Annotated in this window: 44 protein-coding genes and 5 tRNA genes (1 of these 49 only partly in view); 25 read left to right on the top strand and 24 right to left on the bottom strand. The window is 55.2% G+C overall.

What is annotated here, in order from left to right; genetic code table 11:
* The 3 genes from M8006_RS07270 to M8006_RS07280 all read left to right on the top strand — a co-directional run.
* A protein-coding gene (locus tag M8006_RS07270; RefSeq protein ID WP_250080793.1) for a sodium-dependent transporter crosses the window boundary here: on the top strand, window positions 1-899 show its 3' portion. It extends 574 nt beyond the left edge of the window; 899 of the gene's 1,473 nt are visible here — the last part of the coding sequence; the start codon falls outside the window, past its left edge; the stop codon is at window positions 897-899.
* A 258-nt stretch (window positions 900-1,157) separates the two neighbouring features.
* Window positions 1,158-2,120 (top strand): alpha/beta fold hydrolase, encoded by a 963-nt coding sequence (locus tag M8006_RS07275; protein ID WP_250080794.1) that lies wholly within the window; start codon window positions 1,158-1,160, stop codon window positions 2,118-2,120.
* Complete coding sequence (locus M8006_RS07280; protein ID WP_250080795.1) at window positions 2,113-3,174, top strand: patatin-like phospholipase family protein; 1,062 nt, start codon at window positions 2,113-2,115, stop codon at window positions 3,172-3,174. The genes M8006_RS07275 and M8006_RS07280 overlap by 8 nt, the downstream gene beginning before the upstream one ends.
* Here the strand turns inward: M8006_RS07280 and M8006_RS07285 are convergent.
* Window positions 3,097-3,666 carry a Smr/MutS family protein gene (locus tag M8006_RS07285; RefSeq protein ID WP_250080796.1) on the bottom strand — a complete coding sequence of 190 codons (570 nt, stop codon included), beginning with the start codon at window positions 3,664-3,666 and terminating at the stop codon, window positions 3,097-3,099. The two genes, M8006_RS07280 and M8006_RS07285, sit on opposite strands and share 78 nt — an antisense overlap.
* A gap of 160 nt (window positions 3,667-3,826) precedes the next feature.
* On the opposite strand from M8006_RS07285, the gene prmB reads away from it, so the two are divergent.
* The 5 genes from prmB (at window position 3,827) to phaC (ending at window position 9,203) form a co-directional block, all read left to right on the top strand.
* Window positions 3,827-4,801 (top strand): 50S ribosomal protein L3 N(5)-glutamine methyltransferase, encoded by a 975-nt coding sequence (prmB, locus tag M8006_RS07290; protein ID WP_250080797.1) that lies wholly within the window; start codon window positions 3,827-3,829, stop codon window positions 4,799-4,801.
* Window positions 4,802-4,814: 13 nt separating this feature from the next.
* A complete protein-coding gene (gene aroC / locus M8006_RS07295) occupies window positions 4,815-5,906 on the top strand; it encodes a chorismate synthase (RefSeq protein WP_250080798.1) in 1,092 nt (363 codons plus the stop codon).
* Window positions 5,907-6,053: 147 nt separating this feature from the next.
* Window positions 6,054-6,539 (top strand): hypothetical protein, encoded by a 486-nt coding sequence (locus tag M8006_RS18360; RefSeq protein WP_430886811.1) that lies wholly within the window; start codon window positions 6,054-6,056, stop codon window positions 6,537-6,539.
* A 213-nt stretch (window positions 6,540-6,752) separates the two neighbouring features.
* Window positions 6,753-7,178, top strand: coding sequence for a phasin family protein (locus tag M8006_RS07305; RefSeq protein ID WP_250080799.1), 426 nt, complete (start codon window positions 6,753-6,755; stop codon window positions 7,176-7,178).
* 141 nt (window positions 7,179-7,319) lie between these two features.
* Window positions 7,320-9,203: a class I poly(R)-hydroxyalkanoic acid synthase gene (gene phaC, locus M8006_RS07310; RefSeq protein WP_250080800.1), complete on the top strand. Its 1,884-nt coding sequence runs from the start codon at window positions 7,320-7,322 to the stop codon at window positions 9,201-9,203.
* 104 nt (window positions 9,204-9,307) lie between these two features.
* Here the strand turns inward: phaC and lnt are convergent, their stop codons facing one another.
* The 5 genes from lnt to miaB all read right to left on the bottom strand — a co-directional run bounded on the left by lnt (window position 9,308) and on the right by miaB (window position 14,738).
* Window positions 9,308-10,780: an apolipoprotein N-acyltransferase gene (lnt, locus tag M8006_RS07315; RefSeq protein WP_250080801.1), complete on the bottom strand. Its 1,473-nt coding sequence runs from the start codon at window positions 10,778-10,780 to the stop codon at window positions 9,308-9,310.
* Between the two features lie 44 nt (window positions 10,781-10,824).
* Window positions 10,825-11,700, bottom strand: a complete 876-nt coding sequence (locus M8006_RS07320; RefSeq protein ID WP_250080802.1) for a CorC family transporter — start codon at window positions 11,698-11,700, stop codon at window positions 10,825-10,827.
* 69 nt (window positions 11,701-11,769) lie between these two features.
* Window positions 11,770-12,264, bottom strand: a complete 495-nt coding sequence (gene ybeY, locus M8006_RS07325) for an rRNA maturation RNase YbeY (protein WP_250080803.1) — start codon at window positions 12,262-12,264, stop codon at window positions 11,770-11,772.
* Entirely contained in the window at window positions 12,261-13,325 is a 1,065-nt protein-coding gene (locus M8006_RS07330) for a PhoH family protein (RefSeq protein ID WP_250080804.1), read from the bottom strand. The genes ybeY and M8006_RS07330 overlap by 4 nt, the downstream gene beginning before the upstream one ends.
* Window positions 13,326-13,394: 69 nt before the next feature.
* Complete coding sequence (gene miaB / locus M8006_RS07335) at window positions 13,395-14,738, bottom strand: tRNA (N6-isopentenyl adenosine(37)-C2)-methylthiotransferase MiaB (protein ID WP_250080805.1); 1,344 nt, start codon at window positions 14,736-14,738, stop codon at window positions 13,395-13,397.
* Window positions 14,739-14,932: 194 nt separating this feature from the next.
* Here miaB and M8006_RS07340 point away from each other — a divergent pair.
* The 4 genes from M8006_RS07340 (at window position 14,933) to M8006_RS07355 (ending at window position 15,737) form a co-directional block, all read left to right on the top strand.
* Window positions 14,933-15,008, top strand: a tRNA-Asn gene (locus tag M8006_RS07340).
* A 34-nt stretch (window positions 15,009-15,042) separates the two neighbouring features.
* Window positions 15,043-15,118: transfer RNA gene (locus M8006_RS07345), tRNA-Asn, on the top strand.
* Window positions 15,119-15,192: 74 nt separating this feature from the next.
* A tRNA-Asn gene (locus tag M8006_RS07350) sits at window positions 15,193-15,268 on the top strand.
* Window positions 15,269-15,374: 106 nt separating this feature from the next.
* Window positions 15,375-15,737: a metalloregulator ArsR/SmtB family transcription factor gene (locus M8006_RS07355; protein WP_250080806.1), complete on the top strand. Its 363-nt coding sequence runs from the start codon at window positions 15,375-15,377 to the stop codon at window positions 15,735-15,737.
* Between the two features lie 66 nt (window positions 15,738-15,803).
* On the opposite strand, the gene M8006_RS07360 is transcribed toward M8006_RS07355, so the two are convergent.
* Window positions 15,804-17,873 (bottom strand): carboxy terminal-processing peptidase, encoded by a 2,070-nt coding sequence (locus M8006_RS07360; RefSeq protein WP_250080807.1) that lies wholly within the window; start codon window positions 17,871-17,873, stop codon window positions 15,804-15,806.
* A 246-nt stretch (window positions 17,874-18,119) separates the two neighbouring features.
* On the opposite strand from M8006_RS07360, the gene M8006_RS07365 reads away from it, so the two are divergent.
* The gene (locus M8006_RS07365) at window positions 18,120-19,427 is read left to right on the top strand and encodes a M18 family aminopeptidase (RefSeq protein ID WP_250080808.1); all 1,308 of its coding nucleotides are present in this window, start codon (window positions 18,120-18,122) and stop codon (window positions 19,425-19,427) included.
* Window positions 19,428-19,483: 56 nt separating this feature from the next.
* On the opposite strand, the gene M8006_RS07370 is transcribed toward M8006_RS07365, so the two are convergent.
* From M8006_RS07370 to M8006_RS07415, 10 genes are all read right to left on the bottom strand, one after another.
* Window positions 19,484-19,560: transfer RNA gene (locus tag M8006_RS07370), tRNA-Met, on the bottom strand.
* Window positions 19,561-19,631: 71 nt separating this feature from the next.
* On the bottom strand, window positions 19,632-21,062 hold the full coding sequence (gene mltF / locus M8006_RS07375) for a membrane-bound lytic murein transglycosylase MltF (protein ID WP_250080809.1): 1,431 nt from the start codon (window positions 21,060-21,062) through the stop codon (window positions 19,632-19,634).
* A 106-nt stretch (window positions 21,063-21,168) separates the two neighbouring features.
* Window positions 21,169-22,260, bottom strand: a complete 1,092-nt coding sequence (ychF, locus tag M8006_RS07380) for a redox-regulated ATPase YchF (protein ID WP_250080810.1) — start codon at window positions 22,258-22,260, stop codon at window positions 21,169-21,171.
* 136 nt (window positions 22,261-22,396) lie between these two features.
* Complete coding sequence (gene pth, locus M8006_RS07385; protein WP_250080811.1) at window positions 22,397-22,978, bottom strand: aminoacyl-tRNA hydrolase; 582 nt, start codon at window positions 22,976-22,978, stop codon at window positions 22,397-22,399.
* 107 nt (window positions 22,979-23,085) lie between these two features.
* Window positions 23,086-23,736: a 50S ribosomal protein L25/general stress protein Ctc gene (locus tag M8006_RS07390; RefSeq protein WP_250080812.1), complete on the bottom strand. Its 651-nt coding sequence runs from the start codon at window positions 23,734-23,736 to the stop codon at window positions 23,086-23,088.
* A gap of 96 nt (window positions 23,737-23,832) precedes the next feature.
* Complete coding sequence (locus M8006_RS07395) at window positions 23,833-24,774, bottom strand: ribose-phosphate diphosphokinase (protein ID WP_179930342.1); 942 nt, start codon at window positions 24,772-24,774, stop codon at window positions 23,833-23,835.
* Window positions 24,775-24,832: 58 nt separating this feature from the next.
* Window positions 24,833-24,907 (bottom strand) — tRNA-Gln (locus tag M8006_RS07400).
* A gap of 32 nt (window positions 24,908-24,939) precedes the next feature.
* Window positions 24,940-25,791, bottom strand: a complete 852-nt coding sequence (ispE, locus tag M8006_RS07405; protein ID WP_250080813.1) for a 4-(cytidine 5'-diphospho)-2-C-methyl-D-erythritol kinase — start codon at window positions 25,789-25,791, stop codon at window positions 24,940-24,942.
* A 10-nt stretch (window positions 25,792-25,801) separates the two neighbouring features.
* Window positions 25,802-26,455, bottom strand: a complete 654-nt coding sequence (gene lolB / locus M8006_RS07410; protein ID WP_250080814.1) for a lipoprotein insertase outer membrane protein LolB — start codon at window positions 26,453-26,455, stop codon at window positions 25,802-25,804.
* 64 nt (window positions 26,456-26,519) lie between these two features.
* Window positions 26,520-28,301, bottom strand: a complete 1,782-nt coding sequence (locus tag M8006_RS07415; protein ID WP_250080815.1) for a tetratricopeptide repeat protein — start codon at window positions 28,299-28,301, stop codon at window positions 26,520-26,522.
* A 170-nt stretch (window positions 28,302-28,471) separates the two neighbouring features.
* Between M8006_RS07415 and hemA the strand changes: the two genes are divergently transcribed.
* From hemA to M8006_RS07440, 5 genes are read left to right on the top strand one after another with little or no spacing between them, the layout of a single operon-like run.
* Complete coding sequence (hemA, locus tag M8006_RS07420; RefSeq protein ID WP_250080816.1) at window positions 28,472-29,785, top strand: glutamyl-tRNA reductase; 1,314 nt, start codon at window positions 28,472-28,474, stop codon at window positions 29,783-29,785.
* Window positions 29,782-30,873 carry a peptide chain release factor 1 gene (prfA, locus tag M8006_RS07425; protein ID WP_250080817.1) on the top strand — a complete coding sequence of 364 codons (1,092 nt, stop codon included), beginning with the start codon at window positions 29,782-29,784 and terminating at the stop codon, window positions 30,871-30,873. The genes hemA and prfA overlap by 4 nt, the downstream gene beginning before the upstream one ends.
* On the top strand, window positions 30,870-31,727 hold the full coding sequence (prmC, locus tag M8006_RS07430; RefSeq protein WP_250080818.1) for a peptide chain release factor N(5)-glutamine methyltransferase: 858 nt from the start codon (window positions 30,870-30,872) through the stop codon (window positions 31,725-31,727). Before prfA ends, prmC begins: the two co-directional genes overlap by 4 nt.
* A gap of 20 nt (window positions 31,728-31,747) precedes the next feature.
* Window positions 31,748-32,251: an Lrp/AsnC ligand binding domain-containing protein gene (locus tag M8006_RS07435; protein ID WP_250080819.1), complete on the top strand. Its 504-nt coding sequence runs from the start codon at window positions 31,748-31,750 to the stop codon at window positions 32,249-32,251.
* Between the two features lie 13 nt (window positions 32,252-32,264).
* Complete coding sequence (locus M8006_RS07440) at window positions 32,265-33,014, top strand: HesA/MoeB/ThiF family protein (RefSeq protein ID WP_250080820.1); 750 nt, start codon at window positions 32,265-32,267, stop codon at window positions 33,012-33,014.
* Window position 33,015: 1 nt separating this feature from the next.
* On the opposite strand, the gene M8006_RS07445 is transcribed toward M8006_RS07440, so the two are convergent.
* Complete coding sequence (locus M8006_RS07445; protein ID WP_250080821.1) at window positions 33,016-33,630, bottom strand: bactofilin family protein; 615 nt, start codon at window positions 33,628-33,630, stop codon at window positions 33,016-33,018.
* A 209-nt stretch (window positions 33,631-33,839) separates the two neighbouring features.
* Here M8006_RS07445 and M8006_RS07450 point away from each other — a divergent pair, with 209 nt between their 5' ends.
* Window positions 33,840-34,382: a bactofilin family protein gene (locus M8006_RS07450; RefSeq protein WP_250080822.1), complete on the top strand. Its 543-nt coding sequence runs from the start codon at window positions 33,840-33,842 to the stop codon at window positions 34,380-34,382.
* An 87-nt stretch (window positions 34,383-34,469) separates the two neighbouring features.
* Here M8006_RS07450 and ahpF read toward each other — a convergent pair whose 3' ends face one another.
* Both ahpF and ahpC read right to left on the bottom strand, forming a co-directional pair.
* Window positions 34,470-36,026: an alkyl hydroperoxide reductase subunit F gene (gene ahpF, locus M8006_RS07455; protein WP_250080823.1), complete on the bottom strand. Its 1,557-nt coding sequence runs from the start codon at window positions 36,024-36,026 to the stop codon at window positions 34,470-34,472.
* 157 nt (window positions 36,027-36,183) lie between these two features.
* Window positions 36,184-36,747 carry an alkyl hydroperoxide reductase subunit C gene (gene ahpC / locus M8006_RS07460; RefSeq protein ID WP_250080824.1) on the bottom strand — a complete coding sequence of 188 codons (564 nt, stop codon included), beginning with the start codon at window positions 36,745-36,747 and terminating at the stop codon, window positions 36,184-36,186.
* Between the two features lie 283 nt (window positions 36,748-37,030).
* On the opposite strand from ahpC, the gene M8006_RS07465 reads away from it, so the two are divergent.
* The 6 genes from M8006_RS07465 to M8006_RS07490 all read left to right on the top strand — a co-directional run bounded on the left by M8006_RS07465 (window position 37,031) and on the right by M8006_RS07490 (window position 43,056).
* Entirely contained in the window at window positions 37,031-38,134 is a 1,104-nt protein-coding gene (locus M8006_RS07465) for a polyamine ABC transporter substrate-binding protein (protein ID WP_250080825.1), read from the top strand.
* Window positions 38,135-38,226: 92 nt separating this feature from the next.
* Entirely contained in the window at window positions 38,227-39,411 is a 1,185-nt protein-coding gene (gene potA, locus M8006_RS07470) for a polyamine ABC transporter ATP-binding protein (RefSeq protein ID WP_250080826.1), read from the top strand.
* 18 nt (window positions 39,412-39,429) lie between these two features.
* The gene (locus M8006_RS07475) at window positions 39,430-40,338 is read left to right on the top strand and encodes an ABC transporter permease subunit (RefSeq protein ID WP_250080827.1); all 909 of its coding nucleotides are present in this window, start codon (window positions 39,430-39,432) and stop codon (window positions 40,336-40,338) included.
* Entirely contained in the window at window positions 40,335-41,216 is an 882-nt protein-coding gene (locus M8006_RS07480) for an ABC transporter permease subunit (protein WP_250080828.1), read from the top strand. The genes M8006_RS07475 and M8006_RS07480 overlap by 4 nt, the downstream gene beginning before the upstream one ends.
* A gap of 51 nt (window positions 41,217-41,267) precedes the next feature.
* On the top strand, window positions 41,268-41,693 hold the full coding sequence (locus M8006_RS07485; protein ID WP_250080829.1) for a DUF3617 domain-containing protein: 426 nt from the start codon (window positions 41,268-41,270) through the stop codon (window positions 41,691-41,693).
* A 178-nt stretch (window positions 41,694-41,871) separates the two neighbouring features.
* A complete protein-coding gene (locus M8006_RS07490) occupies window positions 41,872-43,056 on the top strand; it encodes a BaiN/RdsA family NAD(P)/FAD-dependent oxidoreductase (protein ID WP_250080830.1) in 1,185 nt (394 codons plus the stop codon).
* On the opposite strand, the gene M8006_RS07495 is transcribed toward M8006_RS07490, so the two are convergent.
* The 4 genes from M8006_RS07495 to M8006_RS07510 form a co-directional block, all read right to left on the bottom strand.
* Complete coding sequence (locus tag M8006_RS07495) at window positions 43,053-43,358, bottom strand: YqjK family protein (RefSeq protein ID WP_250080831.1); 306 nt, start codon at window positions 43,356-43,358, stop codon at window positions 43,053-43,055. The two genes, M8006_RS07490 and M8006_RS07495, sit on opposite strands and share 4 nt — an antisense overlap.
* Entirely contained in the window at window positions 43,333-43,737 is a 405-nt protein-coding gene (locus tag M8006_RS07500) for a phage holin family protein (protein WP_250080832.1), read from the bottom strand. The genes M8006_RS07495 and M8006_RS07500 overlap by 26 nt, the downstream gene beginning before the upstream one ends.
* Window positions 43,737-44,069 (bottom strand): ElaB/YgaM/YqjD family protein, encoded by a 333-nt coding sequence (locus M8006_RS07505; RefSeq protein ID WP_250080833.1) that lies wholly within the window; start codon window positions 44,067-44,069, stop codon window positions 43,737-43,739. The genes M8006_RS07500 and M8006_RS07505 overlap by 1 nt, the downstream gene beginning before the upstream one ends.
* Before the next feature lie 84 nt (window positions 44,070-44,153).
* On the bottom strand, window positions 44,154-45,215 hold the full coding sequence (locus M8006_RS07510; protein WP_250080834.1) for a phospholipase A: 1,062 nt from the start codon (window positions 45,213-45,215) through the stop codon (window positions 44,154-44,156).
* Window positions 45,216-45,482: the final 267 nt, after the last annotated feature.

Consider the following 45,482-nt stretch of genomic DNA (forward strand, 5'->3'; position numbering starts at 1 on the left):
TGCTGATCGTTTACGGTATGTTTTCTGGTGGCTTTGGTGAAGCGGTGACGTTTCTTTTTTCCTTTAACGCCGGGAGTCTTTCAAGCGAGGGGATGCTGGCCGCATTGGGGCATGCGTTTTTTACTTTGTCGCTGGCGTCTGGGGCCATTCTGACGTACGGCAGCTACCTACCCAAAAACGCCTCGATTGCCCGAACCACATTGGGGGTGGCGGCGGCTGATACCGTGGTCGCGCTGATGGCAGGATTGGCGATCTTTCCGGTCATCTTTGCTAACGGGATGAACCCGGGCCAAGGGCCGGGGTTGATCTTTATGAGCCTGCCGCTGGCATTTGACGCCATGCCGTTTGGCACGCTGTTTGGCATTCTCTTTTTTGCCATGCTTTCCATGGCGGCGCTGACCTCGTCGATCTCAATGGTTGAAGCAACGGTTTCCTGGCTGTGCGATAATAAAGGGCTTTCCCGTCGGGCGGCCGCCTGGGGCACCGGTATCGTGCTGTGGCTGGTTAGCACCTTGGCTATGCTGTCATTCAACTTGGGGGCCGAGTGGATGCTGGCGGGAAAAAACGTGTTCGACTGGCTTGATTATCTTACTGCGCGCTGGATGATGCCGCTGGGCGGGTTGGGCACGGTGGTGCTGGCCGGTTTTGTGCTCAAATCTGACGCCTTTCGTGAGGAACTGGGGCTGTCACCGCTACTTTACACGCTGTGGCTGACCATGGTGCGTTATGTAACCCCGCTGGGCATACTGGTGGTTTTTACCGATGCCCTGGGGATTTATTCGGTCACCTTTGCGGCACATTGGCCGTGGCTGCTGGCGATTCTGGTGGTGATGGTCGCCGTGGGTGAGGGGCTGAGCCCGCGCTTGCGCCAAGCACTTACTACCCCTGCCCGGCCATAACACGCTTAAGGCATCATTTCTGTGCTTTTATGGATCATATAGATTACGCCAGTCTCGCTAGCGGGCAAGCCACATGCCTACCGCTACAGCGCTTAATACGGTGATAAAAAAGATCCAGTTACGGGTGCGGGTATCGCGGTGGGGTTTCATGCAGACCTCTTGTAATCTAAAGGGGAATAGGCGCCAGTATCGCTAACGATATGACGGATGAAGCGTTGTGATGGTAGCGACTTACGCTTAACGGGTGAAGGAATTGAGATGACAACAGCGTCAAAAACACCAAAAGCAGACACGATGCCGCCCGCCGAGCCGTTAACGTTGGCTAACGGACGCTTGGCCGCGTTGAGCTGGGGTCGGCGCGATGCGCCCACGTGGCTTGCGCTGCACGGTTGGTTGGATAACGCCGCGAGCTTTTCCCGGCTGGCACCGTATTTAGTAAAGGCGCTGGATATTCGCATTGTGGCAATCGATTTTCGTGGCCACGGTGAGTCGTTAGGCGAGGGAGCGATTCAACACGATTATGCCCTTTGGGACTACTGTCACGATGTGCTCGATGCCATGGAGGAATTGGCGTTGTCGGAAGTCACATTGCTGGCGCACTCCATGGGCGCCGCCGTCAGCTGCTTGCTCGCTGCCTCCGTGCCCGAACGCGTCACACAGCTTTTGCTTATCGATGGTCTGGGGGCGATCACCACACCGCCAGAAGAGACAGCCGCGCAGCTGCGCAAGGGGCTGATTGCCCACCGGCGCCCGCGCTCAAGCCCGCCGCGCTATGTGAATATCGACAGCGCCGTGGCCGCGCGTGTAGCCGGGGGCGTCACGCCGATTGACGCGGAGTCGGCAAAGCCATTGGTGGCGCGCAACAGCCGTTTTGATGACGACGGCCATGTGTTACTGCGCACCGATGGCCGTCTGCTCAAACCATCACTGGTGCGTTTTACCCCGGCGCAGGTGCTGTCACTGCTGGGTGATATTCGCTGCCCGGTGCTGTTGATCGAAGGCGAAGGCGGCATTCTAGGCGAGCGCGCGTGGGCCAAAAAAGCCCGCCAGGCAGTGCCAGCGCTCACTCGGCAGGTATTGGCCGGTGGCCATCATTTGCATCTGGAACCGGCTGCGGTGGCGTCCGTCGCGCATACGATTATTCAGCACACGGACACTCAGCATTCGGACACTCAACAAACAGTGGCACGCCAAGACAATCAGGAGGCAACGCATGGATGAACTGACTCAATCAGTGCCAGCACATTCGGGCAATAAAGTCGCCTTGGTGCTGGGCAGCGGTGGCGCGCGGGGGTACGCCCATATCGGGGTGATCGACGCGTTAGAAGCCCGCGGATTTGAGATTATCTCGGTTTCCGGCTGCTCAATGGGCGCTGTGGTCGGAGGCGTTTATGCGGCGGGAAAGCTGCCTGAATACCGCGATTGGGTGAGCAAGCTCGATTATCTTGATGTGGTCAAACTGGTGGATGTGACCTGGAGCCCGATGGGCGCCATGCGCGCCAACAAGGTGATGGAGAAGCTCGAAAGCCTGGTCGGTGATATGCAGATCGAAGACCTGTCGATTCCGGTGACCACCGTGGCGACTGATTTGGTGCGTCAGCGTGAGGTGTGGTTCCAAAAGGGCTCATTGTTGCGTGCGATTCGCGCGTCTATCGCCGTGCCGGGTGTGATCACCCCGGTACACGCGGGCGATCAAGTGTTGGTCGACGGTGGTCTGCTGAATCCATTGCCGATTTTGCCTGCGGTGGCGGCTCACGAGGCGGATTGGGTCGTGGCGGTCAACGTGACTGCGCACAGCCCGCAGCCGGTGTCGCTGGAGGACATGCTGCCGCCAGCAGAAAACGCAGATAGCCGCCGCGATAGCAAACGTGATGACGAAGAACGCATCGGCGGATGGTTTGACGACGTACGAAACGCCACCCGCCGGTTATGGGAAGGGGTGGGTAACTTGGCAGGCGAAAAGGCCAGCAACGAAAGCGTCGAGGAACTCGGTAAGCGCGAATGGAGCAAGCTGGACATGGTGCTGGAGTCGTTCGATATTACCCAGGCAGCGCTGGCGAAATATAAGATTGCCGGCTACCCGCCGGATGTGCTGATCGAAGTGCCTAAAACCGTGTGTAGTGCTTACGAATTCCACCGCGCCAACGAACTGATTCGCTTAGGGCGCCACTTAACCGATAAGGCGTTGGATGCATCGCTACCGCCCGCTCTTGCGCAGCAGAACATAGACCGCGCCCGTGCCGCCGTCGATCTCGATAGCGGAGCAAAACGCTAGCACGCCGGGCCATTCGCGAAGCCACGCGTTGGTGTGGCTTTTTAGCACCGGGTAGTCTGCCGTGGTGCCCCATGCCTTGCCGTGGACGATCAGCACGCAGCGCATGTGCTGAGTGGCCGCGTCGCGCAAAAAGCTTTCTAGTTGGGCGCGGGCCTCTTCCAAGGTATAGCCGTGAAGGTCCAGCCCCGCCTGCCAAGCGGTGTGGCCGCGCTTGAGTTGGCTGAGCGTGCGCCATGGCAGATCAGGCACGGAAAATTCCAAATACTCCGACGGACGCACTGCTTCAACACGTCCATCAGACGTGCGCCCGGTGGTTTGTAGGCGTTGGCTTTCAACGGCGGCTTGACGGCGCACTGCCTGGTTGGCGGTATTGCGCTTGGGTTTGCCCGGATCAGCCCGGTTTCTGTCGATACGGCGCACGCCTGCCGCTTCCAATGCTTGGCGAAAGGCGCTGATATCGTCATCGTTGGGCGGATGGGGACGGCGTGTCATGGCAAACTCGAATGGGAAGGCGGGAAACGTTAGTGGAATGATCACAAAAGCGCACAGTATAGCGGCCTTAGCGCCGCTGTGAACCGGCCAATGTGAAAGGTACAATCCTTTTTATACCGTATCGACGGATTTAATGACCGCCTGCTAACTAGGAGCCACTGTGGCCACCACGCTTTCTTCTCAGTCTCAAGCCGCTTCACCCGCGGTGTCAACGCTTACGCTAAGCGATACGGACGTTACACAAGAACTTTACACCCTGCGCGACTATCTGCGCTGGGTCGCTAGCGAGTTTCATCTTGCGGGGCTGCATTATGGTCATGGTACCACCTCGGCGTGGGATGAAGCCGTGGCGCTTTGCTTGGGCGCGCTGCATCTGCCGTGGGATATTGATCCGGCGGTATTGGAGGCGCGCCTTTTGCTCATGGAGCGCGCCCGTATCGTGGCGCTTGCCCGTGCGCGCATCGAGACTCGCCGCCCGCTGCCATACCTGCTGGGCGAGGCTTTTTTTGCGGGGTTCCCGTTTAACGTCGATGAGCGGGTATTAATTCCGCGCTCGCCGATTGCGGAACTTATTGAAGATGGCTTTGCGGCGTGGTTTCCAGAGGAGCCGCCCCAACGGGTGCTGGATCTTTGCACTGGCTCGGGCTGTATTGGTATTGCCACCGCGCTTTATCTCCCCACCAGCGAGGTCATCTTGGCCGATATTAGCCAGGAGGCACTTTTCGTAGCAAAAGAGAACATTACCCGTCATGACGTGGGCGAGCGCGTGCGTGCGGTTGAATCCGATGTGTTTGGTGGTATAGCGGGGCACCGCTTTGACCTGATCGTTTCCAACCCGCCGTATGTGGATGCCCGTGATGTCGCCACCATGCCGGCGGAGTTTCGTCATGAGCCTACGTTGGCGCTCGGGGCGGGCAGCGATGGCCTGGACATCGTGCGGCGAATCCTGCGTGAGGCGCGCGGATATTTAACCGATGACGGCTGGCTGGTGGTGGAAGTAGGAAACTCAGATAGCCACGTTGAGGCGGCTTTCCCTGAGGTGCCTTTTATTTGGCTAGAATTCGAGCGTGGTGGCCAGGGTGTGTTTGCCCTTTCCGCCGCTGAACTCGACGCCCATGCGGCGTCTTTTGCGTGAGGAAATAACGCCCATGTCTGGCAATACGTTTGGCAAGCTATTTACCGTTACGACTTTTGGCGAGAGCCACGGCGCTGCTTTGGGTGCCATTGTTGATGGTTGCCCGCCGGGGCTGCCTCTCTCAGAGGAAAACCTTCAGCGCGACCTGGACCGCCGCCGCCCTGGTAGCTCACGCCATACCACGCAGCGCCAAGAGCCCGACCAAGTGCGCATACTTTCTGGCGTGTTTGAAGGCAAAACCACCGGGTGCTCAATCGGCCTTTTGATCGAGAACACCGATCAGCGCTCCAAAGATTACTCCAAAATCAAAGACCAGTTTCGCCCGGCGCATGCGGATTACACTTACCATCACAAATACGGTCATCGCGACTACCGTGGTGGCGGGCGCTCCAGCGCCCGGGAAACCGCCATGCGCGTCGCGGCGGGGGCCATCGCCAAGCAGTTTCTCGCGGCTCAAGGCGTGGTGATCCGCGGCTATATGAGCCAGCTAGGGCCGATCAAGATCGACTTCAAAACCTGGGAGTCCGTTGATCAGAACGCGTTTTTTAGCCCTGACCCGGATAAAGTGCCCGAGCTTGAGGCCTACATGGATCAGCTGCGCCGTGATCAAGACTCCGTGGGGGCGGAGATTACCGTGGTAGCGGAAGGCGTGCCCGTCGGGCTTGGGGAGCCGGTGTTTGACCGTTTGGACGCAGAGCTCGCTCATGGCTTAATGAGCATTAATGCCGTCAAAGGCATTGAGATCGGTGCCGGGTTTGCCAGCGTAGCCCAACGCGGTAGCGAACACCGCGATGAAATGTCGCCAGACGGTTTTCTCTCCAACCACGCGGGTGGCGTACTTGGCGGTATCTCCAGTGGGCAGCCGATTACTGCCCGCTTAGCGCTCAAGCCGACTTCGAGCATCACGACGCCGGGACGTTCCATTGATGTTTATGGCGAGCCGATTGAGATCGTAACCAAAGGGCGTCACGACCCTTGTGTGGGCATTCGCGCCACCCCCATTGCTGAGGCGATGATGGCGATCACCTTGGTAGATCACTGGTTGCGTCATCGTGGCCAAAATGCGGATGTTAGCGTTACCACCCCGCGGCTGGGTCAGTGCTGAAAGTCAATACTAAAAATAGTATTTAAAAAAACGCGGGAGATAATGCTAAAAAGAGCACTGACGAGTGTCCGCGAAAAGGCGTTAGCCGTTCACGGTGAAAGGGTGAAATGACTGCTACACTCAAGGTAGCGCGATGAGGAGAGAGCCATGAAAATAAACGTAGAATTTGACCTTACGCCAGATGAGTTTCGCCGCGCGCTGGGCTTACCGGATATTGAGGCGTTTCAACAAAACCTTTTGAATAACATTCAACGACAGATGGAGTCAGGGGTCGATGGCTATGATCCGATGAGTCTAATGAAGCCGTATTTGCAGCAGCCAATGATGCAGCAGGGGCTCTCACAAGGGTTAGCTAACTTTGGCACTTACCAGCAAATGATGATGGATATGCTAAAGCAAGCGGGTAATGCCAGTTATTCAACCGGAAGCTCGGAAGAGGGTTCGGAAGAGAGTCATGGCAGCACCTCATCGCAAGCGAAGCGCGATGCGACGTCGGAGAGCTCGGGTCAAGAAACATCCAGTAGCAGCGCCAGCAAAAACAGTTCCAGCAACAGTGATAGCAATGCTAGCAGCAGCGGTAGAAAATCGACGGCAGCATCCGCCCGCTCCCGTACCAAACGCGAGAACAGCTAGTAAACCACCCGTACTGGCAGTTGCAAAGGCGCAGTTGTAAAGGTGGAGTTGCAAAGACATAGGGGGTTGACTATTCTTTTTGCACTGCAGCAAAACTGACAGCACGCAACATACTAAGCACGCAACATACTAAGCACGCAACATACTAAGCACGCAACATACTAAGCACGTAACAATGTAAGCATGTCACGACTCAACCAAGGAGTAGATACCATGCAAGATAAAATGATGGACGCTTTCAACACGCAGACACGCCAACTTTTTGAGCCGATGCGCAAAGTCAATTCGCTGATGCTCAACAACATGGAAAAAATGACCCAGTACCAGCTGGAAGCCATGAAGCGCTACAGCCATATGGGGACTGAGCGCATGCGTAGTGCGAGCGAGATTGAGGATGCGGAAAGCTTGCAAGAATTCGGTGCCAAGCAAGCCGAAATGCTCAACGAGCTTTCGCAGCAAATGCAGGAAGATGCTCGTGCCATGAGCGAGATGAGCGTTGAGTTTAAGACAGAAATGGAAAAGCTGTTCAGCGAAGCCGGTAAGCAGATGAGCGAGCAGGCAAGCGCTGCGGCAAAAGCCGACCCAACGGCGAAGGCATCAAGCCAGTCATCGCGTAGCTCTAATAGCACCAAAAGCTAAGCAGTAGATAAGTGCGGCGCCTCAAGAGCGCCGCACTTTTGTTTCATCATTACGTGAACGTTGTGGGCTTGTTATCAAGCTTAGCCCGAAGCGTGAGGCGCTAAGTGCGCTTGCGCGGGTATGTATTAAGGGAGAGTAAGTATGCAATCAGGGTGGGAAATGCCATCTCAGGTAGATACGAATGCCTGGAACGCTCAGCTGAAAGAGATCGGTGAGCAGTACCAAGCCTTGATGCAGGATCTGCTCGCACGCCTAGCGCCAAGCGAAGCAGCAGACTCCGTTTACAGCGATATGCGCGAAAGTTTCGAAGCCGGGGCCAAGGCACTGGCGGAAAACCCTACGCTGCTGTGGCAGACCCAAGCGCGCTTAGTGCAAGACCAATGGCTGTTATGGCAGCAAGGTGTGCGCTCCATGGCGGGAGAAGACGTCGAACCGTTGATCCAGCCTGCAAAAGGGGATCGTCGCTTTAAAGACGAAGCTTGGACGCAAGAGCCTTACTATCTCGCCATCATGCAGCAATACCTGCTGTTCTCTCAGCTGGTGGAAGAGTTGATCGAGAGCCTTGACGGCTTGGATGAAACTCGCAAGCATCATTTGCAGTTTTATGCACGTCAAATGGTTAACGCCATGGCGCCGACTAACTTTGTGGCCACTAATCCGGAAGTGATGCGCTGCACACTGGAAACACGCGGTCAAAATCTCGTCGATGGGCTGACCCGTTTGCGTGAAGACCTGGAAAACTCGGCAGAAGGCATTAACGTACGTATGACAGATCGCGGCGCTTTTGGCGTGGGCGACAACATTGCCGTTACGCCGGGTGCGGTGGTGTACGAAAACGAACTGATTCAGCTAATCCAGTACACGCCGACGACGGAGAAAACGTTCAAAACACCTCTTCTGGTCGTCCCTCCCTGGATCAACAAGTATTACATTCTGGACCTGCGCCAGGATAACTCGCTTATGAAATGGTTGGTGGATCAAGGCCATACCGTGTTTTTGATCTCCTGGCGCAACCCTGGGCCTGCACAACGCGATCTCACCTGGGCGGACTACGTGCAAATGGGGCCAATCAGTGCGATTGAGGCCATTGAGCAAGCGTGTGGTGAAAAATCCGTCAACCTGATGAGTTACTGCATCGGGGGGACACTGACCGCATCGGTGATGGCGTATCTCACTAGCACACGACGCGGTCGCAAGGTAAAGTCTGTGACCTATATGGCCACGCTGCAGGACTTCCGCGACCCTGGAGATGTCGGGGTGTTCCTCAATGAGCAGGTTGTGCAAGGTATTGAGCGCACAATAGAAAACAAAGGCTATTTAGATGGCCGCTCCATGGCGTATACCTTTAATTTGTTGAAAGAAAATGATTTGTTTTGGTCGTTCTACATCGGCAACTATTTGAAAGGCGAAATGCCGCCAGCGTTTGATCTGCTGTATTGGAATACCGATGGTACCAACCTACCGGCAGGGACGCATGCGTGGTATTTGCGCCACATGTACTTAGAAAACCGTTTGGTCGAGCCAAATGGTATTGAACTGGATGGCGTAAAGATTGATCTACGCAAGGTATCGACACCAAGCTACTTCATCTCTACGAAAGAAGATCATATTGCCAAGTGGAACAGTACCTACTACGGCGCACTGCTACCCAAAGGGCCGGTAACTTTTGTGCTCGGCGGCTCGGGCCATATTGCGGGGATCGTGAATCCGCCGCATAAGAACAAGTATGGCTACTGGACCAACAGCGAGCTTCCGGACACGCACGACGCGTGGTTTGAAGGGGCTACCTTTAATGAGGGCTCTTGGTGGCCGCATTGGCAGGCGTGGATGACCGAAAACGGCTATGCCGATAACGACAAAATGGTACCGGTGCGCCAGCCAGGCGAAGGCGAACTCTCTATTATCGAGCCCGCGCCGGGTCGCTATGTGCGCCAGACCATTCCTGAGGTGTTAGGCGAGGCAGCGGCAGATGCAATGAAAAGTGCCGCAGCGGCCAACAGCAGTCATCCAAAAACACAAGCGTGAAGTTTTTGACGACAGGGGTAGCCTTGTTAACACTTAGACAGCAGAAGGGCGCCTTTAATGGCGCCCTTCTGCTGTCTGACCCGAGGCGGGATGTGTAGAGAGCCCTATGCAGGGTTGCGTACGCGCAAACCTGGTAGGACTAAGAGCACGGCAAGAAGCCACGTAGGCCAGCTCCCCATGCGGGTAAACGGCGTAAAGCCCTGCATGGCATACACGTCACCGGTAAGGGTGGCGGCTTCAAACTGCGGCGCGCGCGCCACGATGCGGCCTTGCGCGTCGATGATGGCAGTAATTCCATTGCTAGTGGCGCGGGCTACATAGCGGCCGTTTTCTAACGCGCGCAGCCGGGCCATTTGCAGGTGCTGATGCGGGCCGATAGAAGCGCCAAACCACGTATCGTTGGAGACCGTCATCAGCACGTTACTCTCGCGAGCGCGTTTGGCCACTAATTGTGGGTAGATGATTTCATAACAAATAGCATTGCCCAGCGTAACGCCAGCTGCCTGAATAGGCGCTTGGCCACTCTCGCCGGGTGTAAAGGTCGACATGGGAAGGTCGAAAAAATTAATCGCCCCGCGCAGTACGCTTTCAAGCGGTAAGTACTCACCGAAAGGGACAAGATGCTCTTTGTGGTAGCTTCCTTCGACGTTACCCACGCCAATCACACTATTGAAAAAGCGCCCGCTTTCATCGCGTTGAACAATGCCGGTGAGCAGTGCGGTGTCCGTCGCAAGGTTTGCTTGGACACGCTCTAGCACCGGCCGCGCTTGTGTCTCGACCATGGGGAGCGCCGTTTCCGGCCACAGAATCAGGTCGATGTCGTCATCGAGCGCGCGGGTCAGCTCCATATAGGTGTTAGCCGCCTTGCGCTGCCCTTCGGGTGTCCACTTGATAAGCTGGGGGAGGTTGCCCTGTAAAAGTGCCACGCGAGTGGGGGTATCGCTGGGTGTTGTCCACTGCGTTGGCAAGACGAAGGGCGTCACCCAGATAGCGGCAAGAGGGGCTAGTGTCCAGATGCGGCGGCTAAAGAGTAGCTCCGCGCCAAGCGCGCCGCTAAAGGCGACAAAGAGCGAGAGCAGATAAACGCCGCCAATCGGCGCCCAGGGAGCGAGCGGTGAGTCGACATGGCTTGATCCGAGCAGCAACCAAGGGAAGCCGGTAAAGAGGTAGGTGCGCAACACTTCGCCTAGCACCCAAGCCCCGGCAAACGTTAATAGCGCAAAGCGGGGGGTGGTAAAGCGCCGGTAGAGCCAAAAAGTGCCAGCAAAAAAGAGGGCGAGGATAACCACGAACAGCACGGTTAAAAACGTCGCCAGTGGAACGCTGGTGTAGCCGTAGTCGTGAATCGATACGTATACCCACGAAGTGCCGCTGGCGAAAAGCCCGACCCCGTAACACCATCCTTTAAACGCGGCTTGCGCGGGCGTTAACACATGAACACCGAGGTACATCAGGCCCGCTGCCACAGGGCCAAGCCACCAGAGTTCAAAAGGCGAGGCGGTTAGTGTGGTGAAGCCACCGGCCACAAGGGCGATAATAAACTGTGCGCCAAGCGCGAAAGAGAGTCCCGTCTTCATCAGCGGATATCCTATCGAAGTGATGAGCCGTCTGGCCGGTGGCGTTAGTCGTCGGTCTCTACGTCGCTACCGTCGTAGTAGACTTCTAGCAGACGAATGCGGCGATTGTCGGCATTCATCACGCTAAAGTGCCAGCCGCCCAGCGATGTTTCTTCACCGCGGCGGGGAAGGTGGCCAAACTGCTGCATCACCAAGCCGCCCAGTGTATCGAACTCGTCATCGGAAAAGTGAGTGCCAAAGCGCTCGTTGAAGTCTTCGATAGGCGTAAGGGCGCGCACCGCGTAGCGGTCATCGTCCAAGGCGCGAATATCGTCTTCTTCATCGGTGTCGTGTTCGTCTTCGATATCGCCGACGATTTGCTCAAGGATGTCTTCAATGGTGATGATGCCAGCGGTACCGCCGTATTCGTCAACGACAACCGCCATGTGGTTATGGGTGTCGCGAAACTCTTTGAGTAGGCTGTTTAAGCGCTTGGATTCGGGGATGAACATCGCGGGTCGCAGAATGTCGTCCAATTTGAAGGCATCGCGCTGAGCTTGGGTTTGCGATAAAAGCGGCAGTAAATCTTTAACCAGCAAAATCCCCTTCACCTCATCAAGGTTCTCGCCAATCACCGGGTAGCGCGAGTGCCCGGTTTCTTGGATGAGCGGTAGGTAATCGTCGCTAGATTGATCAAGGGGAATGGCGGCGACTTGAGAGCGCGGGATAAGGATTTCTCGCACCTGCTGATCGCTGATTTGTAGCGCCCCTTCAATGATCATCATGGCATCTTGGTCCAGCTTCAAGCGCCCGGCGGTGTGGCGCAAAAATGCCATTAACTCATTGCGGGAGCTAGGCTCATCGCTGTCGCCAGAGAGGGCGCCTAAGAGTTTTTCGATCCAGGTTTTTTGATGGGGCGTACTCGATCGGTCTTCGCTCATGCGGTTGATCTTCTCTTATTTGCGGACACTTGTTTGCGGACATTAGCCATTGGATGACGAAGGCAACGCTTAAGATGCTCGGTATGGGTCGGGAATACCAAGATCGGCTAGGATCTGGCATTCCAGCTGCTCCATGACCTCGGCCTCGTTGTCTTCTATATGATCGTAGCCTAACAAATGCAAGGTGCCATGAATCACCATGTGGGCATAATGCTGTGCGAGCGGCTTGTGTTGTTGTTGGGCTTCTTGATCGACGATCGCGTGGCAGATCACGAGATCCCCTAGTAACGGAATCGGCACCTCGGGCGGTGCCTCAAAGGGAAACGATAGCACATTGGTCGGCGTGTCTTTATCGCGATAATCACGATTAAGTGCTTGGCTTTCGGATACGTCCACCAGTCGAACCGTGACTTCATGGCGCGTTTCCGCTGGGTGGTGTGCCAATACACGGCCAACCCAGTCGGCGAGCTCGGCTTCGCTGGGCAGGGCGTTGGCGTCGACGGCGACCTGGCGGTCGACTATCGCGGGGTCTCGATTTGCCTGATGCGCCGTTGGCGTACTCACCGGGTATTATCCTCGCGTGCTTGTAAGCGGGCTTCGCGCTCCTGCTGGCGCTTTTCACGTTGTTCGCGTTCTTCGGCTTCTTGCTGCGACTCAAAAGCGTCGTAGGCTTCAATAATACGCTGCACCAGCGGATGACGGACCACGTCTTTGGCGGCGAAGTGTGTCACGCCAATGCCGGGCGTTCCCTTGAGTACCTCTAGCACTTGAATCAGCCCTGAGCGTTGCCCGCGTGGCAGATCGACTTGAGTCACGTCACCGGTGATAACGGCGGTAGAGCCAAAGCCGATACGGGTGAGGAACATTTTCATTTGCTCGGGCGTGGTGTTTTGGCTCTCATCCAAAATGATGTAGGCGTTATTGAGCGTCCGGCCACGCATGTACGCCAGCGGTGCGATTTCGATTACCTGGCGCTCAATCAACTTAGCGACTTGCTCAAAACCGATCATCTCGTAGAGAGCGTCATACAGCGGGCGCAGGTAAGGATCAATCTTCTGGGCCAAATCGCCGGGCAGAAAGCCCAATTTTTCACCCGCTTCTACCGCTGGGCGAACCAGCAGAATACGGCGAACTTCTTGTTGGTTGAGCGCCTCGACAGCGGCGGCAACAGCAAGATAGGTTTTGCCGGTGCCCGCCGGGCCGATACCAAAGTTGATATCGTGTTCGCGGATGCTGTTGACATAACGCTGTTGGTTCAAGCCGCGAGGCTTAATCATGGTCCGCGGGGTGCGCATGACGACATCGCCGTCTTCGCTGTCGTCTTCATCGTCGAGTGCTTCAAGTCCCGATTCCTGAAGGAACAGGTGCACAGTATCAGGCTCAAGCTCACTTGCTGAGGTTTCACGGTAGAGGTGTTCTAGCACGTTGGCCGCCGCTTTGATGCGGTTGGCCGCGCCTGCAAGCTGGAAAACGTTGCCTCGGTTGCGCAGCGTGACATCCAAACGGCTTTCAATCAGTTTCAGATGCTCATCTTGCTGGCCACAAAGGCTCGCAAGCCGCTGAGGGTCATTCGGTTCAAGGCTTAACGTAATAATGCGGTTGGCCTGAGAGGATGGCTGGCTCAAGAGAGAAGAACTCGTCTGTTAGTAAATGTATTGCCAAGCTTACTGCCCCGACCGGTGTCGGGGCAATCGTCAGAAGCGCTCAGGAGAGGCAAGTTCGCCGCGTAGCGAATTGGGCAGAGCTTCCGTGATGTCGACATCGACAAAATAACCAATCAGCTCTGTGGGGTTGGCAGCACGAAAGTTCACCACGCGGTTGTTCTCCGTACGGCCTGAGAGCTGGCCGGGGTCTTTCGGCGAAAAGCCCGTCACCAGGATACGCTGCGTCGTGTCCACCATACGGCGGCTGATTTGCATGGTGTGCTGGATAATACGCTCTTGCAGAATCGCCAGGCGTTGTTTTTTGACGCTTTCCGGTGTTTCGTCCGGTAGCGAAGCCGCCGGTGTGCCGGGGCGTGCTGAGAAAACGAAACTGAAAGAGTGATCGAAACCGATGCGGTGGATCAAATCCATCGTCGCTTCGAAATCTTCTTCTGTTTCGCCGGGAAAACCAATGATGAAATCCGACGAGAAGCTGATATCCGGACGGTTCGCGCGGATGCGCTCCATTTTCTCGATATACTCGTCAGCCGTATGGCCGCGTTTCATGGCGCTGAGAATACGGTCAGAGCCGGATTGAACCGGTAGGTGGAGGTGGCTAACAAGCTCTGGAATATCGGCGTAGGCGTCGACGAGACTATCGGTGAACTCTACCGGGTGCGAGGTGGTGAAGCGAACGCGGTCGATGCCTTCCACCGCTGCAACGCAAGCAATTAACTCAGCAAGATCAATCTCATCGCCGAGTTGGTTTTCGCCCCGGTACGCATTGACGTTCTGGCCGAGCAGGTTGATTTCACGCACGCCTTGGTCGGCCAAATGAATGACTTCATCCATCACCGCTTCAAACGGGCGTGATACTTCTTCACCGCGGGTGTAAGGCACAACGCAAAACGTGCAGTATTTAGAGCATCCTTCCATTATCGAGACAAACGCCGTCGCACCGTCGGAGGTAGGCTTGGGCAGGTGGTCGAACTTTTCAATCTCGGGGAAGGTGACATCCACCGCGGCGATTTGGTTATCCTGGCGGGCGTCCAGCATGGACGGCACGCGGTGCAGGGTTTGCGGCCCAAACACCATATCCACATGGGAGGCACGCTTGCGGATGGCTTCGCCTTCTTGGCTGGCGACACAGCCTCCGACACCAATCACCAGGTCAGGGTTGGCATCTTTGAGTTTTTTCCAGCGTCCCAGCTGATGAAAAACCTTCTCCTGCGCTTTCTCACGAATGGAGCAGGTGTTTAATAAAATGACATCGGCTTCCCGCTCATTGTCGGTGAGCTCCATTTGGTGCGATTCGCCGAGCAAATCTGCCATGCGCGAGGAGTCGTACTCGTTCATTTGGCAGCCGTGCGTTTTGATGAAGAGTTTCTTCGCCATCGGTACCTGTCATCTATGGGTCGTCGGGGGACGAGGATGAATGGTGGCGCGGCTAGGCTTCGTAAAAAAAGAAGGGGCCGCGTGGGTGAATAGACGCATTATACGGACACAGGAAACCCCCGGCTAGCATTGGTCGAAATCGATACTTGACCAGCGCGTTTGTATCCGTATACTACGTTCCGTGTTTCGGCAGTTCCCCGATAGCTCAGTTGGTAGAGCAAATGACTGTTAATCATTGGGTCGCAGGTTCGAGTCCTGCTCGGGGAGCCAATAGAAGATAGCCAAAACACGTAGTTTAAAATGTTCCTCGATAGCTCAGTTGGTAGAGCAAATGACTGTTAATCATTGGGTCGCAGGTTCGAGTCCTGCTCGAGGAGCCAACGCGTAACGGTACACTTTTTATCTTTGTACGGTTATCGCCAACATTGTTGATAGCTACATCAATTCCGGTAATTCCCCGATAGCTCAGTTGGTAGAGCAAATGACTGTTAATCATTGGGTCGCAGGTTCGAATCCTGCTCGGGGAGCCAGCCGCAACAGCCTTCTTGTTTGATTTCTCTCCCCACTTTGGTCAGGTATACTCTCAGCCGCCGCATTTTTTGCGATTAATTTTTATGCGTGATTAGGGAAAACCCTGTGAGTACTTCTATACCGCTATCTCCCTTGCAAACGTTTAAATGCCTCAGCGATGAAACGCGCCTCCACTTGGTGCTGTTGATTGCGGAAGAGGGCGAGCTTTGCGTATGTGAAATGACCCATGCATTGCAGGAATCACAGCCGAAGGTGTCACGTCATCTTGCGCAGTTGCGTCAGTGCGGTTTGCTCCATGACCAGCGCGAAGGGCAGTGGGTTTATTACCGTATCGCGCGTGACTTGCCTGCTTGGGGGCATACGGCGATTGCCGCTGGCCGTGAAGGGAGTCTCCAGAAACTAAAAGCGCTTTCTCAGCGTTTAGCAGATATGGGCGACCGGCCTTCTCGACGCGCGATGCTGTGCTGAAAAGTGAGCGAAATAAAAAAACCGAGGTCCGGAAGACCTCGGTTTTATTTTTGGTTAGTGAAACACTTAGCGCTTAACCAAGCGCTGTGAATTTTTTAACTGCGCATAGTCGAGTAAAATTTCAGCGGCTTCGAGCACGTGAGCCCGCTCTGCGGTCATTATCTCGTCATCATCTTCGCCTTGCTCGCCCTCTTCGCGGGCGTCGCTCCACTCTTCCAATGCTTCCCTGCCGAGTGCTAAACGGCGCTGGTTCTCCAAGGCTAGCTGCTCGGCTTCTTGCGCCTGCATTTCGCGTTCGCGCTGTTCGCGGTTCAAACTGACGCTGACGTGTTGTTCACGAAGTTGCCGCGCTAACGTCGATTGCTGCGCCAGGAAGCGGAAATTGGGGTTGTTATCGGCACGGACCTGGTGGCGCTCAGCGAGCGTATCGAGATGAGTTTCTGGCTCACCGTAACGACGGTATTGCACATTTTGCACGGTATCCCACGCTAGTGCGTTATCCAGGCTGCTTTCGCCAATCCGCTCGGGGTCAATCAGACTGGGAAAGTGAATATCGGGCACAACACCACGGTTTTGTGTGCTATCGCCCGAAATACGGTAGAACTTGGCGCGCGTGAGCTTGATTTCGCCGTGGCTCAAGTCGTTAAGGGTTTGCACGGTGCCTTTGCCAAAGGTCGGTGAGCCAACGACCAGGCCGCGGCCGTAGTCCTGAATGGCGCCGGCGAAAATTTCTGAGGCCGATGCCGAAAGGCGATTGACTAATACCGTGAGAGGGCCGTCGTATAGTGTGCCGGCTTTGCTGTCGCCATAAAGCTGAATGCGGCCTTCGGCGTCTCGAACCTGCACAGTGGGGCCTCGGTCGATGAATAGTCCCAGCAACGAATTGGCTTCTTGCAGCGCGCCGCCGCCGTTATTGCGCAGGTCTAAAATGATACCTTCAACGCCTGAACTTTTGAGCTTTTCGACTTCCCGGGCCACATCACGGGTAGTGCTGCGGTAATCCTCTTCGCCCTCTTGCCAAGCGTCGAAATCCACATAGAACGTGGGAACCGTCACCACACCGATTTGACGAGGTTTGCCGTCGCGCTCCACGTCGATGATTTCACTCTGCGCGGCTTGATCTTCCAGGTTTACCGTATCGCGGGTAATCTTGACCGTATGCGAGCGTGTCATATCCACCGCTTGCGCGGGAATCACTTCCAAACGCACAACGGAGCCTTTAGGGCCACGGATGAGGTCAACGACATTATCCAGTCGCATACCGATGACGTTGACCATTTCGTCTTTGTCTTCCTGGCCAACGCCAATAATTCGGTCGGCTGGCTCCAGTACGTCTGCACGGTCCGCAGGGCCGCCAGGGACAAGGCTCGCGACTTTGACGTACTCACCATCGGCTTGCAGCATGGCGCCGATTCCCTCAAGCGAGAGGCTCATTTGGATATCAAAGGATTCGCCCTGGCGGGGGGAAAGGTAGCTGGTATGAGGGTCAATGGTGCCGGTGACAGCGGCCATCACAAGACCAAACACATCTTCGGGCTCGGTTTGCTCTATACGCGAAAGCTGCCCTTCGTAGCGTTGGCGGAGATTGGTTTTGATTTGTTCGTTATCTTGATCGCTTAAGGCTAGGGTTAACGCAGCGTTTTTGAGTCGCTTTTCCCAAAGTGCATCTAGCTCGCTTTCGCTTTGTGCCCAGGGCGCATCGTCGCGCTCAACTTCTAAGCGTTCATTACCACTGAAGTTGAGGTCTAGGCCTTCATCAAAGCGTGCGAGTAACCATTCTAAGCGCGCTTTGCGGCGCGCTTCGGCTTTTTCGTGAAGCGCAAAAACATCGGCGAGTTCGCCATCGAATAACGCGTCAGCGAAGCCATTTTCAAGATGCCGATAGGGCTCGATATCGCGCTGTAAAAGATACGCACGCTGACCATCGAGGAGATCTAAATAACGGTTAAACGCGTTTTCAGACCAAGCTGCATCAAAGTCAACGTTAGCGTAATGGCCATAGCGCAAAGAGTCCGCGATTTCTATGGCGGCCTGACGTTGTTCATCAGTCGGCTCAAGGGCAATGACAGTTGGGCTAGTGATAACTAGCATCATGGTCAAGGCGATTGAGCGCGAAAGGGTAGCAAACAAGCTCATCAATCAAGCTCTCCCGGATTTGTGTACACTCACATACAGACGGCTCATGCGTTCTAGACCTGCTATCAGCGATGGAGTTGCGTGAACCGCATTGTGAAAAACAGTGACGTTGACCGAAAGCGCATTGTAGCAGGTCGTTTGCTTGGCTGAGACTACTTCATCGTGATTTCGCAATCCGTTTGTATTTTTCATCGCCGTGTTGGTTAATCACCGTATTGCCTCACGATCATCATATAAAGGAACGCTATGCCTAACGCTTTTGATACTCACCTATTGGCGCGGTTGTGTGAGTTTTTACGTGCCTCGCCCACGCCTTGGCACGCGACACGCAATATGGCGGTGCGTCTGGAGCAGGCGGGATTTGAGTGCTTAGAAGAAACCGCAGCGTGGCAGCTAGCACCGGGGCGGCGTTACTATGTCACCCGCAATGACTCATCAATTATCGCGTTCCAGTTACCAAAAGGCCGTGTAGAGACGCTGCGTATGATGGGGGCGCATACCGATAGCCCCGGCCTGCGGTTAAAGCCGAATGCCTCGCAACACAGCGCCGGTTGGTTACAGCTGGGTGTGGAAGTGTATGGCGGTGCGTTATTGGCGCCGTGGTTTGACCGTGATTTGGGTATTGCCGGGCGTGTGCATGTGCGCCACCCCGATGGGCGCTTAGAAGGCGTGCTGCTTAACGTCGATCAGCCTGTGGCGATGGTGCCAAGCCTGGCGATTCACCTCGACCGTGAGGCCAATAACGGCCGTGCCATCAACCCGCAAACACAAATGGTGCCAGTGTTGATGCAAAGCGAGACCGGCGAGCTGGCGCCGCTATTATCTACGTGGTTGCGCGAGCAGCATGACTTAACGGATGCTGAGGTCGTGGATTTCGAGCTGAGTTTTTATGATTTGCAAGCGCCGTCACTCATTGGAGTCAATCAGGAGCTTGTGGCTAGCGCCCGCTTGGATAACTTGCTGTCTTGCTTTATGGGGTTGGAAGCGCTGTTGGCAAGCGATGGTGAGCAGGGGGCGCTTTTGGTCGCCAACGATCATGAAGAAGTGGGTAGCGCCAGTGCTTGTGGTGCCCAAGGGCCGTTTTTAGGCGATGTGCTTAAACGCGTCAATACGCAGGTGGGTGGCGGCAGCGAAGAGTCGTTGATTCAGATGATTCAGTCATCGTGCATGATTTCCTGTGATAACGCCCATGCGTTGCACCCCAACTTTTGCGATAAGCACGATGACCGTCACGGCCCAATGATCAACGAAGGCCCGGTGATTAAAATCAACGCCAATCAGCGTTACGCCACCAACAGTGCAACGAGTGCCTTGTTTCGCGATGTGTGTCGTGAGGCCGAGGTGCCTGTGCAAGCGTTTGTGACCCGCGCCGATATGGGCTGCGGCAGCACGATTGGGCCCATTACCGCCACTGAGATTGGTGTGCCGACTATTGATGTGGGGGCGCCACAATGGGCGATGCACTCGATACGCGAAACAGCGGGCACCCGTGACGTGGGCTATTTGACCAATGCGCTGACGGTGTTTTTTAATCGCAAGAATCTTTATACGTAAAAAGCGTTAAACGAAAAAAGCCCGCTGATACAATCAGCGGGCTTTCGACATTCGGTTGGTGGCTACGCCCTGATTTGAACAGGGGACCCCATCATTATGAGTGATGTGCTCTAACCAGCTGAGCTACGTAGCCATTCAACGGGGGCGAATACTACTCAGCGACGCGTCGCCCGTCAAGCATTTGTTGCTCAAAGACGCAGGCCATCAGCCTTCTTTCAGCGGCAACCACACCATCGCAGCACTAATCACGTCCTGGTAGTTGCGAATTCGCTGTACGTAGTGCACCGGCTCGTAGCCTCGCGCGTAGCCGTAGCGGGTCTGTGGGTAGTAGCGCTTGTCAGCCTTGAGCGGCAGCACCTCTTTCATGTCTTCCCAAGAGTGCGGATCCTTGCCCAACTCGCGGGCCAGTTTTTGCGCGTCTAGCACGTGACCACGGCCAATGTTGTAGCTTGCGAGAGCTAAGTAGGTGCGGTCGGGTTCGGGAAGGGTGTCGGGCAGGCGCTTATGACGGTCGGCGAGGTAACGGGCGCCGCCATCTATAGCCGCTGCCGGATTCAGGCGATTATTAATACCGAGGGATTTAGCGGTGTTTTGGGTGAGCATCATGATGCCGCGCACGCCGGTGGGGGAAACCGCTTGGGGGTCCCAGTGCGACTCCTGGTAGGCCAGGGCGGCGAGCAGGTCGGCGGGCATGCCGGTTTCTTCCTCGGCTTTTATGAACAGGTCGATGAAGTTGGGCAGGCGCTCGTCGATGCGCTGATTGAGCGCGCGTAGATCGACAAAGTCGAACTCACCAATATAGGCGTAGTAGCGGTCCTTCATCGTCGCGATGCGCTGCTGACCCTCGGTGCTTCCCATCCACTGCTTGGCCATGTCGGCCAGTGCCTGGTGGCCGGCGGGCAGATACCAGCCCAGCTTGTCGCCGCTGGTGAGATTCATGGCGACCTCAAGGTGTGGGAAGTGGCGGCGCACCATCTGCACGATATTGGAGTCGGCCACGGTGCAGTCGATACGTTTTTCGGCTACCTCGGCCAACAGTATCTCGGTGGTGCGAGGGTCCTCCTCGAAGGCAATGCCGGTTTGCTGATTGACCAAACTTTGGAGTTTTTCCGCGTAGCTGGAATCCGCTGTTACGCGAATATCGACGCCGGCCATGTCTTCTACTTGGTGTGGCAGGGGCCGCATATCGCGATGACAGACCAGTTGCTCAACGATATCGGTGTGGGTGGGCCCTTGGGTAAAGTGCTCATCGCGTGAGGGACGGTGGGTCAGGCCAGCGGCGGCCAAATGAAACTCGCCGTCTTTCAGGGCTTGAAGCACCTCGGAGGTGGAATTGAGCAGCGTCCACTCGACTGCCCAGTCGTGGGCGTCGGCGAACGACTCGACTAGGTCGTGCTCCGGGCCCGCCGGTGTTTCATCACGATCAAGGTAGTAGGTGGTGGCGCTGTTGCGGGTGGCGACCTTGAGCGTTCCACCCGGCTCAGGCGGGTCGAGCTGCGTGACGGGGTTGATCGGCGGGTCGCTCTGTTCGCAGCCCACCAGCATGAGTAGCGCCAACAGCAAGGTGACGATCAATAAGTGGGATCGAGATTTAGGGCCAATATCCTGATGATGAGGAGAGCTATAGATAGGCATGACGTAAACCCTAGCAGGCTTTTGCGCTGCCCGGAAGGCAGCGCTTTAAACGGCGCTAGGCATGCCGATAGATAGGCTAAAGCATAGTCAGAAGATGCCCCGCAGGTTACACATTAAAACGGAAGTGAATCACATCGCCGTCTTTGACAATGTACTCTTTGCCTTCTAAGCGCCATTTGCCCGCGTCTTTGGCGCCTTGCTCACCGCCGAGTGCCACGAAATCTTCATAAGCCACCACTTCGGCGCGGATAAAGCCTTTTTGGAAATCGGTGTGAATGACGCCAGCGCCTTCCGGTGCTGTCGCGCCCTCTTTCACCGTCCACGCGCGGACTTCTTTTACGCCTGCGGTGAAGTAGGTTTGCAGGCCAAGTAGCGCGTAGCCGGCGCGAATGACACGGTCTAACCCGGGTTCTTCCATGCCCATCTCATCGAGGAACATAGCGCGCTCTTCATCTTCGAGCTCGGCGATTTCGGCTTCGATCTGGTTACACACTGGCACGACGACGGCGCCTTCTTCTGCGGCGATGTCGTTGACCACATTGAGGTAGGGGTTATTGTCGAACCCGTCTTCGTTGACGTTGGCGATGTACATCGTGGGCTTCAGGGTCAAAAAGCCAAAGCTTTTTACCTGCTGTTTTTCGTCGTCGCTTAGCCCGAAACTGCGCAGCGGTTGCCCTTCGGCTAAGTGCGGCTGAATCTTATCTAGTACGGCCTTGGTGGCGATGGCGTCTTTATCGCCGCCTTTCACCACGCGCACCAAACGTTGGCTGGCTTTTTCGACGGTGTCGAGATCCGCTAGCGCCAGCTCGAGATTGATGGTTTCGATATCTGCACGCGGGTCAATCTCATTGGCCACGTGGATGACGTTGTCGTTATCGAAGCAGCGCACCACATGCGCAATCGCCTGCGTTTCCCGAATGTTAGCTAAGAACTTGTTGCCCAAACCTTCCCCTTTGGACGCACCGGCCACCAGGCCGGCGATATCGACGAACTCCATGGTGGTCGGCAGGACTTTTTGCGGTTTGACGATCTCGGCAAGCTTATCAAGTCGCGGGTCAGGCATAGGCACGATGCCGACATTCGGCTCGATGGTGCAAAAGGGAAAGTTTTCCGCGTCGATACCCGATTTGGTTAGCGCGTTGAACAGAGTGGATTTGCCGACGTTGGGAAGGCCGACGATGCCGCAGTTAAAACCCATAAGATTCATTCCTAGCCGCTTGGGGCGCGGTGGCGTACATAGGGCGCCAGCGCTACCCAAGAAAAAGTTAGTAAAAAACGTTTGTAAAAATAAGAGTAAAGAAAAGGCGTTAAAGAGACGCAAGTGAACAGTGTGGTTATTTTACGCTATGCAGGCGGTTCATGGCTTTCGCCCAGTCGCCGTCAAGCGCCTGCGGCAGCGTAGCGAGGCATTCATCAAGGGCATGCTCAATGGCGTTCTGCTCAACTTTGCCGGGGCGAGCTAGTACGTAGTGAATCACTTGCTTGGCATTGCCGGGGTGGCCGATACCGATTCGCAAACGATGGAACTGATTTTGGTTGCCCAGGGCGCTAACGGTGTCGCGAAGACCATTATGCCCGCCGTGACCACCACCGGCTTTATAGCGCGCTTGGCCGGGGGGTAAATCAAGCTCGTCGTGGGCCACCAAAAGCTGTTCCGGCGTGAGCTTAAAAAACTGGCATAGCGCGGCGATAGAGGCGCCGCTGCGGTTCATAAAGGTCGTAGGGTTGAGTAAGTGTACTGTATGGTCGCCGAAAATTACCTTGGCATAAAGGCCAAGAAATTTTTTTTCTGGCCGTAATTCTGCATGGACGTCTCGGGCAACTGCTTCAACTAACCATGCGCCCGCATTGTGTCGCGTGGTGGCGTATTCAGCGCCGGGATTGCCTAGGCCGATGATCGCTGACACCTGACTCATTTTATCCCCTCTTTACATACAGCACGGCAAAAAAAATCAAGCGCCGAAGCGCTTGATCATAGCATTACGAGGGCCATGCGAGCATGGCCCAAGGTGCGCGGTAGTGCTTATTCGGCGCTGGTGTCTTCTTCACCTTCACTGTCGCTTTCACCTTCTTCATCTTCGCCAGTAGCACGCACTTTCATTTTGGTGATGCTGAGGATGGCGTTGTCGTGATCTTCACCGTGAGATAGGTCAACTGAGGTGACGCCGGCCGGTAGGGTAAGGTCAGATAGGTGCAGTGTTGTGCCAAGCTCAAGTGCAGAAATGTCGACTTCCAAGAAGTCCGGCAGATCTTTCGGCAAGCAGCTGATAGCGACTTCGTTGGCCAGTACGTGCAGTTCACCGTCTTGGTCTTTAACGCCAACACACGTATCTTCGCCCACCACGTGCAGCGGCACGTTCATATTGATTTCGTGCGTGGCGTCGACACGCAAAAAGTCAGCGTGTGTCAAAAGCGGCTTGAAGGGGTGGCGCTGCAGATCACGAACAACAACCTGCTCTTCTTTGCCTTCAATGACGAGCTTGATGACAGAAGAGAAGAACGACTCGTCTTCGATTGCCTTGTAGAAAGCGGTCTTTTCTACGGCGATAGATTGCGGCGCTTTCTCACCACCGTAAATGACGGCGGGGACTTGCTGGTTCGCACGACGCAGGCGGCGGCTCGCACCTTTCCCCAGGTCGTTACGAACGGTGGCGTTAAGGATAAAATCAGACATTAAGGTTGCCTCTTAGTTAAAGTAAGGAAACGCCGCCGCCCGCGACCAGGCAACGACGTTTCCAGGAGCTCTTTGCGAGCCGTGTTTGCCAGGCGATTAGTGGAACATCGCGCTGACAGATTCTTCGTTACTCACCCGACGAATGGCTTCTGCTATCAAACCGGCAACGCTTAGCTGACGAATACGCCCGCTGCGGCGTGCAGCGTCTGAGAGCGGGATGGTGTCGGTCACCACCACTTCATCAAGCACGGAGTTGACGATGTTATCAACCGCCGGGCCAGACAAAATTGGGTGAGTCGCGTAAGCAACCACGCGTTTCGCGCCGTGGTCTTTAAGGGCTTCACCTGCTTTACACAAGGTGCCGGCGGTGTCGATCATATCGTCCACCACCACGCAGGTGCGGCCTTCAATTTCGCCAATGATGTGCATGACTTGCGCTTGGTTCGCCTGAGGGCGGCGCTTGTCGATAATCGCCAAATCCGCATTGAGCTGTTTGGCAATGGCGCGGGCGCGAACGACGCCGCCTACGTCCGGGGAGACAACGACGAGGTCACTATAATTTTGACGCTCAATATCATCGAGCAAAATCGGCGAACCATAGACGTTATCGACCGGCACATCAAAGAAGCCTTGGATCTGATCGGCGTGCAAATCCATGGTCATGACACGGTCAACGCCGCCTTTGACCATCATATCGGCGACAACTTTGGCAGAGATCGGTACCCGAGCTGAGCGCACGCGGCGATCTTGGCGCGCATAGCCAAAATAGGGGAGCACTGCTGTGATACGGGTCGCTGAGGCGCGACGCAGTGCGTCGACCATCAGGATAAGTTCCATCAAGTTGTCGTTGGTCGGTGCACAGGTCGACTGCAGGATAAATACATCCTTACCGCGCACGTTTTCATTGATTTCGACCGCGATTTCGCCGTCGCTGAATTGACCCACCGTGGCATTACCCATTCGGCTGTCCAAGCTTTCGGCAATCTTATGAGCAAGCTCGGGATTGGCGTTCCCGGCGAAAACCATCAATTTTGACACGCGCAGCCACCTTTGCAGTGTTGGGGATCATGGGAGAAAACGCGGTTTGCCGTTAGATTGGCTGGGGTACCAGGACTCGAACCTGGGAATGCCGATACCAAAAACCGGTGCCTTACCACTTGGCTATACCCCAGTAATATCAAAAAATCTAACAGTTGGGGGCGTTTAACCACCCAGAGCATCATGAAGAGGAGAGCGATTAAGGCCTTTCGCTACCCATGTTGGCCAGTGTTGAGAAGCGTCGCGTGCAATTTGCTTTGCCACTTCATGCGTTTCAAACGCAGCAAAGACACAAGCGCCGGTCCCCGTCAGTTGGCTGGGCGCAAAACAGTTCAGCCAATCAAGCGCTGCCGCAACCGGCGGATAACGCTTTTTGACCACTGCTTCGCAATCATTGCGCCATGTCGGCGCTCCCCCCTGCAGTGCGCGCGCCATGGTAATGGGCGGGGTGTTGCGTGTCAATTCGGGATCTTGGAAGACCGCCGCCGTGGAGACGCTCACACCGGGGTGAAGAATCACGAACCAAGGCGTTTCCAGCGTTACATTGGTGAGCTTTTCTCCCACGCCTTCCGCCCAGGCGCTGTGGCCTTTGATAAACACCGGGACATCCGCACCGAGTTGCAAACCCAGTGCAGAAAGTTGGTCAGTGCCAGCGTTAAGTTGCCACAAGTGATTAAGCCCGAGTAGCGTCGTTGCTGCGTTGGAACTGCCGCCGCCTAACCCGCCGCCCAAGGGCAGTCGCTTTTCTATCGAGAGATTAACGCCACGGGAATTTTCTGTTGTGGCCTGAAGTAAGCGAGCGGCGCGCACAACGAGATTGTCCTCATAAGCGACGTCGTCGATGCCTTCGTTGAGCACGATGCGGCGGTCATCACGCGGAGTGAAGCTGATGGTGTCGCCTGTATCCACAAGCTGAAACAGCGTTTGCAGCTCGTGGTAGCCGTCTGCCCGGCGCCGGGTAATATGCAGCAGGCGGTTAAGCTTGGCTGGCGATGGGAGATGAAACGTTTTTGCCATGGTGGCGCCCTTACTCCGAGCCAGGTTGCCAGCGGTTAACCACTAAGGTGATACGCATCTCGCCGTATTGCATCACCAAGCGGCGCGGTAACCAAAGCGAGTCGACTTGCTCCCAATCGCGGTAGTCGATTTCCCAGCCATCTTGCTTTAGATGTAGTGGGAAAACGAATTCGTCTGTTTCGAGCTGATAGGCACTTTCGTCATTGGGTAAACCGCGCACCCAGTCGGGCAGGGCGCGAATGGGCAGTGACCAGCCCATCTGCGCCTCCATCAGCGCCTCGGGTGTTTCTGCTTCAAAACGGCCATCGTTATTGCTGAGCGAGAAACGTCCTTCGCGGCCTTCAAGCACGGTGCGACCACCGCCAAAGGGGCCGCTGATCAACATGCGGAAATAGTGCGGGTATTGGCTCCAGTCAAGATTGGCGCTGGTCGTCTCTTCTGGCGTGCGCAAGCCCGCTTTGCCAGCAAGTGACCAGGTTTGTAGCGCTTCGACGTCGTTTTGCTGGGCTTCCCATTGGCCTAGCTGGCGCCCGCTTTCATCGGTAGGAGTTTGTGTCGCACAGCCAGCGAGCAGCAAGAGAGTGAGCGCTGCGGCGCTTAGGCGTGATGTAAAGCCAGGTATCAATGGAAGTCTTGTCCGTGAACGTCGTGTGGATAAAAACATAATGACTCCTTAAATGGGGCTAAGAAAATAGGGTCTAAGGAAAAAAGCTCTAAGAAAAGAGGGTCTAAGGCTGATAGCCGTGCGGGGCAAGTTCCGGGTGACGTTTTAACAACGCGTCAATAACAGAGTGTTCGCGGGTATAGCGCATCGCCTCCATCAGAATCGCCCGGGCTTCCTCCACGCGCCCTAGTGCGTGCAATACTTCGGCTAAGTGGGCGGCCACTTCTTGATCGGGCATTTGGGCGTAGGCGCGCTCGAGCCACGGTAAGGCGCGTTCTGGGTCGCCTTGGCGATAATACACCCAGCCGAGGCTATCCATGATCGCCGGATTATCGGGGTCGAGCTCATGCGCGCGCTCTATCATCTCCTGCGCTTCGTCTAGACGACCGGAGGCGTTTTCATCGGCAAGCGTATAGCCCAGGGCGTTGAGGGCCATGGCATCGCCGGGGTCATTTTGCAAAATCTGCTTAATGTTGGCTTCCATTTGCGCGAGGTCGCCGTCTCCCCAGGCGCGCATCGCCCGCTGGTATAAAAGGGCATTATCGTCCGGTGTGCGCTCAATCTCGCGATTAAGTAGGGCATCGGCGTCATCCGTGCGACCCAACTCATCGAGCATTTGGACTTCTAGCATGAGTAGCACATTAAACTGCTGATCAAAGCGCATTCGCTCAATACGCAAAAAGGCGCGGGCATCCAGCAGGCGGTCTTCTGCAATAAGCATGCGGGCGGCGTTAGCGCGGGCGGGGATGAACTCTTCCCCCTCGCTTACCTGGCGATAGTAGAGAAGGGCGTTATTCACCTCGCCTTCAGCCTCGGCGATGGCACCGAGCAGGTAGTAGGCCAAATTGGGGATGTCGCCTTGGCCGATCAGCGGCTGAAGCAAGCGCCTTGCCGGGGCGCCGTGCCCTTCTTCTAAATACAGCTGAGCGAGTGCAAGACGCAAATCATGGCTGCCGCCATGGCTTGCAAGCAGTGCATCGGTTTGCCCCTCTGCGGCACTGATATTGTTAAGACGGATTTCTGCTTGGGCGAGGAGCAAAATAAAGCGAACATCGCCGGGGTTCAGTTCAAGCCCGTGTTTGGCCGCTTGGCGAGCCTCGGCGTACGCTGCGGTCTCTAATGCCAAGCGCGCTTTGGCAAGCCAAAGGGGGAGGGCGTCCGGGCTTAACGCTTGCGCCTTTTCTAAACGTTGCCGGGCGGCCTGTATTTCCCCGAGGCTTGCCTCGATAAGCGCGGTGGCCATTAGGACATCGCTGTGATGGGGCAGGGCCTCAGCATTTGGGGTGGCAAGGTGCTCGCGCAGGCGGATGAGCAGCGGCTCAAGTGGGGCGCTATCGGCCACGGCAAGCTCTGCAAGGGTGGTCAATTCGCCGTTGTCACCGGCACGGGTCACCGCTAAGCGCTGTTTGAGGCTTTCTGCCCAACGCCCTTGCTGTAGCGTAATGGCGGCTAACAGGCGGTTAGGCGCGGTATCGCCGGGGGCTAGTTGGCGCCAGCGCTCGGCGGCTGCTTGCAGTAGCTCGGGCGATTCGCTGAAGCGAGCGGCAAACGTGGCGCGTTTGCCAAGCGCTGAGCTGGGGTAGCGCTGAGAGGCATCTATGTAGCCTTGCACGGCGGCTTGGTAATTGCCGCGCTGGCCAGCGAGTTCCGCGGTGAGTAGCGTGCTTAACCCCTTTGCATCTAGCCCACGGGTAATAGGCGGTGCCGATTTCATGGGGTCGCTTACATGCGCGCTGTCAACGCTGCTATCACTAAAAGGAGGCGCCAGCTGGCAGCCGCTGAGTAAAATTGTCGCGGCCCCAAGCGGTAGTAGGGCGATATTCAAGGCTCTCAAGCGAAGTGGCATGCGTGTCTCGATTCGGTGGCCGGATGCTCAGCATAGCGGCTTGCTCGGAGATGGCAAAGTGGTACGCGTCAGATCAAGGTGGGCTGTGATAGAATATTGGACCGATTAGCTTGCTGAGCAAGCCGACACCTATACGTTAAGACTGACACACGAGCGAAGACGCATAACGCATGACGCTTCTTGCCCTGGGAATTAATCATCGTACCGCCACGGTAGCCGTGCGTGAGCAGGTGGCTTTTACACCGGCGCAGTTAGAGTGCGCGCTGGAAGAATTATGTAGCCTGCCACAAATCAGCGAAGCCGCAGTGCTGTCGACCTGTAACCGCACGGAGCTCTACTGCGTCACCGACGCAGCAGGGGAGCAAATCGTGCTTAACTGGCTGGGGCGTTTTCACAACCTGCGTGTGGACGACTTAGCCCGCTGCGCTTACCACTATCTCGATAACGATGCGGCACGCCATTTGATGCGCGTGGCGGTGGGGCTCGATTCGATGGTGTTGGGTGAGCCGCAAATACTTGGGCAGCTTAAAGACGCCTACCAGCAGGCACGCCAGGGGCGCGGTTTGGGGGGTGAGCTTGAGCGGCTTTTTCAGCATACTTTCGCCATCGCCAAACAGGTACGTACCGAAACCGGTATTGGCAAAAATCCGGTGTCGGTGGCGTATGCGGCAGTGAGCATGGCTAGCCGAATTTTCGATGACTTCAGTCGCGCGCACGCGTTGTTGGTTGGCGCTGGCGAAACGATTGAGCTGGTGGCGAGGCATTTACACGAGGCTGGCGTTCGCAAACTTACGGTTGCCAACCGTACCCGCGCACGGGCCGAAAGTATCTCCGTCGCCCTCGGTGGTGAGGCTATTACCCTGACGGAAATTCCCGAGGCGCTGGTTGAGGCGGATATCGTGATTTCCTCGACCGCTTCACCGCTGCCGATCGTGGGGAAGGGGATGATGGAGCGCGCGCTGAAAAAACGCCGTCACCGACCGGTGTTCATGGTGGATATTGCCGTTCCCCGGGATATTGAACCCGAAGTCGGTGAACTTGCTGATGTCTTCCTTTATACCGTTGATGATCTGCAAGAAGTCATCGAAGAGAATCGTCGCCACCGCCAAGTCGCCGCTGATCAAGCCGAATCGTTGATTGAACACGGCGTTAGCCATTGGCAGCACGAGCGGCGCATCCGTAACGGAGGTGAGCTGATTCGCGAGTACCGTCGTCACGGCGAAGCGCTGCGGGATTTGTCGCGTGAGCAGGCACTTGAGCGCCTAGCCCGCGGCGAAGACCCCGCCGCCGTGGTGGAGCGCCTGGCTCACCAGCTTACCAACCGGCTGATGCACCAGCCAACCCAAGCCATTCGTGATGCGTCCTCAAAAGAAGAGCACGCGCTGCTTGATGCGGTGCCGCGCTTACTGATGCCCCCCAAACCTGCCTTTGAAACCCATTCACCTGCGACCCCGCGCTGCCATAAGGATAATACGCCCGCATGAAAGAGACGCTGCGCCAACGCCTAGATAGTTTTGTCGAACGTTTTGAAGAGCTTGCGCTGCTGCTAGCGGAGCCTGACGTGATCACCGATCAGAAACGTTTTCGTGACTACTCGCGCGAATACGCCGAATTAGACGAACTCGTGGCAGCCTGGCAGCGCTATCGTGGCATTGAAAACGACATGCAGGGGGCCGAACAGCTGGTGCGCGACAGTGACGCTGAGATGCGCGAGCTGGCGGAAATGGAACTTGAAGACGGACGCGAAAAACTCGACGCGTTAGAGATCGAACTCAAGCGCCTATTGGTGCCGAAAGACCCCGATGACGGCCGCAGCGTGTTCTTAGAAGTGCGCGCCGGCACCGGTGGCGATGAGGCGGCGCTGTTTGCGGGCGACCTTTTTCGCATGTATTCACGCTATGCCGAAAAGCACGGCTGGCGCGTGGAAGTGATCAGCGCTAATCACGGTGAAATGGGCGGCTATAAAGAAATTATCTCGCGGGTAAAAGGTGACAGCGTTTACGCGCGGCTAAAGTTTGAATCCGGCGCGCATCGCGTGCAGCGCGTACCGGCGACGGAATCCCAAGGCCGTATTCACACCTCGGCGTGCACCGTGGCGGTTATGCCCGAAGTCGACGATGTGGGGGATGTCGATATCAATCCTTCAGATCTGCGTGTGGATACCTTCCGTTCTAGCGGTGCGGGCGGGCAGCACGTCAACACCACCGATTCCGCCATCCGCATCACTCACTTGCCCAGCGGCGTAGTGGTTGAGTGCCAAGAAGAACGCAGCCAACACAAAAACCGCGCCAAAGCGATGTCGCTGTTAGCGGCAAAGCTTAAGCAAAGCGCTGAGGATGCCCAGCGTCAGTCGCAAGCGGATGCTCGGCGCTCGCTCGTGGGCTCGGGTGATCGTAGCGAGCGCATTCGCACCTACAACTATCCGCAAGGGCGGATTACTGACCACCGCATTAATCTGACACTCTATAAGCTCAACGAGGTGGTCAGCGGCGAACAGCTTGATGATGTGATTGACCCGCTGATCCACGAATACCAAGCGGAGCAGCTTTCGGCGCTACAGGGCGGCGAATGACGTTAGATGCGCTCCTTGCTGAGGCAACGACCCGGCTAACCCAAGCGGGTTCCACGACGCCACGCCTTGATGCCGAAGTGCTGCTTTGCCACGTGATTGGGCGCGACCGCACCTGGCTTTATACCTGGGGTGACCGCGATGGTGAGCGCTGGCAGCGCGCGCGCTTTGCCGCCCTTGTCGCCGCTCGCGCGCAAGGCCAGCCGGTCGCCTACTTGGTTGGCGCGCGTGAGTTTTGGGGGTTGGCGCTGAAGACGTCACCGGATACGCTCATTCCCCGTCCCGACACCGAGGCTCTCGTCGAAGCGGCGCTCGCGCGTGCCAGCACCCCAGGTGGCACACTGCTTGATCTCGGCACTGGCACCGGTGCCATTGCGCTCGCCTTTGCTTTTGAACGGCCCCATTGGCAGGTACAGGGCGTGGATGTTCGGCCTGCGGCTGTCGCGCTTGCGAAGCGCAATGCTCAAGCCCTCAGTATTACTAATGTATATTTTGAAGAGAGTGATTGGTTTAGTGCGTTTGTCTCACAGGTAAGCACGCCCGTCTTTGATATCATCGTTAGTAACCCGCCCTACATCGCCGCCGATGACCCGCATTTAAAGCAGGGCGATGTGCGCTTTGAGCCACGCTCAGCGCTAGTGGCCGAAAGCGAAGGCATGGCCGATTTGCTTCACGTAGTGACCTATGCACGATCGTTTTTAGCCGTATCCGGCTGGCTGATGTTAGAGCATGGCCACACGCAAGCCGGTGGCGTTCGCGCTGCGCTCAGTCAAGCCGGTTATAACAACGTTGAAAGCCTGCGTGACTTGGCCGGGCACGAACGCGTTACGCTTGGGTGTTTTAATAAGCCGATTTAATGACCGTAATGGATCCCGCTATGAAAGCCAAAAACAGAACGCTGGACCGCATTGACCTAAAAATTCTGCGCTGCCTGCAGGAAAACGCCCGTATTTCTTACGTTGATTTGGCCGCTGAAGTGGGGCTTTCCACTACACCGTGTTTAGAGCGCGTGAAGCGGTTAGAGCGCACCGGTATTATACGTGGCTATCAAGCTATTCTTGACCCACGGGCGCTTAAGGCGAATTTGTTAGTATTCGTCGAAATTAGCCTGGAAACCCAGTCTCCGTCGGTGTTTGATGAGTTTCGCCGCGCCGTGGAGGCACTGCCTCAGATTCAGGAGTGCCATTTAGTCTCCGGCCAGTTTGATTATATTTTAAAATGCCGGATTCCGGAGATGTCTGCCTACCGGCAGTTGCTCGGCGATGTTGTGTTGACCCTACCCGGGGTGAAAGAGTCGAAAAGTTACGTCGTGATGGAAGAAGTAAAAGAGAGCTTTAGCCTGTATGTGCCAGATATCGGCGAACTTGAAGAGAAAGCGTGAGGGTGTGTAAGTGATGATGGATGACCAAGCGCTGCTGCGCTATAGCCGCCAACTTATGCTGCCCGAGGTTGAAATTGATGGGCAAGAGCGGTTGCTCAACGCCCATGCGCTCGTGGTAGGCGCTGGCGGGCTCGGTTCTCCGGTAGCGCTTTATCTTGCAGCTGCTGGCGTTGGCTACCTTACGATTGCCGATGCCGATGAGGTCGAAATATCCAATCTGCAGCGCCAAATTGCTCATCAGCAGGCAGACTTGGGGCGCAACAAAGCCGACTCGGCGTGCCAAAGTGCCAAGGCGTTAAACCCTGAGTGCGAAGCCGTTGCTATCAGTGGGCACGTCGGTGGCGAAGCGCTCACGACGCTGGTGGAAAGGGCGGATGTGGTGCTCGATTGCACCGATCGCTTTTCTAGCCGCTATGCGATTAACGCGGCCTGCCAAGCGGCGAGGGTGCCGCTGGTTTCTGGCGCGGCTATCCGTTTTTCCGGCCAGCTCGCGGTGTTTGACCCACGTGACCCAAAGTGCCCTTGCTATGCTTGCTTGTATCCGCCCGATGAGAGCGGCGATGAAGCGCTCTCTTGTGCTGAAAGTGGGGTAATGGCGCCGCTGGTCGGTTTGATAGGAAGCTTCCAAGCCGTGGAAGCCTTCAAGTTGTTAAGCGGCGCCGGCCGAGTTCATACAGGGCTTTCCACTTTTGACGGTTTCAGTGGCCAATGGCGCCACTTTCAAGTCCCCCGTGACCCCGCCTGCCCGGTATGCTCTTGCTAACTTAGTTTGCCCCACTCGCGTTGGTTGGGTTGCTTTCAGCATCGGTAACGCGGGCAGTGTCTTCTTTTTCGTTTGCAACGTCTGTGTGCGTCTGATCGCCTGACGTCTTAGTGGTCGTGTTTTTTTGCTGCTGCGATGTGAAAATGTTGGTGAATATGTCGTTATTGGGATTCATATCAATATTGCCTTGGAAAATGCTGCCGTCTTCCAGCACTAGGCAGGGAGTTGTAATGGTGCCGGAGACATCCGCGCCTTCATGAACGATAGCTTTATGCAGCGCGACCAAATTCCCTTCGACTTTTCCCGACACACGCAGAGTATGCGCGTAAGCATCTCCGTGTAGGTTGCCATCGCTACCGAGTGTGACGGTGTGTTGCTTACAGGTGACGATACCGATGACCTGACCTTCGATGGTGAGGTCTTCGTCGCTGTTGATATCACCATGAACCTGAGTGTTGCTACCAATCACGGATGCGCTTTGACGCGAAGCGCTAGGCAGGCTTTTAGTCGGCTTGAGGGGGGAGGTTTCCGTGTTGTTGTAGGCCGTGTTTTGCTTCGTCTCAGGGGACTGGGTCTTAGGGGATTTGGCTTCAGGGGACTTGGTTTTACTGAACATGGGGAATCCTGTTGGTTTGGAGACAGGCGCCGACGAAATGGATACCTTTGTCGTTGCGCAAGTGTATTCGTATTTTAATTTACGCTGCGTACCGCTAGATCAAAGCCTAAAAATGTACGGCTACTTCACGCGTATTCTTGGCGTTAGCCTATCGACTTGACGGCTATAACAGACATTGGGCATTTAAAGGCTGGGAGTCATTGCATCTCATGGCGATTGAATCATGGCTTATCGTTATCGGCGTTACGGTAATGACGATGATTATATTTGACGGTAAACGCAAAAAGAAAAGGAATCAGATGGCGAGTGCTGACACACCAATGTCTCTTAATGCCGAGAATGATGATGAATTGGCGTCCAACGCGGCTTTTTCACCTGATGATACGTTTAACCGTCTTGCCCATGATGTCTGCTCGGCGTTTGGGAGCCATCGGGATGGCAGTCATTTAGGCGTTGCCACGCAAATTCGAGGCAAGATCATCGCCAACGAGGGTGTGTCGATCAAAGGGCGTGTGGTAGGCGCTGTCATTGCGAGAAATCAGTTTATTCAGCTTTCTTCAAGCAGCGTGGTCAATGCCAGTTTGGAGAGCGCTCATATCTTTATCGATGGCCATTTAGAAGGCGATATCAACGCCAGTCAGCGAGTAACATTGATGTCGGGCGCCAAGGTGCGAGGGGCAATTTCAACCAACAGTTTTACATGTCATGAAGGCGCGAACGTCAACGGTAGCGTTCTACCTAGCCAAGAGTGAACCCGCCGTACTTTCCAAAAAAAGCCCGCTCAATGAGCGGGCTGACGTTAAAAGCAACGTCTAGGGGAAACATTCAGGGCCAAGTCGCTAGTGACGGATGAGGAAATCGAAAGCGCCGAGCGAGGCTTTAGCACCTTCACCCATGGCGATAACGATCTGCTTGTAGGGCACCGTGGTGACGTCGCCGGCGGCAAACACGCCAGGCACTGACGTCATACCATGACCATCTGTGATGATCTCGCCGCGCGGAGACATTTCTACCTGCGAACCTTTGAGCCACTCGGTATTGGGCACGAGGCCGATCTGCACAAAAATACCGTCTAGCGCAACGTATTTGATTTCGTCGTTAGTGCGGTCTTTGTAGTTTAGGCCGTTAACGCGGCTACCGTCGCCGGTGACCTCGGTCGTCTGAGCGTTGAGGATGATGTCGACGTTCGGCAGGGTGTTAAGCTTTTTCTGCAGCACGGCATCGGCGCGCATTTCGCCCATGAACTCAATCAGCGTGACGTGGCCGACGATACCCGCCAAGTCAATGGCCGCTTCCACACCGGAGTTACCGCCGCCGATAACGGCCACGTGCTTACCTTTGAACAGCGGGCCGTCGCAGTGAGGGCAGTACGCCACGCCCTTGTTACGATACGCTTGCTCACCGGGCACGTTCATTTCTCGCCAGCGGGCGCCGGTGGCCAGGACCAGCGTCTTGCTTTTGAGTGTGGCACCCGATTCGAAGGTGATCTGATGTAGGCCGCCTTCGTGCTCCGCAGGGGTAAACGTTACCGCGCGCTGCAGGTTCATGACATCGACGTCGTAGTCTTTAACGTGCTCTTCCATCGCGGCAACCAGTTTCGGGCCTTCAGTTTTCGGTACCGAAATAAAGTTCTCGATACCCATGGTATCCGAGACTTGGCCGCCAAAGCGCTCAGCGGCAACACCGGTGTTGATGCCTTTGCGCGACGAGTAAATCGCCGCCGCCGCGCCAGCTGGTCCGCCACCAATAATAAGGGTGTCGAAGGCGGCTTTTTCGCTCATCGCTTTGGCATCGCGCTCGGCGGCACCTGTGTCAACTTTGGCCAGAATTTGCTCCAACGTCATGCGGCCTTGGTCAAACGGCTTACCGTTTAAAAAGATGCTCGGTACCGACATGACCTCGCGGCTTTCCACTTCGTCTTGGAATAGCGCGCCATCAATTGCTGTGTGGCGAATCTTCGGGTTGAAAATCGCCAGCAAGTTAAGCGCCTGTACCACGTCAGGGCAGTTCTGGCACGACAGCGAGTAGTAGGTTTCAAACTGCATCTCGCTATCGAGGGTTTTGATCTGCTCAAGCGCCTCGTCGGAAACTTTCGGTGGATGACCGCCTACCTGCAGCAGAGCTAACACTAGCGAGGTGAACTCGTGCCCCATGGGAATGCCAGCAAACACCACGCCGGTCTCTTCACCGTGGCGGTTGATTGCAAACGACGGCGTACGCGTGTCTTGGCCGTCGGTTGATAGCGAAATCTTATCGGAAAGGCCGTTAATGTCGTTTAAGAGGCCCAATAGCTCACGTGATTTTTCACCGTCATCGAGGGACGCAACGATCTCGAACGGTTGAGTCACTTTTTCCAGATAAGCGTTCAACTGATTTTTTAGATTAGCGTCCAGCATGACAGTGCTTTCCTCGCAAATGGCAAAGAACAAATAAGATAAACGTGGGGTAAAACACGAATTCTAAAGAGCACACCCGGGAAGCCCCGGGTGTTTTGCAAAGCCAGCTAGGCGTCTCAACAATTGAGACGGGGCTTTGTCGTACGGTGAGGCGAGTTTAGATTTTACCTACCAGGTCGAGAGACGGTGCGAGCGTCGCTTCGCCTTCTTCCCACTTAGCCGGGCATACTTCGTTCGGATTGGCGCGAACGTACTGCGCGGCTTTTACTTTGCGCAGCAGTTCTTCGGCGTTACGGCCGATGTTGCCAGCATTGATTTCGACAATTTGAACTTTGCCATCGGGGTCGATAACGAAAGTGCCGCGCTCGGCCAAGCCATCTTCCTCAACCAGCACTTCAAAGTTGCGCGAAATCGTCAGCGTTGGGTCTGCAATCATCGGGAATTGTAGCTTACCGATGGTTTCGGAGTTGTCGTGCCATGCTTTGTGGGTGAAATGTGTATCGGTAGAAACGCTGTAAATTTCAACGCCCATCTTCTTGAACGCTTCGTAATTGTCGGCTAAATCGCCGAGTTCAGTCGGGCAAACAAAGGTAAAGTCGGCCGGATAGAAGAAAAAGATTGACCACTGACCTTTTAGATTATCGCTAGTGACATCAACAAATTCGCCGTTGTGGAAGGCAGTGGCTTTAAACGGCTTAACTTCGGTGTTGATAAGGGACATTAAGATGATCTCCTGATGATTGAAATACGTGATGGCTTAAAATGTACTAATATCTTAGTCGTAGATACTACGCTAATAAAATTAATAATAGCCATGTAAACGATAGGGTATGGCTATGTTAAACAACGCAAGCGGCATTTTATGCGCTGTTACTTACTGCAGGTGGGGATAAGCCGAGCGAAATACAACATTTTATCCGCTTTAACTTGCGATAGTTGACCCCGCGCCGCAAAATTTAACCGACATGGCGAGATGCGAAAACAGTCAACCAAGAGGTGTTTTGATGGGGAATATGCACAAACTTTCCGCGGCCGTTGTGGCCGTCTCATTGGCCACAGCGGCGGCAACGGCTCACGCAGAAGAAGTGCGGGTGTATAACTGGTCGGATTATATCGCCCCCGAGACGCTAGATACGTTCACCGAGCGTACCGGCATCGATGTGGTTTATGACGTGTTTGATAGCAATGAAGTGCTTGATGCTGCCCTGCTTTCCGGTCGCTCCGGGTATGACGTCGTGGTGCCCTCCACCTACTATTTGACGCGTCAAATTAAAGCCGGTGTTTACCAAGAATTAGATCATGACTTGCTGCCCAACCTGGATAACTTGGATAACGTCCTGCTGGAAAATTTAGACGTGGTTGACGAAGGCAACCGTTACTCCGTGCCGTATATGTGGGGCACCAACGGAATAGGCTATAACGCTGATCGTGTGAAGGAAATTTTAGGCGATGATGCGCCAGTGGATAGCTGGGCGCTACTGTTTGACCCGGAAATCACCGCGAAGCTAAATGAAGCCGGCTGCGGTCTTTCCATGTTGGATTCCGCCGCTGAAATGATGACGCCTGCGCTGGCTTACCTTGGTTTAGACCCGCACAGTGATGATACCGAAGGCCTTCAAGCGGCGGGAGATTTGCTCGCCTCGGTACGTGATGACATGACCTACTTCCACTCATCGCGCTATGTGGCTGATTTGGCTAATGGTGATATTTGCGTGGCGGCCGGTTACTCAGGTGATGTGTTTCAGGCGGCGGACCGTGCTGAAGACGCGGGGCGCGATTTCACCGTGGCGTATACTATTCCCAAGGAAGGTGCTGAGCTTTGGTTTGATATGATGGCGGTGCCAGCGGATGCGCCCAACCCAGAAAACGCCCACGCTTTTATCAACTTTATTCTTGATCCTGAAACCGCTGCTGATATCACCGAATACGTGAACTATGCCAACCCTAACGCAGCGGCGGACAAGTACTTGCCTGATGAGATCTTAAATGATCGCGCTATCTACCCAACCGATGCGGTAATGGAGAACCTGTACGTCGTGGACGAGAAGCCGCAAGGCGTACAGCGTATCCGGACACGCATTTGGAACCGGGTGAAATCTGGGCGCTAAGTTTTTTTGGATGCCAATATCAGCGGGCCTTTAACGGCCCGCTGTTTGTCTTTTGTCTTTTCGCTTTTGCGAGCCTACCGATGGGAGTGCGAATGGTTTCAAAATCGCTGCCGCCCGAACCCTCCGCATCTTCTCGTGCTTCTGCTCCTACTGCCGACAGGGCGCCAGGGAAGACGCCGCGTTTTGGCGAAGATATCGTACTGGAAGTGAGGCGTCTGACTAAGCGTTTTGATGAGGCCGTTGCGGTAGATGACGTCAATCTTCAGGTCAAACGCGGCGAGATATTTGCCTTGCTAGGCGGGTCGGGGTCGGGAAAGTCGACGCTCCTGCGTATGCTGGCTGGCTTTGAGACGCCCAGCGAAGGGCGCATTGTGTTAGATGGCATCAACATTACCCAGATGCCGCCGCATAAGCGTCCCATCAATATGATGTTTCAATCTTATGCGCTGTTTCCCCACTTAAGCGTGGCGCAAAATATCGCCTTTGGGTTGAAACAGGATCGTTTGGCAAAGGACGAGATTGAGGCACGCGTGGCGCATATGCTCAAGCTGGTGCACATGCAGCGCTTTGCCAACCGCAAGCCACATCATCTCTCTGGTGGTCAGCGCCAACGGGTGGCACTGGCGCGTTCGCTGGCAAAGCGGCCCACGCTTTTGCTTCTCGATGAGCCGATGGGCGCGCTGGATAAAAAGCTGCGCACCGAGATGCAATTAGAAGTTGTGGAGATCATCGAGCAGGTAGGCGTGACCTGCATCATGGTGACCCATGATCAGGAAGAAGCCATGACCATGGCCGATCGCGTGGCAATTATGGCCGATGGCTGGATCGAGCAAGTTGGCTCGCCGGTGGATGTCTACGAAAGCCCCGTGAGCCGTATGGTGGCGGAGTTCGTCGGCACAGTGAACTTGTTTGAAGGCGAGGTTACCGAAGATGCGGCGAGCCATTGCCGGATTGAGTCGCCTATGTTGGCGCGGCCGATTTATATCGATCATGGCGTTACCACCCAAGCCGATGAGCGCTGTGTATGGGCGGCAATTCGCCCTGAGAAGGTTTGGCTAACGCGTGAGCAGCCACAGGGTATGTGTAATTGGGAGCAAGGCGAGGTCGAGGACATTGCCTATTTAGGTGGTTTCTCGCTTTATTACATTCGTACCTCTCGTGGGCAGTTGATCAAAGTCCGGATGGCCAATACTGAACGCCGAGGCGACCGGCCGACATGGGAGGATGCGGTTTATGTGTACTGGGAAGATCACAGCGCTATTGTGCTTAATCGCTAGGCAAGGGGAGTAGGCATAATGCAACGTCAAGTGACGGCATGGGCCAAGCGCTTGCGATTAGGCCGCCGAGCGATTATTGCGTTACCGCTGGTGTGGCTTTCGCTGTTCTTTCTGCTGCCGTTTGTGCTGGTGCTCAAAATCAGTTTATCCGAGGCGGCGATTAACGTGCCGCCCTACGGCCCGCTAGTGGAGTACGCCAACCAAACGCTGCATGTTTTGCTTAACGTAAGTAATTATCTCTTTTTGTTGAGTGATTCGTACTACGTGGCGGCGTACTGGGGGTCCATCAAAATTGCGGTGACGGCAACGCTTGCGTGTCTATTGCTTGGCTACCCAATGGCATATGCCATGGCGCGCGCGCCTAAACGCTGGCAGCTGGTGCTGATGCTGTTGGTAATGCTGCCGTCGTGGACCTCGTTTTTGATCCGCATTTACGCCTGGATGGGCATTCTGGGGAATAGCGGTTTGATCAATAATTTATTGCTGTGGATGGGGGTTATCGACACACCGCTGCGCATGATGAATACCCCGTTTGCAGTGATCATCGGCATCGTGTATGCCTACCTGCCGTTTATGGTGTTGCCGCTTTACGCGCACTTGGCGCGGCTGGATAACTCGCTGCTGGAAGCGGCGTCAGATCTTGGCTCGCGGCGTTTTAATACCTTTATGAAAGTCACGTTGCCACTGTCGACGGGCGGGATTATCGCTGGCTCGATGCTGGTGTTTATTCCCGCGGTAGGGGAGTTTGTGATCCCTGAGCTCTTGGGTGGGCCGGATACGCTGATGATTGGGAAGGTGTTATGGGATGAATTTTTCCAAAACCGCGACTGGCCCGTGGCATCGGCGTTGGCAATGGTGATGCTACTACTTTTGCTGATCCCGATTGTGTGGTTTCACCGTTACCAGTCGAAGGAGATGAAGGCATGATCGCCAGCCACCGCGTTAACTTTTCCACCGTGATGCTGGTGCTAGGGCTTTTGTTTCTCTATCTGCCCATGGTGGTGTTGGTGGTGTATTCGTTTAACGTCTCCGAGCTTGTCACCGTTTGGGCGGGATTTTCGCCTAAGTGGTATGGCGCGTTGTTTGAAGACGAACAAATTCTCTCAGCGGTGTGGACGAGTCTTCGCGTTGCGTTCTTCTCCGCCAGCATGGCGGTGTGCTTGGGCACGGTTGCGGCCTTTGTGATGACGCGCTTTGGTCACTTTCGTGGCAAGACGGCGCTCTCAAGCATGGTGACCGCGCCCTTGGTAATGCCGGAGGTGATAACGGGGTTGTCGCTTTTGCTGCTTTTCGTGCAGATGGCGCAGCTAATCGGCTGGCCGACAGACCGAGGTATGACGACGATCTGGATCGCCCACACCACCTTTTGTAGCGCCTACGTGGCAGTGGTGGTTGCCGCGCGGCTGCGCGAGGTGGACCGCTCGATTGAAGAGGCGGCGATGGATTTGGGCTCGCCACCGATGAAAACGTTTTTTTCTGTCACGCTTCCGGTGATCTTCTCGGCGCTGGCGGCGGGTTGGTTGTTAGCGTTTACGCTCTCGCTGGATGATCTTGTGATCGCAAGTTTTGTTTCTGGGCCTGGGGCTAACACTTTGCCGATGGTGGTGTTCTCATCGGTGCGCATGGGCGTTTCGCCAAAAATCAATGCGTTAGCCACACTCATCATACTCACCGTGTCACTGGCCACGTTTGTCGCGTGGTATTTGATGCGCCACAATGAGAATAAGCGCCGCGTAACACTCGAAGCGGATGCGCAAGATACAGCCCAGTTAAGAAGAGCAAGGGCTAACCAGGTATCTGAGTAGCGAATCGGTTAGGATAATGTCGTCCACCCATAGCCAATAGTGAGAATGACGATGATTTTACGCCCGTTAGCCATTGCAGCTGTTTTTGTTCTGCCGCTGGCCGCCCAGGCCGAAACACCCAATTTGACGCCAGGTGATTGGGAATTTGTCAGCGTAACGAGCATTGAGGCGGATATGCAGATTCCGGATCAAACGGATACGGATCGCCAGTGCATTACCCAAGAAGAGCTGGATAGCGCTGATTTTGGTTTTATCGAAGAAGAAGAAGGCTGCGAGCTTCTCAACCAAGACATCAGTGCTGATGGCCTCTCTTACAGCATGGTATGCCGCGCCGACGGCGGTGAGGCGAATATTGAAGGCGAAATGCGCTTTATGGGTGAGCGTGTCGAAGGCGATGTAGAAATTTTCACCCAGTCACCGATGGGCGAAATGACCATGAACACCCATATTGAAGGCGAACGCGTAGGCGACTGCTAATGCTCCATGAGTCTCTCAGTGGGTAGCGGTGACGTCTTAATGTCTGCTTAGTCGATGATTAATTGTACATAAGCCCTATGGTTTTTGACGCAAGTACATAGAACGCAAGATAGCCCGTTACGCTGGCGATTCACCCTGCAGCTGGTACCCTAGGCGCTTTATTACAGGGATGCCCAACATGACGTTTGATGTGGTAGTCATCGGCGCGGGTGCCGCCGGCCTTATGTGCGCGGCACAAGCTAGCTATGCCGGGCGCCGCGTACTATTGCTCGACCATGCGAATAAAGCGGGTAAAAAAATCCTGATGTCCGGCGGTGGCCGCTGTAACTTTACCAATCTCGCGACGACACCACAGCATTTTTACTCGGAAAATCCTTATTTCAGTATCTCAGCGCTTAAGCGTTACCGCCCTGAGCACTTTGTGGAACTTGTCGAACGTCACGGCGTTGATTACGTTGAAAAAGCACCTGGGCAGTTGTTTTGTGCCACCTCAGCAAAAGATATTGTGCATGTGTTGCTCACCGAGTGTGACTGGGCGGGCGTTGACGTGCAGCTAAAAACACGGATTGATCGTGTCGAGCGTAATGGCGAGGGGATGCGCCTCACGACCTCCAGCGGATGCATCGATGCTGGCGTGGTGGTAGTAGCTAGCGGCGGGCTTTCGATACCAACCATGGGAGCGACGGGGTTTGGCTATGATATTGCCCGCCAATTTGGGCTTGAGGTGTTGCCCACGCGACCGGCGCTGGTGCCGTTTACTCTGAGCGAGCCGTGGAAATCGCGCTTTGCCGAACTTGCCGGCGTTAGCGTGGAAGTATCGGTGAGTTGCCGCGACAAGTCGTTTCTTGACCCCATGCTCTTCACCCATCGCGGCATTTCGGGCCCGGCGATGTTGCAGATTTCTAGCGTTTGGCAGCCGGGCGATGCCTTGACCCTCGATATTTTGCCAGGTGAAGACGCTGGCGAGGCATTACGATACGCTCGCGAAACCACACCTAAACGCCAGCTTTCAACGTGGTTGGGGGAGCGTTTTCCCAAACGGTTGGTTCAGGCGCTAATGAGCTGGTACGTCGATACGCAGGAAGGTCGGCCGTTGGCGCAGTACAGCAATGCTGAGCTTGACGCCTGGGCGACCCGGCTTAACGCTTGGGAACTCAAGCCTTCAGGCACAGAAGGATGGCGCACCGCAGAAGTTACGCTTGGCGGCGTGGATACCGCGGCGATTTCCTCAAAAGACTTCAGCGTGAAAGATTTACCCCAGCTTCGTTTTATCGGTGAAGTGCTCGATGTCACCGGTGAACTTGGCGGGTTCAACTTTCAATGGGCATGGGCCAGCGGTGTGGCATGCGGGCAGGCGTGTTAATCCGTTAGCCGACGGAGTTTTTTCAACGCGACATACCCAGTGAGTGCGCGTTTGCCTACATAAAGTAGCCGGTTTGGTTGACGCAAAAGCTTCCACGCCACGATGCCGCCCAACAAGGTGAGCGGGGTTTTATATCGGGCGATGCTTTGACAAGTGGCGTCTAGCGGGGCGCCTGCACGTTGCAGGCGCAAGCTTTCCACCATCATATCAATGCGCTGCTGCTCCAAGCGGCTTAACAGCTCACGTCTGCGCTCAGCGCGCGACAAAACCTTGGTATCAGTGTTTTTCATCGGGCTCGGCATCGTCGTCTAGCTCCATTAGCGCTCGATCCGTGGAAAATTGGTTCAGCGTCTCTTTAAGCAGTGTATGCCGTTTCGCTTGGCGAATAGCGATAATACCCAGCAGTAAGCTAGTGAAAATCAACACACCGGCACTGATGCTAATGGCGGCAATTCGGTAACTGTCCCAAAAAAGAATAATTACCAAGGCCGTTAATGTTGCTACGCCTAACAGCAGCAACAATAGGCTTGCGCCAGCGAGCAGAACCAAGGTGAGTAATCGGGCGCGCTCTTCTTCTAGCTCCAACACCGCTAAACGCAGCCGCGTTTCGCCATTAGCGAGCAGCGTTTGGAGCAAGCGTTTAGCGGCGGAAAAGACGCGCTGGCTAGGCCCTAGCGCCATTATTTACGCCCAAGTAACAATCCTACGACAACACCAGCCGCCGCACCGATGCCGATACTGGTCCACGGGTTGTCATGCACATAGCGGTCACAGCAATCAGCTTGTTGTGTGAGCGAATCGCGAGTTTCGGCATAGATTTTTTCACCCCGAGCTTCTAGGCGTGAGCGGGTGTCTTTTAGTCGGCGTTCAGCACGCGATCGCAAGTCGTTCATTTCAGAGCTTGCGTCTTTTGCCGTGGCGTTAACCAACTCCTCAACGGTGTCGCTGAGTTGACGCAAGTCTTCTTTGAGCTGTTCAGACTGTTCGGAATAATGAGAAGGACGTTTAGCCATGAGGTCTTCCTTTGACGATAAATGTATATGGATTTCACTGTCAGCATAGCAGTCACAGCGAAGGAGACAAGAAAGGGGAGATCACTAGCGGTTTAAGCCAGTGGGGGTAAACAGCGGGTTAAGGCTAAAACCTATGCTTAATCGGTGCACTCGGTGGTCATAATCAATCAGGCTCTCGCCGTAGCCATAATAGTATTGCACATGCGCACGCAGATTATTAAACGTGGGCCAGCTGTAATCAATTTGAGTGCCGTAATTGCCATATTTGGGGTTGCCGCGCCACTGCGCCATGATTTCGTGATCGCGATTTAGGCGTTTAGCCAGGCGAATGTCGCCATACCCCATATAGTGGTGAATGTCGGGGTTATCATCTTCGCTTTTTGCTTCGGGAATGCGCCAATGGGGAGAGAGTACGATCGCCCACTCACCGCGCTGAAAAATGCTTTCGGCATATATCCGATTCCAGCTTCGCGATAGGGTATCAGAGCGCCCGTTAGACTGATGATTAAGGGCAATACGGTTACGGGCATTGACCCAACCGAAAATATTCCAGGCATTATCGAAATCGATAAAAAGCTCCGGCTCATAATTCGTCTCGCGAAACGGTGAGGATGCATCGGTGTTAAAGGCCTGCCACCAGCTACGCTGGGTGTATCCAAAGTACAGATCACCTTGGCCGAGAAATAATCCACTTGCGATGCCCACTTTGGTACTGAACTGAAATTTTAATTCGGCATTGTCAGGCGGCGCGTCGGTTCCGATAGAGCGAAAATTGTCACGGCTTGGGTTGGCGTTATAGCTAAGGGGCAGCAAATAATTGGTGCGATGCGTGGTAATTGAAAAAGGGTTGCGGTTTGAGGCTTGTTCGAGCTCACGCCGCTCGTTGATATTTTCAATGGCGGTCGCTTGAGCCTCAGAGGGTGTTTGCATATCCGCTCGTTCGAAAAATGCGCGGCGAGTGCTATCTTCTTGACGCTTTTCTAAGGCGTCAAGCTCGGCATTTAGGGCGCTTAACTCACTGTTGAGCGCTTGGATGCGTGCTTCAATCGCCTCGGCCTCACGGGTAGGCTCTTGCGCAGTGGCGTCGACCGCAACCACGAGTGTTAGAGAAAGAAGCGTCGCTAACCATCGGTACCGGGTAACCATCTTATTGACTCATTTTAAATGAAAGGATAAATGCCACCCTTGTTTCTATCACGCTCCTGAGGGATGTCAACTGTTCTTAATTGCCCTAAGCCTAACAAGCACTGACAATATGCCCAAGCGCTTCTCATAAGCGCTTTCATACAATGGTTCGGACAGTTTTAAAGAAAGCCTGATGCTCAGATAATGGGGTCTCTGACAACATCACCACCCGAGCACAGGCTTTCATGGAAATAGTCAATACGGTCTTGCAGCAGATGTCCAGCCTCA

The sequence above is a fragment of the Halomonas llamarensis genome, assembly GCF_023555005.1.
Taxonomy (GTDB): Bacteria; Pseudomonadota; Gammaproteobacteria; order Pseudomonadales; family Halomonadaceae; genus Vreelandella; species Vreelandella llamarensis.

Excerpts from the sequence above, each read along its gene's own strand:
- M8006_RS07275 (WP_250080794.1), top strand. The coding sequence starts at position 1,158 with ATGACAACAGCGTCAAAAACACCAAAAGCAGACACGATGCCGCCCGCC.
- M8006_RS07280 (WP_250080795.1), top strand. The coding sequence starts at position 2,113 with ATGGATGAACTGACTCAATCAGTGCCAGCACATTCGGGCAATAAAGTC.
- M8006_RS07285 (WP_250080796.1), bottom strand. The coding sequence starts at position 3,666 with ATGACACGCCGTCCCCATCCGCCCAACGATGACGATATCAGCGCCTTT.
- aroC (WP_250080798.1), top strand. The coding sequence starts at position 4,815 with ATGTCTGGCAATACGTTTGGCAAGCTATTTACCGTTACGACTTTTGGC.
- M8006_RS18360 (WP_430886811.1), top strand. The coding sequence starts at position 6,054 with ATGAAAATAAACGTAGAATTTGACCTTACGCCAGATGAGTTTCGCCGC.
- M8006_RS07305 (WP_250080799.1), top strand. The coding sequence starts at position 6,753 with ATGCAAGATAAAATGATGGACGCTTTCAACACGCAGACACGCCAACTT.
- phaC (WP_250080800.1), top strand. The coding sequence starts at position 7,320 with ATGCAATCAGGGTGGGAAATGCCATCTCAGGTAGATACGAATGCCTGG.
- lnt (WP_250080801.1), bottom strand. The coding sequence starts at position 10,780 with ATGAAGACGGGACTCTCTTTCGCGCTTGGCGCACAGTTTATTATCGCC.
- M8006_RS07320 (WP_250080802.1), bottom strand. The coding sequence starts at position 11,700 with ATGAGCGAAGACCGATCGAGTACGCCCCATCAAAAAACCTGGATCGAA.
- miaB (WP_250080805.1), bottom strand. The coding sequence starts at position 14,738 with ATGGCGAAGAAACTCTTCATCAAAACGCACGGCTGCCAAATGAACGAG.
- M8006_RS07360 (WP_250080807.1), bottom strand. The coding sequence starts at position 17,873 with ATGAGCTTGTTTGCTACCCTTTCGCGCTCAATCGCCTTGACCATGATG.
- M8006_RS07365 (WP_250080808.1), top strand. The coding sequence starts at position 18,120 with ATGCCTAACGCTTTTGATACTCACCTATTGGCGCGGTTGTGTGAGTTT.
- mltF (WP_250080809.1), bottom strand. The coding sequence starts at position 21,062 with ATGCCTATCTATAGCTCTCCTCATCATCAGGATATTGGCCCTAAATCT.
- ychF (WP_250080810.1), bottom strand. The coding sequence starts at position 22,260 with ATGGGTTTTAACTGCGGCATCGTCGGCCTTCCCAACGTCGGCAAATCC.
- pth (WP_250080811.1), bottom strand. The coding sequence starts at position 22,978 with ATGAGTCAGGTGTCAGCGATCATCGGCCTAGGCAATCCCGGCGCTGAA.
- M8006_RS07390 (WP_250080812.1), bottom strand. The coding sequence starts at position 23,736 with ATGTCTGATTTTATCCTTAACGCCACCGTTCGTAACGACCTGGGGAAA.
- ispE (WP_250080813.1), bottom strand. The coding sequence starts at position 25,791 with ATGGCAAAAACGTTTCATCTCCCATCGCCAGCCAAGCTTAACCGCCTG.
- lolB (WP_250080814.1), bottom strand. The coding sequence starts at position 26,455 with ATGTTTTTATCCACACGACGTTCACGGACAAGACTTCCATTGATACCT.
- M8006_RS07415 (WP_250080815.1), bottom strand. The coding sequence starts at position 28,301 with ATGCCACTTCGCTTGAGAGCCTTGAATATCGCCCTACTACCGCTTGGG.
- hemA (WP_250080816.1), top strand. The coding sequence starts at position 28,472 with ATGACGCTTCTTGCCCTGGGAATTAATCATCGTACCGCCACGGTAGCC.
- prfA (WP_250080817.1), top strand. The coding sequence starts at position 29,782 with ATGAAAGAGACGCTGCGCCAACGCCTAGATAGTTTTGTCGAACGTTTT.
- prmC (WP_250080818.1), top strand. The coding sequence starts at position 30,870 with ATGACGTTAGATGCGCTCCTTGCTGAGGCAACGACCCGGCTAACCCAA.
- M8006_RS07435 (WP_250080819.1), top strand. The coding sequence starts at position 31,748 with ATGAAAGCCAAAAACAGAACGCTGGACCGCATTGACCTAAAAATTCTG.
- M8006_RS07440 (WP_250080820.1), top strand. The coding sequence starts at position 32,265 with ATGATGGATGACCAAGCGCTGCTGCGCTATAGCCGCCAACTTATGCTG.
- M8006_RS07445 (WP_250080821.1), bottom strand. The coding sequence starts at position 33,630 with ATGTTCAGTAAAACCAAGTCCCCTGAAGCCAAATCCCCTAAGACCCAG.
- M8006_RS07450 (WP_250080822.1), top strand. The coding sequence starts at position 33,840 with ATGGCGATTGAATCATGGCTTATCGTTATCGGCGTTACGGTAATGACG.
- ahpF (WP_250080823.1), bottom strand. The coding sequence starts at position 36,026 with ATGCTGGACGCTAATCTAAAAAATCAGTTGAACGCTTATCTGGAAAAA.
- ahpC (WP_250080824.1), bottom strand. The coding sequence starts at position 36,747 with ATGTCCCTTATCAACACCGAAGTTAAGCCGTTTAAAGCCACTGCCTTC.
- M8006_RS07465 (WP_250080825.1), top strand. The coding sequence starts at position 37,031 with ATGGGGAATATGCACAAACTTTCCGCGGCCGTTGTGGCCGTCTCATTG.
- potA (WP_250080826.1), top strand. The coding sequence starts at position 38,227 with ATGGTTTCAAAATCGCTGCCGCCCGAACCCTCCGCATCTTCTCGTGCT.
- M8006_RS07475 (WP_250080827.1), top strand. The coding sequence starts at position 39,430 with ATGCAACGTCAAGTGACGGCATGGGCCAAGCGCTTGCGATTAGGCCGC.
- M8006_RS07480 (WP_250080828.1), top strand. The coding sequence starts at position 40,335 with ATGATCGCCAGCCACCGCGTTAACTTTTCCACCGTGATGCTGGTGCTA.
- M8006_RS07485 (WP_250080829.1), top strand. The coding sequence starts at position 41,268 with ATGATTTTACGCCCGTTAGCCATTGCAGCTGTTTTTGTTCTGCCGCTG.
- M8006_RS07490 (WP_250080830.1), top strand. The coding sequence starts at position 41,872 with ATGACGTTTGATGTGGTAGTCATCGGCGCGGGTGCCGCCGGCCTTATG.
- M8006_RS07495 (WP_250080831.1), bottom strand. The coding sequence starts at position 43,358 with ATGCCGAGCCCGATGAAAAACACTGATACCAAGGTTTTGTCGCGCGCT.
- M8006_RS07500 (WP_250080832.1), bottom strand. The coding sequence starts at position 43,737 with ATGGCGCTAGGGCCTAGCCAGCGCGTCTTTTCCGCCGCTAAACGCTTG.
- M8006_RS07505 (WP_250080833.1), bottom strand. The coding sequence starts at position 44,069 with ATGGCTAAACGTCCTTCTCATTATTCCGAACAGTCTGAACAGCTCAAA.
- M8006_RS07510 (WP_250080834.1), bottom strand. The coding sequence starts at position 45,215 with ATGGTTACCCGGTACCGATGGTTAGCGACGCTTCTTTCTCTAACACTC.